The organism is Ensifer sp. ENS06 (assembly GCF_014852205.1).
GTDB lineage: Bacteria > Pseudomonadota > Alphaproteobacteria > Rhizobiales > Rhizobiaceae > Ensifer > Ensifer adhaerens.
Map to the genome: position 1 here is coordinate 57014 of NZ_JACVBC010000013.1, position 57104 is coordinate 114117.

At 61.5% G+C, this 57104-nt stretch carries 51 protein-coding genes (2 of these 51 running past the window's edge); 24 read left to right on the top strand and 27 right to left on the bottom strand.

Annotated features, from left to right (window positions below; translation table 11 throughout):
• Positions 1 to 192, bottom strand: partial view of an ABC transporter permease gene (locus tag IB279_RS29755; protein WP_051659349.1) — the 5' portion only. The gene continues 858 nt to the left of window position 1, outside the view; the window shows 192 of its 1050 coding nt (coding positions 1-192); it begins with the start codon at positions 190 to 192; its stop codon lies off the left edge, out of view.
• Positions 189 to 1706 carry a sugar ABC transporter ATP-binding protein gene (locus IB279_RS29760; protein WP_060580721.1) on the bottom strand — a complete coding sequence of 506 codons (1518 nt, stop codon included), beginning with the start codon at positions 1704 to 1706 and terminating at the stop codon, positions 189 to 191. Before IB279_RS29760 ends, IB279_RS29755 begins: the two co-directional genes overlap by 4 nt.
• Before the next feature lie 147 nt (positions 1707 to 1853).
• Between IB279_RS29760 and mtnK the strand changes: the two genes are divergently transcribed.
• Genes mtnK through IB279_RS37455 form a run of 5 tightly spaced genes read left to right on the top strand, consistent with a single transcriptional unit; the run spans position 1854 to position 7278 of the window.
• Complete coding sequence (mtnK, locus tag IB279_RS29765; RefSeq protein WP_113188253.1) at positions 1854 to 3125, top strand: S-methyl-5-thioribose kinase; 1272 nt, start codon at positions 1854 to 1856, stop codon at positions 3123 to 3125.
• Positions 3122 to 4216, top strand: coding sequence for an S-methyl-5-thioribose-1-phosphate isomerase (gene mtnA, locus IB279_RS29770; RefSeq protein WP_034796457.1), 1095 nt, complete (start codon positions 3122 to 3124; stop codon positions 4214 to 4216). The genes mtnK and mtnA overlap by 4 nt, the downstream gene beginning before the upstream one ends.
• A 4-nt stretch (positions 4217 to 4220) precedes the next feature.
• Positions 4221 to 5156 (top strand): transketolase, encoded by a 936-nt coding sequence (locus tag IB279_RS29775; protein ID WP_060517947.1) that lies wholly within the window; start codon positions 4221 to 4223, stop codon positions 5154 to 5156.
• A gap of 2 nt (positions 5157 to 5158) precedes the next feature.
• Positions 5159 to 6160 carry a transketolase family protein gene (locus tag IB279_RS29780; protein WP_113188230.1) on the top strand — a complete coding sequence of 334 codons (1002 nt, stop codon included), beginning with the start codon at positions 5159 to 5161 and terminating at the stop codon, positions 6158 to 6160.
• Positions 6160 to 7278, top strand: a complete 1119-nt coding sequence (locus tag IB279_RS37455) for a RuBisCO large subunit C-terminal-like domain-containing protein (RefSeq protein WP_112985049.1) — start codon at positions 6160 to 6162, stop codon at positions 7276 to 7278. Before IB279_RS29780 ends, IB279_RS37455 begins: the two co-directional genes overlap by 1 nt.
• Positions 7279 to 7631: 353 nt before the next feature.
• Here the strand turns inward: IB279_RS37455 and IB279_RS29790 are convergent, their stop codons facing one another.
• Both IB279_RS29790 and IB279_RS29795 read right to left on the bottom strand, forming a co-directional pair.
• Positions 7632 to 7934 (bottom strand): alkylphosphonate utilization protein, encoded by a 303-nt coding sequence (locus IB279_RS29790; RefSeq protein WP_113188229.1) that lies wholly within the window; start codon positions 7932 to 7934, stop codon positions 7632 to 7634.
• Between the two features lie 401 nt (positions 7935 to 8335).
• Positions 8336 to 9652 carry a diguanylate cyclase gene (locus tag IB279_RS29795; RefSeq protein WP_309142326.1) on the bottom strand — a complete coding sequence of 439 codons (1317 nt, stop codon included), beginning with the start codon at positions 9650 to 9652 and terminating at the stop codon, positions 8336 to 8338.
• A gap of 321 nt (positions 9653 to 9973) precedes the next feature.
• On the opposite strand from IB279_RS29795, the gene IB279_RS38020 reads away from it, so the two are divergent.
• Complete coding sequence (locus tag IB279_RS38020) at positions 9974 to 10312, top strand: hypothetical protein (protein ID WP_162741211.1); 339 nt, start codon at positions 9974 to 9976, stop codon at positions 10310 to 10312.
• Between the two features lie 33 nt (positions 10313 to 10345).
• On the opposite strand, the gene IB279_RS29805 is transcribed toward IB279_RS38020, so the two are convergent.
• The 4 genes from IB279_RS29805 to IB279_RS29820 form a co-directional block, all read right to left on the bottom strand.
• A complete protein-coding gene (locus IB279_RS29805; RefSeq protein ID WP_167550733.1) occupies positions 10346 to 10522 on the bottom strand; it encodes a hypothetical protein in 177 nt (58 codons plus the stop codon).
• Between the two features lie 785 nt (positions 10523 to 11307).
• On the bottom strand, positions 11308 to 12114 hold the full coding sequence (locus IB279_RS29810; RefSeq protein ID WP_060603732.1) for an aspartate dehydrogenase: 807 nt from the start codon (positions 12112 to 12114) through the stop codon (positions 11308 to 11310).
• Between the two features lie 29 nt (positions 12115 to 12143).
• Positions 12144 to 12686, bottom strand: a complete 543-nt coding sequence (locus IB279_RS29815; RefSeq protein WP_060530138.1) for a 3-hydroxyanthranilate 3,4-dioxygenase — start codon at positions 12684 to 12686, stop codon at positions 12144 to 12146.
• 21 nt (positions 12687 to 12707) lie between these two features.
• The gene (locus IB279_RS29820; protein ID WP_034796473.1) at positions 12708 to 13664 is read right to left on the bottom strand and encodes a dihydrodipicolinate synthase family protein; all 957 of its coding nucleotides are present in this window, start codon (positions 13662 to 13664) and stop codon (positions 12708 to 12710) included.
• 141 nt (positions 13665 to 13805) lie between these two features.
• Here IB279_RS29820 and IB279_RS29825 point away from each other — a divergent pair, with 141 nt between their 5' ends.
• Positions 13806 to 14711, top strand: a complete 906-nt coding sequence (locus IB279_RS29825) for a LysR family transcriptional regulator (protein ID WP_060580828.1) — start codon at positions 13806 to 13808, stop codon at positions 14709 to 14711.
• A 78-nt stretch (positions 14712 to 14789) separates the two neighbouring features.
• On the opposite strand, the gene IB279_RS29830 is transcribed toward IB279_RS29825, so the two are convergent.
• The 5 genes from IB279_RS29830 to IB279_RS29850 all read right to left on the bottom strand — a co-directional run bounded on the left by IB279_RS29830 (position 14790) and on the right by IB279_RS29850 (position 20511).
• Positions 14790 to 16220: an NAD-dependent succinate-semialdehyde dehydrogenase gene (locus tag IB279_RS29830; protein WP_113188227.1), complete on the bottom strand. Its 1431-nt coding sequence runs from the start codon at positions 16218 to 16220 to the stop codon at positions 14790 to 14792.
• Positions 16221 to 16420: 200 nt separating this feature from the next.
• On the bottom strand, positions 16421 to 17662 hold the full coding sequence (kynU, locus tag IB279_RS29835) for a kynureninase (RefSeq protein ID WP_113188226.1): 1242 nt from the start codon (positions 17660 to 17662) through the stop codon (positions 16421 to 16423).
• Between the two features lie 12 nt (positions 17663 to 17674).
• Positions 17675 to 18598: an ABC transporter permease gene (locus IB279_RS29840; protein WP_060517968.1), complete on the bottom strand. Its 924-nt coding sequence runs from the start codon at positions 18596 to 18598 to the stop codon at positions 17675 to 17677.
• A 7-nt stretch (positions 18599 to 18605) separates the two neighbouring features.
• Complete coding sequence (locus IB279_RS29845; RefSeq protein WP_060580731.1) at positions 18606 to 19385, bottom strand: ABC transporter ATP-binding protein; 780 nt, start codon at positions 19383 to 19385, stop codon at positions 18606 to 18608.
• 139 nt (positions 19386 to 19524) lie between these two features.
• Positions 19525 to 20511 carry an ABC transporter substrate-binding protein gene (locus IB279_RS29850; RefSeq protein WP_113506065.1) on the bottom strand — a complete coding sequence of 329 codons (987 nt, stop codon included), beginning with the start codon at positions 20509 to 20511 and terminating at the stop codon, positions 19525 to 19527.
• A gap of 165 nt (positions 20512 to 20676) precedes the next feature.
• Here IB279_RS29850 and IB279_RS29855 point away from each other — a divergent pair, with 165 nt between their 5' ends.
• The 3 genes from IB279_RS29855 to IB279_RS29865 all read left to right on the top strand — a co-directional run bounded on the left by IB279_RS29855 (position 20677) and on the right by IB279_RS29865 (position 24657).
• On the top strand, positions 20677 to 21462 hold the full coding sequence (locus IB279_RS29855; RefSeq protein WP_060517974.1) for a GntR family transcriptional regulator: 786 nt from the start codon (positions 20677 to 20679) through the stop codon (positions 21460 to 21462).
• Positions 21463 to 21697: 235 nt separating this feature from the next.
• Positions 21698 to 23434 carry a hypothetical protein gene (locus IB279_RS29860; RefSeq protein ID WP_113188252.1) on the top strand — a complete coding sequence of 579 codons (1737 nt, stop codon included), beginning with the start codon at positions 21698 to 21700 and terminating at the stop codon, positions 23432 to 23434.
• A gap of 149 nt (positions 23435 to 23583) precedes the next feature.
• Complete coding sequence (locus IB279_RS29865) at positions 23584 to 24657, top strand: porin (protein WP_089045120.1); 1074 nt, start codon at positions 23584 to 23586, stop codon at positions 24655 to 24657.
• 332 nt (positions 24658 to 24989) lie between these two features.
• Here the strand turns inward: IB279_RS29865 and IB279_RS29870 are convergent, their stop codons facing one another.
• The 5 genes from IB279_RS29870 to IB279_RS29890 all read right to left on the bottom strand — a co-directional run bounded on the left by IB279_RS29870 (position 24990) and on the right by IB279_RS29890 (position 30794).
• Positions 24990 to 26879 carry a bifunctional sugar phosphate isomerase/epimerase/4-hydroxyphenylpyruvate dioxygenase family protein gene (locus IB279_RS29870; RefSeq protein ID WP_110819251.1) on the bottom strand — a complete coding sequence of 630 codons (1890 nt, stop codon included), beginning with the start codon at positions 26877 to 26879 and terminating at the stop codon, positions 24990 to 24992.
• A 28-nt stretch (positions 26880 to 26907) separates the two neighbouring features.
• Entirely contained in the window at positions 26908 to 27768 is an 861-nt protein-coding gene (locus tag IB279_RS29875; protein ID WP_060530144.1) for a shikimate dehydrogenase, read from the bottom strand.
• 91 nt (positions 27769 to 27859) lie between these two features.
• The gene (locus IB279_RS29880; RefSeq protein ID WP_112975571.1) at positions 27860 to 28876 is read right to left on the bottom strand and encodes a TRAP transporter substrate-binding protein; all 1017 of its coding nucleotides are present in this window, start codon (positions 28874 to 28876) and stop codon (positions 27860 to 27862) included.
• Between the two features lie 63 nt (positions 28877 to 28939).
• Positions 28940 to 30220, bottom strand: a complete 1281-nt coding sequence (locus IB279_RS29885; protein ID WP_113188223.1) for a TRAP transporter large permease subunit — start codon at positions 30218 to 30220, stop codon at positions 28940 to 28942.
• 10 nt (positions 30221 to 30230) lie between these two features.
• Positions 30231 to 30794, bottom strand: a complete 564-nt coding sequence (locus IB279_RS29890; RefSeq protein WP_034796497.1) for a TRAP transporter small permease — start codon at positions 30792 to 30794, stop codon at positions 30231 to 30233.
• Between the two features lie 278 nt (positions 30795 to 31072).
• On the opposite strand from IB279_RS29890, the gene IB279_RS29895 reads away from it, so the two are divergent.
• The 7 genes from IB279_RS29895 to IB279_RS29925 all read left to right on the top strand — a co-directional run bounded on the left by IB279_RS29895 (position 31073) and on the right by IB279_RS29925 (position 39364).
• The gene (locus tag IB279_RS29895) at positions 31073 to 31738 is read left to right on the top strand and encodes a TetR/AcrR family transcriptional regulator (protein WP_034796499.1); all 666 of its coding nucleotides are present in this window, start codon (positions 31073 to 31075) and stop codon (positions 31736 to 31738) included.
• Positions 31739 to 31931: 193 nt separating this feature from the next.
• Positions 31932 to 33803: a sigma-54-dependent Fis family transcriptional regulator gene (locus tag IB279_RS29900; protein WP_060530147.1), complete on the top strand. Its 1872-nt coding sequence runs from the start codon at positions 31932 to 31934 to the stop codon at positions 33801 to 33803.
• Between the two features lie 163 nt (positions 33804 to 33966).
• On the top strand, positions 33967 to 35019 hold the full coding sequence (locus IB279_RS29905) for a 2,3-butanediol dehydrogenase (protein WP_192340408.1): 1053 nt from the start codon (positions 33967 to 33969) through the stop codon (positions 35017 to 35019).
• 67 nt (positions 35020 to 35086) lie between these two features.
• Positions 35087 to 36886, top strand: coding sequence for an NAD(P)/FAD-dependent oxidoreductase (locus tag IB279_RS29910; RefSeq protein ID WP_029742885.1), 1800 nt, complete (start codon positions 35087 to 35089; stop codon positions 36884 to 36886).
• A 396-nt stretch (positions 36887 to 37282) separates the two neighbouring features.
• On the top strand, positions 37283 to 38329 hold the full coding sequence (locus IB279_RS29915) for a glutathione synthetase (protein WP_029742886.1): 1047 nt from the start codon (positions 37283 to 37285) through the stop codon (positions 38327 to 38329).
• Positions 38330 to 38458: 129 nt separating this feature from the next.
• Positions 38459 to 38707, top strand: coding sequence for a hypothetical protein (locus IB279_RS29920; RefSeq protein WP_034796515.1), 249 nt, complete (start codon positions 38459 to 38461; stop codon positions 38705 to 38707).
• Positions 38708 to 38866: 159 nt separating this feature from the next.
• Positions 38867 to 39364, top strand: a complete 498-nt coding sequence (locus tag IB279_RS29925) for a hypothetical protein (RefSeq protein ID WP_034796517.1) — start codon at positions 38867 to 38869, stop codon at positions 39362 to 39364.
• Between the two features lie 82 nt (positions 39365 to 39446).
• On the opposite strand, the gene IB279_RS29930 is transcribed toward IB279_RS29925, so the two are convergent.
• The gene (locus IB279_RS29930; RefSeq protein ID WP_060530148.1) at positions 39447 to 40739 is read right to left on the bottom strand and encodes a DUF763 domain-containing protein; all 1293 of its coding nucleotides are present in this window, start codon (positions 40737 to 40739) and stop codon (positions 39447 to 39449) included.
• 163 nt (positions 40740 to 40902) lie between these two features.
• Here IB279_RS29930 and IB279_RS29935 point away from each other — a divergent pair, with 163 nt between their 5' ends.
• The gene (locus IB279_RS29935) at positions 40903 to 42237 is read left to right on the top strand and encodes a sorbosone dehydrogenase family protein (protein ID WP_090298647.1); all 1335 of its coding nucleotides are present in this window, start codon (positions 40903 to 40905) and stop codon (positions 42235 to 42237) included.
• Positions 42238 to 42260: 23 nt separating this feature from the next.
• Here IB279_RS29935 and IB279_RS29940 read toward each other — a convergent pair whose 3' ends face one another.
• The 4 genes from IB279_RS29940 to IB279_RS29955 all read right to left on the bottom strand — a co-directional run bounded on the left by IB279_RS29940 (position 42261) and on the right by IB279_RS29955 (position 47347).
• Positions 42261 to 43151, bottom strand: coding sequence for a hypothetical protein (locus tag IB279_RS29940; protein ID WP_112975568.1), 891 nt, complete (start codon positions 43149 to 43151; stop codon positions 42261 to 42263).
• Between the two features lie 218 nt (positions 43152 to 43369).
• Entirely contained in the window at positions 43370 to 44194 is an 825-nt protein-coding gene (locus tag IB279_RS29945) for a phosphotransferase family protein (RefSeq protein ID WP_246802197.1), read from the bottom strand.
• Positions 44195 to 44674: 480 nt separating this feature from the next.
• Complete coding sequence (locus IB279_RS29950; RefSeq protein ID WP_113188220.1) at positions 44675 to 45922, bottom strand: MFS transporter; 1248 nt, start codon at positions 45920 to 45922, stop codon at positions 44675 to 44677.
• Between the two features lie 15 nt (positions 45923 to 45937).
• Entirely contained in the window at positions 45938 to 47347 is a 1410-nt protein-coding gene (locus IB279_RS29955; RefSeq protein ID WP_192340412.1) for an amidase, read from the bottom strand.
• Positions 47348 to 47519: 172 nt separating this feature from the next.
• Between IB279_RS29955 and gcvA the strand changes: the two genes are divergently transcribed.
• Positions 47520 to 48449 (top strand): transcriptional regulator GcvA, encoded by a 930-nt coding sequence (gene gcvA, locus IB279_RS29960; protein WP_060580743.1) that lies wholly within the window; start codon positions 47520 to 47522, stop codon positions 48447 to 48449.
• 176 nt (positions 48450 to 48625) lie between these two features.
• Here gcvA and IB279_RS29965 read toward each other — a convergent pair whose 3' ends face one another.
• The 3 genes from IB279_RS29965 to IB279_RS29975 form a co-directional block, all read right to left on the bottom strand.
• Complete coding sequence (locus IB279_RS29965) at positions 48626 to 49831, bottom strand: MFS transporter (RefSeq protein ID WP_051659344.1); 1206 nt, start codon at positions 49829 to 49831, stop codon at positions 48626 to 48628.
• A 74-nt stretch (positions 49832 to 49905) separates the two neighbouring features.
• A complete protein-coding gene (locus tag IB279_RS29970; protein ID WP_112985036.1) occupies positions 49906 to 50778 on the bottom strand; it encodes a pyridoxamine 5'-phosphate oxidase family protein in 873 nt (290 codons plus the stop codon).
• A complete protein-coding gene (locus tag IB279_RS29975) occupies positions 50778 to 51389 on the bottom strand; it encodes a TetR/AcrR family transcriptional regulator (protein WP_192340414.1) in 612 nt (203 codons plus the stop codon). Before IB279_RS29975 ends, IB279_RS29970 begins: the two co-directional genes overlap by 1 nt.
• 105 nt (positions 51390 to 51494) lie before the next feature.
• Between IB279_RS29975 and IB279_RS29980 the strand changes: the two genes are divergently transcribed.
• Complete coding sequence (locus IB279_RS29980; RefSeq protein ID WP_192340416.1) at positions 51495 to 51959, top strand: sugar ABC transporter substrate-binding protein; 465 nt, start codon at positions 51495 to 51497, stop codon at positions 51957 to 51959.
• 119 nt (positions 51960 to 52078) lie between these two features.
• On the opposite strand, the gene IB279_RS29985 is transcribed toward IB279_RS29980, so the two are convergent.
• Entirely contained in the window at positions 52079 to 52975 is an 897-nt protein-coding gene (locus IB279_RS29985) for a LysR family transcriptional regulator (RefSeq protein WP_034796315.1), read from the bottom strand.
• Positions 52976 to 53136: 161 nt separating this feature from the next.
• Between IB279_RS29985 and IB279_RS29990 the strand changes: the two genes are divergently transcribed.
• The 4 genes from IB279_RS29990 to IB279_RS30005 form a co-directional block, all read left to right on the top strand.
• Positions 53137 to 54126, top strand: a complete 990-nt coding sequence (locus IB279_RS29990; RefSeq protein ID WP_060580747.1) for an aldo/keto reductase — start codon at positions 53137 to 53139, stop codon at positions 54124 to 54126.
• Positions 54127 to 54289: 163 nt separating this feature from the next.
• On the top strand, positions 54290 to 55234 hold the full coding sequence (locus IB279_RS29995) for a hypothetical protein (RefSeq protein ID WP_090298676.1): 945 nt from the start codon (positions 54290 to 54292) through the stop codon (positions 55232 to 55234).
• Entirely contained in the window at positions 55231 to 56115 is an 885-nt protein-coding gene (locus tag IB279_RS30000) for a ThiF family adenylyltransferase (protein ID WP_192340418.1), read from the top strand. The genes IB279_RS29995 and IB279_RS30000 overlap by 4 nt, the downstream gene beginning before the upstream one ends.
• Positions 56115 to 57104, top strand: the 5' portion of a protein-coding gene (locus tag IB279_RS30005) for a hypothetical protein (protein WP_192340420.1). It continues 210 nt past the right edge of the window; 990 of the gene's 1200 nt are visible here — the first part of the coding sequence; the start codon lies at positions 56115 to 56117; the stop codon falls past the right edge of the window. Before IB279_RS30000 ends, IB279_RS30005 begins: the two co-directional genes overlap by 1 nt.

The following is a 57104-nucleotide window of genomic DNA, read 5'->3' on the forward strand; positions in this document are numbered from 1 at the left end:
GGTAATCGACACCGACTGCAGGATGAAGACCGCACTCTGCGGTGAGGCGAAGCCGCCGGTCACGAGCGAGAAATAGAGGACCATCCCGGCGAGCAGCACGAGGAAGCCGTATTTGATGGCCGCCTCGCGAATTCCCGATGCGCTCGACGGGACCGCAACCGGTGCTGCGGAATTGCTCTGTTCACTGCTCATGACGCATGGACCTGTTGATAGAATTGACCGGCGATTTCCGACAGGAGCCGCTCGACATCGATGTCGGCATTGCGGTGCTCGCCGACGATGGTCTGTTCCGACATCACGAGGATGCGGTCGGCGACTTCGAAGGCTTCGTCGAGTTCGGTCACGAAGAGGATCGTGGCGCGGCCCGCGGCCGAGGCGCGCAGCTTCTCGCCGATGTCGCGGCGTGCGGCGATGTCGACGCCCTGGAACGGTTCGTCGAGGATGAGCAGGCGCGACGGCTCGGAAAGCCAGCGCCCGACCATCACCTTCTGTTGGTTCCCGCCCGAAAGCGTCTGCAACTCGTCGCGCTCGCTGCGGCAGACGACACCGAGGGCGGCGATCTGCTGGCGTGCCTTGGTCTTTTCCGCCCGCCGGCTCGATATGCCGAAGCGCGAGAGCCGGCTCAGGAACGGCAGGCTGATATTTTCGTAGATGTTGAAGTCGGGCACGATGCCGCTTTCGGCGCGGTCCTTGGCGACGAGGAAGACGCCGCGGGCGATAGCCCTTCCGGTGCTTGCCGGCGCGTAACGCGCGCCGTCGAGCGTCATCTCACCGGCAAACGGAGCGCGCGCGCCAAACAGAGTTTCGGCAAGCGCGGTCTTGCCGACGCCGACGAGCCCGGTGACGGCGACGATTTCCCCGTCACGGAGCGTGAAATCGAAGGGGCGCGCCTGTTCCGACAACTTCAGGCCGCTGACCGCAAAGACCGGAGCGCCGCCGTTGCGCAGATCAACGGCGCCAGCCAAGACCTTGCGACCGAGCATGGCGTTGACCGCACCCTCATAGTCCAGTTCCGGCCCTTCGAAGCGGCCACTGATGCGGCCATCACGCAGCGCCACGATGCTATCGGCCAGCCGGCGAATATCCGACATGCGATGCGAGATATAGAGAATGGCGACGCCGCGCGCCTTCAGCCGATCGACGAGATCGAAAAGCCGGTCGGCCTCCGCGCTCGACAGCGACGAGGTCGGTTCGTCAAGGATCAGCACCTTCGGCTCATGCGCCATGGCACGGGCGATCGCCACCATCTGCCGGTCGGCAAGCGTCAGGTCGTTGATATTGGCGGCAAGATCGATCGCAAGCCCCATGCGCGAGGCGACCGCGGCGGCCTCTCGGCGCACCCGACGCGGGTTGAAGAACAGCCGCGCACCGCGCCCGTTCAAGCGGTCGAGCGTTAGATTGGTGGCGACGTCGAGATCGGCGACCACCCCGTCATTGATGTTCTGATGCACGGTAACAACGCCGGCGCGGATCGCCTCGGCCGGGGCCGTCGGCTCGAAGGGCATGCCGGCGAGCGTGATCGTGCCGGCGTCGCGCGTGTAAACGCCGCTCAGGATCCGCACGAGCGTGGATTTGCCGGCGCCATTGGCGCCCATCAGAACGGTAACCGCCCCAGCCTTGAGATCGAGATCCACCCCTCGAAGAACCGGTACCGGCCCGAAGGATTTGCGCACGCCCTCAATGCGAAACACTGCCTGTTCGCTCATTCTCTCCTCCCGATGAAGGCAGGTTAGGATAGGCTTCCGTCAAATGTCAAGGCCATTGACATTTGCTAGAATGCCGCCTTAGTTGTGACCACACACGGCATGGCTGCGAGCGGTGGAGGCCCGCGCAATGCGTTGGAGGAGAACGATATGGACAAGCAGGTCTTCGAGGCGCTGAGCGCTGCGACGTTGCCGGAAAAACTCGGCGGCAACACCGTCCTGAGAGAAAAAATCGGGCCGGACTTTTCGCGCTGGAGCGTTAAGGAAGTCGGCGACGGCAACCTCAATCTGGTCTTTATCGTCTCCGGCGACAGGGGCGCTGCCATCGTCAAGCAGGCGCTGCCCTATGTGCGCCTTGTCGGCGAAAGCTGGCCGCTGCCGCTGAAGCGTTCCTATTTCGAATATCATGCCCTGAAGCGCCAGGCAGCGCGTGACCCCGGTCTGGTGCCGGAGATCTATTTCTTCGACGAATCCCAGGCGCTCATCGTCATGGAATTCCTGACGCCGCACGTCATTTTGAGGCGCGCGCTGATCGACGGGCGGCAGCCTCCCAGAATCGGGCGTGACCTCGGCCTCTTCGTCGCCCGCACGCTCTTTCGCGGCTCCGACCTCTCCATGGCCACGCGCGAGAAGAAGACAGACCTTGCGCTTTTCGCCGACAATATCGAGCTTTGCGACATCACCGAAAACCTGGTGTTTTCCGATCCCTATTTCGAGGCCGATCTCAATCGTCACACCACGCCCCAGCTCGATCCGATCGTGGCCGAGCTTCGCGCAGACCGCGACCTCAAGGTCGAAGCACAGCGGCTGAAACATCTGTTCTCGGCAAAAGCCGAAACGCTCTGCCATGGCGATCTGCATACCGGTTCTGTTATGGTGACCGACGACGAGACCCGCGTCATCGACCCGGAGTTCGCGTTCTACGGACCGATCAGCTTCGACGTCGGCATGCTGCTTGCCAATTTCTGGATGAGCTATTTTTCGCAGAGCGGACACGAAAACGCGCCCAGTGCCCGAGATGGCATGCGCACCTATCTGCTCGATACGGTCGAAGTCATCTGGGAAACCTTCCGCACCGAATTCGCCCATCTCTGGCGCACGGAGCGTAACGGCATTCTCTACCAGGCAAGCCTCTTTGAGGCGCGCAACGATCCGTTCGGCGCCGAACAGGCGCTCGATATCGTCATCGACGAGATCTGGCGCGAGATGTTGGGCTTTGCCGGCGTCGAGATGCACCGCCGCATCCTGGGGCTCGCCCACAACGCCGACTTCGAAACCATTGTCGACCCCGATCGCCGTGCTGCCTGCGAAACCAGGGCGCTGAAGCTCGGGCGTCACCTCGCCGTCAACCGGCATCATATCCACAGCCTCAAGGACATCCGCGCACTCGCGGAGCGCCTTCAGAAGGAGACATCAGCGTGAAAGTCGGAGAACGCCACTACCATACGATCTGGCTCAACGAGGACGGACGCTCCGTCGATATCATCGACCAACGCTGGTTGCCACACGAGTTCCGCGTCGTGACGCTGAAAACGGTCGCCGATGTCGCCGTCGCCATCCGCGACATGTGGGTGCGCGGCGCACCGCTGATCGGCGTCACGGCCGCCTACGGTGTTGCGATTGCGATGGCCAAGGACCCGTCGAACGCCCATCTCGACGCCGTCTGGGAGGAACTCAACGAAACACGCCCGACCGCCATCAATCTGCGCTGGGCGCTGAACGCCATGCGCGACCATCTGCGCCCCTTGCCGGAAGGCGGGCGTGCCAAGGCGGCCTATGATCGTGCCGCCGAGATCGCGGCCGAAGATGTCGAACTCAATCGCGCCATTGGCGCAAACGGCCTGAAGGTCATCCGCGAGATTGCTGCGAAGAAGGCGCCGGGTGAACCCGTGCGCATCCTCACCCATTGCAACGCCGGCTGGCTTGCGACCGTCGACTATGGCACTGCGACTGCACCCATCTACATGGCTGTCGAGGAAGGCATTCCGGTGCATGTCTATGTCGACGAAACACGCCCGCGCAATCAGGGCGCCTATCTCACCGCCTGGGAAATGAACGGCCACGGTGTGCCGCACACGCTGATCGTCGACAATGCCGGCGGGCACCTGATGCAGCACGGCGATGTGGATATGGTCATTGTCGGCACGGACCGGACGACGGCCAATGGCGATGTCTGCAACAAGATCGGCACCTATCTGAAGGCGCTAGCTGCGCGCGACAATGGCGTCCCCTTCTATGTCGCCCTTCCCTCGCCGACGATCGACTGGACGGTCCGCGACGGGATCAAGGAAATCCCGATCGAGGAGCGAACCGCCGACGAGGTGAGCTTCGTCCAGGGGCGCGCCAGCGACGGCTCGATTGCCAGCGTGCGCATTTCGCCGGAGGGCAGCCCTGCCGCCAATCCGGCCTTCGACGTCACGCCCGCCCGACTCATCACCGGCCTGATCACCGAGCGCGGCATCGCAACACCATCGCCCGAAGGCCTCAAGGCGCTTTTCCCAGAACGGAGCTGAGACGATGACACTCACGAACCGGGTTTCAACGGAAGAGATCGCGCTCGGCATCCGCCGACGGGTGTTCTTCCACACGATGAAGAACAATGGCGGTTACCTCAGCCAGGCCTGCTCGGCTGCCGAAAGCCTTGCGCTGCTCTATAACGAGCTTCTGACGCTCGGCGAGCCGACGTTGCCGAAGGTGCCGCTGCCGTTTCGCGGTGTTCCTTCGGCGCACAATCCGGACGCCTTTACCGGCGCCGGCTATCACGGACCGGTTGGGCCGGCGTTCGACCGTTTCTTCATCTCGCCCGCCCACTATGCGCTCGTCATCTATTCGGCGCTGATCGAGATGGGGCGCATGGACGAGCACGCGCTCGATCACTTCAACAAGGACGGCGGTTCGGTCGAGATGATCGGCGCCGAGCACAGCCCCGGCATGGAAGTGACCACGGGCTCGCTGGCGCAGGGTCTCTCCATGGCCTCGGGCGTCGCCTGGGCGCGGCTGCAGAAGAAGGAGCCGGGCAAGGTCTGGGTCTACATGTCGGACGGCGAGTTCCAGGAAGGCCAGACCTGGGAATGCCTTTCCGCGATGAGCTACCACGGCATCGACAACATCCGCGTCGTCGTCGACGTGAACCGCCAGCAATGCGACGGCGCCATGTCGTCGGTGCTCGACCTTGGCAATCTCGCCGCCCGGGTAAGCGCCTTCGGCGTCACCTGCCGGTCGGTCGACGGCCACGACCTGGAAGCGCTCAGGGCTGCGGCCGGAAGCGCCGAGCCCGGCAAGCCGCTGGTCATCCTCGCCAACACCTCGCCCTACCAGGGCATGGAGTTCCTCAAAAAGCGTTTCCCGCGACTTCATTACGTTCGCTTCAAGAGCGCGGAAGAACGGCTTGAAATGCAGGCCGCACTTGCGGCCGAACTCGGCGTCGACGTCGAAGCTATGAAAGGGGCCTGAACATGGTCGAGATCGTCAATCGTCCCTACGCCAAGGCATTCGAGACCTTCGCGACCGCGCGACCCGAAGTCCTCTGCCTTTCCGCCGACCTGACCTCGTCCTGCGAGGTCGACGGCTTCCGCGACCGGCATCCGCAGCAGTTCCTCTCGCTCGGCATGGCCGAGCAGAATATGTTGTCCTTTGCCGGCGGGCTGGCGATGGAAGGCTACCGGCCGTTCATTCACACCTTCTCGGTCTTCCTCTATCGCCGCCCCTATGATCAGTTGATCAACTCCATCGCCTATTCCAATCGCAAGGTGCGACTGATGGGCTTCCTGCCCGGTATCACCACGCCCGGCGGCATCACCCACCAGGCGATCGAGGACATTGCCGTTCTGCGCGCTGTACCGAACATGACGATCCTCGAGACCGGTGACGCGACCGAGGTGGAGACCGTACTCGAAGTGGCCGACAGCATCGATGGCCCCGTCTATGTGCGCGTGCTTCGCGGCGAGGTCCCGCGTCTCTTCTCCACGCCTTTCGCGTTCAACAAGCTGCGGGTTCTGTCCGAGGGCGACGACATTCTCGTCGTTTCCTCAGGCGTCTGCACCGAGGAAGCACTGCGCGCCACCCAACCGCTTCAGGCACGCGGCATCGGCATCACCCATCTGCACGCCTCGACCCTGAAACCCTTCGATCGCGAAGGCCTTTTGAAGGCCGCGCGGGGCAAGAAGGGGATCGTCACGCTGGAAAACCACACCATCGTCGGTGGCCTCGGCTCGCTCGTTGCGGAAATTCTGGCCGAAGAAGGTCTTGGCATCCGCCTGAAGCGGCTGGGCCTCAATGACACCTTCGCCCATGGTGCGTCGAAGCCCTACCTCATGAAAAAGTATGGCCTCGACGCCGGCGCGCTCGTTGGCGCCATCAGCGAGTTGGTCGGCAAGCCGCTGGAGATCGGCGAGGACGAATTGATGGAGGTCCGCATCGACCACGTGCATTCGGCTCAGAAGGCGGAGGCGCTCTAGTGGCTCCGCGTTTCACCGTCACCTACTACGTGCAGGCCGCTGACGCCGACGAGGCTAAGGCGCGCGCACTCGATATCGCTCTGGAGCAGACCGTCGAAATTCCGCGCAGCGCCGTTCCCAAGGGCTACGTCGAGGATGAAATCCTCGGCAAGCTGGAAGACCTGAAGCCGGATCCGGTCGGCCGGCCGGGTTTTCTCGCCTCGATCTCCTATTCCGACGACGATGTCGGCGGCGACTTTCTGCAGCTCTTGAACGTCATCTTCGGCAACAGCTCCATCAAGCCCGGCCTGAAGGTCGAGGATATCGGTCTTTCGCCGGGTATCCTTGGGCTTTGCACAGGACCCCGCCACGGCATTGCCGGGCTTCGCGCCCGCGCCGGCGTGGGCGAAAGCCCTCTGTTGATGTCGGCGATCAAGCCCGTCGGGCTTTCGACATCCGAACTTGCGAGCCGCGCCCATGATTTCGCGCTTGGCGGCATGCACTTCGTCAAGGACGACCATGGTCTCGTCGATCAGGTGACGTCGCCTTTTGCCGAACGCTTGAAGGCCTGCATCGAGGCCGTCGGCGAGGCCAATGCCAAAACCGGCAGCAGGACAAGCTTCGTGCCGAATGTCACCGGGCCGGCTTCGGCCGTGCTTGACCGGGCGAAGGAAGCGCAGGCCGCCGGTGCGGGCGCCGTGATGCTGGCCCCGGCATTGACCGGCTATGATGTCGTGCGCACACTTGCGGCCGATCCCGACTTCAGCTTGCCGATCGTTTCGCACCCGGCCTTCTCCGGCGCAAATGTGGTTTCTGCCGATTGCGGCTTCTCGCACCGTTCGTTCTTCGGCACGCTCCATCGCCTGATGGGCGCGGATGCGGTGATCTACCCGAACTTCGGAGGCCGCTTCGGTTTCACGCGAGAGGAATGCCTGTCGATTGCTCGGGCCTGCGCGGCCGACATGAGCGGGCCGAAGGCGATCGTCGCTGCACCCGGTGGCGGCATGACCTTCGAGCGCGTTCCCGAGATGCGTGAGGCCTACGGCAACGACGTCATGTATCTGATCGGCGGCGCCCTGCTTCAGCAACCGAACCTCGTGGACGCCTGCCGCCGCCTGGTCGCCGCGGTCCATAGCTAGACGCACTCGCCATGGGTCGAGCCGGAAGGGTCGAGCCGGGATGGTGCAGCCCTCGTATTCCCGTAGGCGAAAGGGCGGCCCTCCCGTTGCGCGACAAGAGAAGCAGCTAGCGGATGGCCGCAGCCTGGGACCAGGCTGCCATCCAGCGCGACTGCGAGCTCATGGGCCGCAATCCGCTTAGTCGCGCTCCGTTGTCGCTATGCGTTGGAAGTGCGAGTCGGCATTACAACGGCCGAGAACGCCGACCAAACCGCTGGGCTAAGCGGCGACAACTCCTCGGCCCTCAAGCTGAGCGCTTCCGAAGACGTCGGCGCCGCTTCAGGACTGCCGATCACCTGTTACGCTTCGAACGTCTAGCGTTTGCGAACAAACTCAGTGCGTAGAACAAGACCTTTGATCGCCTCATGGCGGCAATCGATTTCTTCAGGATTATCAGTTAGCCGGATCGACTTGATCACCGTTCCCTGCTTCAGCGTTTGCCCGGCACCCTTCACCTTGAGATCCTTGATCAAAACGACTGAGTCGCCATCTGCAAGCGCGGTCCCTGACGCATCGCGAACCTCGGCGGCTCTTGCTTTCTCGGCAGCAAGTTCGGAGGCTGGCCGCCACTCACCCGTTACATCGTCGTACACGTAGTCGTCGTTCTGGTCGCTCATGGTCTGCCTTGCATGGTTTTTTCGGATCTTGCAGTGGTCGCGGCCGCGATCGCTGCAATAGGGGTGCACCCCTACCTTCTCTGCGGTGCTGACGCAAATGTCACGGCTCGTCCTTCGGTTTTGCTGCGGTCTAAAACGTCGGTCGTCCGCTATAAGGCCGCATTTGCGCCGCGTGGGGGCCGGCATCCGTCGCCGCGCGCGGAGCGGACCCGCTTGCCTTTCGCAGGGCACTGCCTCGTATGCCCGTAGATCGTCTCCGCTTGTCCGGCCGAGCGCGAACATTGAAGCGGCCGTCTTCCGCCGGTTCGGCACTGGGCCGGAACCACTTCGGCCCGAAAGAAAGAGACATGGCCAAGCCCGCAACCAACCTCCGCCCCCGTTCATTCAGCACTGTGAGTGCTCTAGTTGGCGAAGGCCTGTTCTTTCACAAAGATTTCCAGATCCGTCTCTGCCTTGATGGTGCTCCGAGTTCGATTTCGGCCCGCACTCTTTGCTTCGTAGAGGAGCTTGTCGGCCCGTTCATAGAGTTTCTCAAAACCTTCATCGCCGAAGGTATCCGCCACTCCCATGCTGGCGGTTACAGGTCGCTCGAGACCCGGAACGGTACTGGCGACAATTCCCGGAATTGCCTGTCGCCGGCGTTCGGCCAGGGTGGCGGCATCATTGCCGCGCAAGAGAAGTACAAATTCTTCACCGCCAAGACGGTATGCCCGCACGTCCGGCCCTGTCTGGAAAGCATTGGCTACAGCTTTGAGCACGGCATCTCCAACGGCATGTCCGTTTACGTCATTGATTGACTTGAAATGATCAAGGTCAATGACCGCCAATGTTGCAAAGCCATCAGCTCGAAGTTGCGCGAACTGTCCCTCAATAGCTCGACGATTGAGCAATCCCGTCAATGGGTCCGTTTCGGAAAGCCGTTCAAGCAGATCGGCTTCGATGCGTGCGCGATCTCGCTCCCGCTTCATGGTCACGAAGCGATCAGCTACGCCGAGCGTGGTGAAGAGGGCTTCGAATAGACAGCCAGCATAAAACGCGAGCGTGGCGTCGATACTTTCGAACCAGGGTACGACGCCCGTCACCAGACGGATCAATCCGACCGCGATCATTGGCGTGTATCCGACTGCCTGAAATTTTGCCGCACGACTCCCGCGGCGCAATGCGTCGATCATCGACAGTATGAAAATGATGAGGATCGGTGCAAACGCAGCCGTGTACGCGGTCGATTGTATTGGCCGCGCAACGAACGGGAATGCCGCGTGAAACGCACTCAGGAACAATGCCGATGCCGCACAATAGGGTAGCAGACGCCGTAGTGCAGGATGCATCAGTCCAGGTTCGATGAAGCTGTACGTAAACATCGCTCCTGATGCGACCGTCATCCCGAAGAGCAAGGTGGTCATCCAGCTCAAAGTCATGGCTGGCGGGTCGAAAAATACGACTGACAAAGTTGATGAGGTCATAATGGTCATCAGCAACGACAGCGTCAAAGCCGAGTGCCAGAGAACAAAAGGTTCGCGCAGGATCCGATAGAACGCCGCATTGAAGATCAGAAGCATGGCGAGCATGCCAGCTAGGCCTGCGACGAACGTCAGGAGTTGCATATCGTCGATGCTATCGACTGCGACATCCACTGGTGCCAGATATGCTCGCTCCAGTGTCATCCGATGGCTAGGCAAATCGATTGCGACGACGACTTGCCGCGTCGCATCTGTCACTACAGGCAGGGGAGCCTAGAAATACCCACCGGCCATTGAGCTGGGCAACGCTGCTGCAGAAACGGAGGCTTGCCGCACCGCGCCGTCCTGGTCGATTGCAAGGAGATGCACCGCCTCAAGTGCGCTCCGCCTGGAGAGAAAGTATCGAGGAGGGCTATCGCCCGGCCTGAGATCGAAGCGAAGCAGCACTCGCTCGGAATCAATCGAGAATTTCCGGTCATCACAGGACCACCGCTCGGCTGCCAAAGCTATGGTGATCACGTTCTCTGAGATGCGGCCGGATGCCCAGCAGGAATTGCGAATGTTGCTGGAATCACCAGCGTGGGTCGATCCAACGCCCAGGTGCGTCAGCATCAACAGAAGCAGAAATACCGCCAAAGCACGACTTCGAAACCCACCCCCAAGCATAGGGCTTCGATACAGCCAGAAGCTTTCGATACCATTAAGCGCCGCAAAAACGCGCCTGTTATCGGCTCGGCGGAAGGCGACGACCTTGCTATAGCGCCTGAACGCGAACCGCGGCCCGCTCACACTTCCTGTCTTCAATTCTGGCGCAAGGCGCTGGACGACGACAAGCGGGCAATCATCCATGCGGCCGCTCCAGAAGAGCGCGCGACCGCCTCTCTTCATGAACTGCAACCGGACACGACGGATGTTTGAGATGGCTCTTTGAGGGTTTGCGCCGATCGCGCGCTAGAGCCGGTCGCCGCTTTCGATGGCGGCCGGTGCCTCTACTGGGTTCTCGGATGCCACGTGCTCTTCGGCAACGCTCAAATCCAGTTTCCCCCAGATCGATAGTTTTTCGCCGTTGGGTTTAAGCTTTCGGGACTGCTTGATCTCAACGATAAACGGCTTTGTCTGCTGACGCATCTTTCCTCCAGGCGACGAATCGCAGAGCAACTCTATCGCAACGCATTCGTCTCGCAAGCGGACCTTGCCCGAAGGTCGTGCGAGAAACGGGCGTATTTTCACTGTGGGTGTGGCAGTGTGCTGCAGCGCGCTGCGTCCATTCGGGTAGGGGCGCGATTGCGCTGACGCCACTGTCAGATCTCTTCCCCTTCGGCCGTTGCTCCATGTGCGGGCTCGATGAGGCAGGTCTGACCGTAGAACGGCTGCGCTTCGCTCTTGTTCCCGAAACGAGCTTCACAAAGACAGGCATCGAGCCACTCGCAGGCTTACGCCGCTCGCCGGCCATCGTTACTTCCTCTGCGGCATCAACCCGCGTTCTAGACGTTTTTGCCGGGGTTCGAACTTCGTGGTGACCATCTCGCTCTCCTTCGAGACGAGCCTGGCGGGCAAGAAGTTGATCCAGCCTTCGTTCGGCAGCAGGCAGATTGGCGCGCATCACTGTATCGCGGAGCTTTCGCGCAATGCGATTCTGTCCCGCTTATCCCCCGTTGACAGCAGGAAAAACCACCTCCTACCTCTCCTGGATCGGCCGACGGCTTGCTAGGAAGAGCGTGAAAACCCGCGTCGGAGCGACTGCCCCCGCAACGTCTGGGCGTTCAAGCACCACCGCACGCGTGATGCCTTTCACCGACGATGCCAAAGGTGGTTTCGATAGAGCCAACGGATAAAGCGGCGCATGCGGTTGCCGGCAGCACAAAGATCTGCCCGGAACGGCAATGGCCGAGCAGTCGAGCGGCAGCTACCGACTAAAGGACAAGCGCGCTTGTCCTGTTCTCGATCAGGCGAACGAGGTTCAGTGCCGTCATCTCCGAGGATTTCGGATTGGTTGCGAGCGGGCGGTTCTGAAGGCGGATTTCGAGTGTGCCGAAGGCGCCGCGGGCGATAATGCTGTGCGTGTTTTCCACTGCTTTGGGATCGGCGACGAGCTGCACACGCGTATGTTCCATACCGATGCCGGCAAGGGAGATGGTCGCCGCCACATTGGCATTTTGCGGAAAGGCCGTCGCCGCCTCAGCGGCCGATCCTGCAAAGAAAGCTTCCGCTTCCTGAAGTTCGCCTAGGCGACAGCACTCTTCGGCGGGCGTCCCAAACCAGGCCCTCGCGGGCTTGGTGATGGTGTGCTCCACGCTGTCCAGACCCAACCGTGAGGCCGCCGAGAGCGCATCGATGCCGCCGAGCGCGCCCGGCGGTATGATAAGCTTGCAACCGTTCCGCCGCGCAAGTTCCACGAGTTCGTCGAGCACGGTGGCATCCACCAGGGCCGAGGTCGAGGACACCGCGAAATCCATGCCCGCCGCCAATGCCGCCCGGGCGAAGGGCTGGACGCTTTCGCGGCTCGCCGCCTCGACGACCAACGTCGCGCCGGTCGCCGTCAGCGCTTCTGGACCGGCAACATGAACCGCCCCTTCCGGCATGGTCGCTTCGATTTCCCTGGGATCGCGCACGGCGATCCCGACAATCCGGGCGTTCGCGCCCCGCGCCTTAAGAAGTGCTGCCACCCGCTGTCCGATGGCGCCCCAGCCCACGAGGCAGATGGCTTCGACTTTCGACATGACGATCCTTTGCTGGTTTGCTGCCGGGTTCAGAGCGTCACCCAGCCCTCGGGCGGGGTCTTGCCGGGGTGCACGGTTCCGCATTTCGGGCACGTGCGCAGCTTTTCGTCCGCGTAGAAGGCCTGATAGATCGGCGGCAGATCGTCGACGATGGATTCGAGGTCTACCTCCGCGCGGTGCACAAGTTCCGTGCATTCGAAGCAGTACCATTCGACAGCGTCGAGCAGGCCTTCAGGCCGCGTGGGCTCGATCACAAGGCCGATCGATCCCTCCATCGGCCGCTGCGGCGAGTGGCGCACATGCGGCGGCAGCAGGAAGATGTCGCCCTCGCGGATCGGCACGTCGTAGAATTCCTTGCCGTCATAGAGCTTCAGCACCATGTCGCCCTTTAGCTGGTAGAAGAACTCCTCGACGGGATCGTCGTGATAGTCGGTGCGCTTGTTGGGGCCACCGACTATCGTCACCATGAGGTCGGCGTCTTTCCAGATCTGTTGGTTGCCGACCGGCGGCTTCAGCAGGTGCTTGTGCTCGTCGATCCACTTTTGCAGATTGAACGCCTTGAGCTTCGTCATCGATATTCCTCCCTGTCCCGTTCAGCGCAGTTTCAGGCCGCATTCCTCGAAGGCGGCTCTGGTCAGTCTCTTTTCCGCATCCGTCAGCTCCAGCAGTGGCTGGCGGACGGCTCCACCCACTTGGCCAAGCAGTTCCTGCCAGTACTTCTGGTGCGCATGGGGCTTTTCCGCGGGCTTGGACTTGCGGAAGGCGTCACGCACCCCTTGCAGGCTCGCGCTGACGGCGCGGCTCTCCTCGGCCTTTCCGGCAAAGGCGAGTGCTGTGTACTCGGCCATGCGCCGGTCGGCCTTGGTCTGGAGCGTGTAGGGTGGCGACGAGCAGAGATAAAGCTGCCAACCGAGTTCCAAGACGTTATCCAGCCATTCCTCTTCCGAAGCGGTCGAGACGAGGATGCGGTCGCCGGCGAGCGCCGTCAGCGCCTTGTACATGGCGCGCGGCACCGAATACTTGATCGCTACCACCGTCTCGATGTCGGCAAGCCGGTTGCACAGTTCCGGGCTCATCAGATAGCCGCTGTCGGGATGCGACCACAGCGCCATGCCGATATCCACCTTTGAGGCGATGGCCTCATAGTAGCGCAGCAGCGTTTCGTCCTGCTGCTTGAAGAAATGCAGGATCGGCGCATGCACGACGATGTAGTCGGCGCCGCAGGCCTGCGCATGACGGGCAAGATCGATCACCACATCCATGTTCTGGTCGGAGCAGGACATGATCGTCTGCGCCCGTCCTCCGGCCGCTTCCACCGATAGATCGAACATCCGCTTGCGCTCGTCGACCGACATGGAGAAGAACTCACCCTGCTTGCCGGCAATGAAGAGGCCGTCGATACCGAGATCGGAAATCCAATGCTCGACATTGCGGCGGTAGCCCTCTTCGTCGATGGCGCCATCGGCCGTAAACGGCGTGTTGGCCGCCGCCCAGATGCCGCGCATCGTGGCACGGGAATGGGCCTTTGCATCTTTACGCTGGTATTTCATGACGCTCCCTGTCGCATGTCCGTCCGGTGGCGCGTGAAGCAACCGCTCCGGTCTCTCTCGGCGCATTTAGCGCAGGATTTTTTTATTCATTAAGACACATAGTCTGTATATATTCATGCCGAAATCAGTATGGATCCCGCGATGCTCAATCTCCGTCAGATCAAGTGTTTTCAGGCCGTGGTCGAACTCGGCAACTTCTCCCGCGCCGCCGAACGCTTGCGCACCAGCCAGGCCGGCATCTCGCATGCGATCCGCGACCTCGAGGCGCTGCTCGGCGCGCGGCTCTTCGACCGCACGACCCGACGCGTCGAACTGACCGAGGCCGGTCGGGTCTTTGCGGCGGCCGCGCTGCCCGGCCTTGCGGAAATCGAGCGCGCCGTCGATGCGGTGCACGATCTCGGGCAACTGAGAACGGGCCTGGTGCGCATCGCCGCCCCGCCCTTCCTTGGCGCAACCGTGCTGCCGCGCCTGCTGCAGGAAGTCGCTCAAAGCCATCCGAACCTCAAACTCAGGATCGAGGACGTCGTGACGGACATGATCGCGCCCCGGGTGCGCAGTGGCCTCTGCGACCTCGGCGTCGGCACCTTTGCCAGCGACGAGGACGGCCTTGAGATCCAACGCGTGCTGCGCGACCAGCTGATGGTTTTTGCGCCCGAGGGCCACGCCATCTGCACGAAGGCCGAAGTGGCCTGGTCCGCGCTTTCCGACCAGCCGATCATCACGCTGACGCGCGAAAGCAATATCCGTCTTCTGACCGAGGTCGGCTTCGAAAGCGCCGGCGTGCCACTGCGCCCTTCTCTCGAAGTGCACCAGATCAACACGGCCCTTTCGCTCGTCGAGCGGGAGGCGGGGGTTGCCATCCTGCCGACCTATGCCTTTACCGGCCTCAACGGTCGGAAGATCTCAGCCCGCCCGTTGGTCGAGCCGTCGATTGCCCGCGATGTCTCTGTCATCACGGCGCGCGAACGCACGCCCTCCCCCGCGACGCTCGCGGTGCGCACACTGCTGCGCAAGGTGCTGCGCGACATGGTCCCGGTTGTCGGCTGATGGAACGCAAGAAGGCCGAAACCACCCAGACAGCGGTTTCGGCCTGATCATCCATTCATTGCGGCGCGCGCGATGCCGTCAGGCGGTGCGCAGCGAGACGTTCTTGACGACGGTGTAGTGATGCAGGCCCTCCGCGCCACCCTCGCGGCCAAGGCCGCTTTCCTTGACGCCACCGAACGGCGTTTCGGCGACGGAGGCCTCGAGCGTGTTGATCGAAAGATTGCCGGCCTCGATGCCCTGCATCAGGCGGTCGATGTTGGCGGCCGAGTTGGTGAAGCCATAGGCGGCAAGACCAAACGGAAGCGCATTCGCTTTCGTAAGCGCTTCGTCGATCGAGGCAACCGGATTGATCAGCGCGAGCGGGCCGAAGGGCTCTTCGCTGAGCGCGCGGGCATCATCCGGCAGATCGGCAATCGCGGTCGGCGCGAAGAAGTAGCCCTTGCCGTCCAGACGTCCGCCGCCGCACAGGATGCGGGCGCCCTTTGCGCGCGCATCGTCGACAAGCTCCTGGAGGGAAGCGATGCGGCGATCGTTGGCCACCGGGCCCATCTGCGTCCCTGCGTCGAGGCCGTCACCGACCTTGATCGAACGCGCCTTCTCCACGAAGGCGTCCGTGAAGCGCCTGTAGAGCGTTTCGTGCACGAAGAAGCGCGTCGGCGAGGTGCAGACCTGGCCGGAATTGCGATACTTGCGGGTGGCGCAGGCAATGCCGGCCGCAACCGGATCGGCATCCTCGCAGACGATGACGGGCGCGTGGCCGCCAAGTTCCATCAGCGCCGGTTTCATCACTTGCGAAGCGAGCGTCGTCAGGTGCTTTCCGACGACGGTCGAGCCGGTGAAGGCGACCATGCGGATCCGGTCCTGAGGGATGAGATAGCCTGAGATTTCGGCGGGGTGGCCGAAGACGAGGTTGAGCACACCGGCAGGAAGGCCTGCATCGTGGAACGCCCGCGCTATGTGCACGACGCCGGTTGGCGTCTCCTCGGACGCCTTCATGATGATGGAGCAGCCGGCCGCAAGTGCGCCGCCGATCTTGCGGGCGGGCTGGCTCATCGGGAAGTTCCAGGGCGAAAACGCCGCGACCGGGCCGATCGGTTCCTGCAGCACGATGTAGCGGATGCCCGGTGCGCTCGGGATAACCCGACCGTAGAGACGCACGCATTCGCCGGCGTCCCATTCGAAGAATTCGCAACCGCGAATGACCTCGGACCGCGCCTCGGAAAGCGGCTTGCCGTTTTCGAGCGTGATCGAACGCGCGATCTCCTCTGAGCGCTCGCGCATAAGCTGGGCCGCCTTCAGGATGATCGCCGCGCGGGCAGCCGGCGATGTCCGGCTCCAGACCTGAAAGCCCTGCCAGGCAGCGTCCGTTGCGTCGGCGAGATCCGTCTCGCGGGCGACCGCCACCTTGCCGATGATATCCTCATTGGCGGGGTTGATGACGGCGAGCGTCTCAGAGGTCGCCCTCCATTTGCCGCCGATATAGAGCTGAGCATGCGTATCCTGAGCCATGAGATTGCCTTTTCGCCATTCCTTCAGAGGCTGCGCCTTCCTGTTCCGGTAATGGATGCAATCAGCGGTCTAATATAACAATCCACATAGGTTGAATGAATTGATATCGAGATGTGATAAGTCTCGAGCCAGCCCAAACGAAAAAAAAGCGCCTTCCCGGACAGGGAAAGCGCTTTTCCATTTTTCACAAGCGATCGCGATCAGGTCACGGCGCTACGGACAGCAAAGCGGGCGTCGCGCCAAGCGCCAGTCTCCATCACGTCATGCAGCACGTCCACGGCGTTCCACACATCCTTAAAACTCGTATAGAGCGGTGTGAAACCGAAACGGATGGTGGCCGGGGCGCGGAAGTCACCGATGACGCCCCGCTCGATCAGAGCCTGCATGATTTCATAGGCCCCCTCGTGCTCGAAGGAGACCTGGCTGCCGCGCACCGTACCGTCCCTTGGACCGACCAGCTTCAGGCCATGCGCGCCGCAACGCGCTTCGACGAGCTTTATGAAGAGGTCGGTGAGTGCGATGCTCTTCCGGCGGATGGCCGTCATGTCCACTTCATCCCAAAGATCGAGCGCGGCCGAAAGCGTGCGCAGCGACAAGATTGGCTGCGTGCCGGAGAGGAAGCGCAAGATGCCCGCGCCGCCGTCGTAATTGCGCTCGAAAGCGAATGGACGGGCGTGGCCCCACCAGCCACTGAGCGGTTGGCTGGCCTTTTCCTGATGGCGCCTGGCGACATAGATAAAGGCTGGCGCACCGGGGCCACCATTCAGATACTTGTAGGTGCAACCGACGGCGAAATCGACGTTGCAGCGATCGAGTTCCACCGGCAGCGCACCGGCCGAATGGCAGAGATCCCAGACGACGAGCGCACCCACATCGTGCGCGCGCTTGGTCAGCGCCGCCATATCGCGCAGAGCGCCGGTCTTGTAGTTGACGTGATTGACGAGCACCACGGCGACGCTCTCGTCGATCAGGTCTTCGATCCGCGGGCCATCGACGCCCTCAAGCCGCAGGACGGTACCGGGCCGCGTCGCAATCACGCCCTCAGCCATGTAAAGATCGGTCGGGAAGCTCTCGCTTTCCGCGACAATGACCTTGCGCTCCGCATTGAGGCCGAGTGCGGCGTGCAGCGCCTTGTAGACATTGGCCGAGGTGTGGTCGGTCACGGCCGTCTGGCCGGGTGCTGCGCCAATGAGGCGGCCGACGCGGTCGCCGAGCGTCAGCGGCAGGGCGAACCAGCCAGCCGTGTTCCAGCTGCGAATGAGGTCGCGGCCCCATTCGAGTTTCGCGGCCTTCTCGATTTCGGCATAGGAGGCATGAAGTGCTGCGCCGAGCGAATTGCCGTCTAGATAGGTGACGCCTTCGGGCAAATCAAAGCGCTTCTTGAAGGCCGCGAGCGGGTCGTCGCGGTCGAGCGCCTCGGCAGCATGGATATCGATGTTCATGGGGCAGTCCTTCTATTCACGGACGGTTTCGCGGGCCGGCATGGGGCCGCGGGCGCGCTTGAGGGTTGGGAGCGCTAGCATGGCGAGCACGAAGAGGCCGGTGGCAAGTTTCAGGTCGGTCGGCGGCATGCCGGCGGCAAGGCAGAGCGAGACAAGCTGGTAGTAGACGATGGCTCCGACGAAGGGTGCCGCAAGCTGGCGCCGGATCGTCTGCTTGCCGACAATGGCTTCGCCGATCATCAGCGCCGCAAGACCGTTGATCAGCGTACCGATGCCCATGTTGACGTCCGCAAACCCCTGCGACTGCACCATGAGCGCGCCGCTGGTGGCCGAGAAGGCACCGGCTAGACCGACCCCGCCGATGGTGAAGGCCCAGATGCTGATCCCCTGCGCTTCCGCCATATCCGGGTTGGAGCCGACGGCGCGCATGGCCGTTCCGCGTTCGGTCCGGAAATAGAGGTTCAAAAGGCAATAGACGGCAATGCCGAGCAGTCCTGCAACGACGATCTTCGCGACCGGGAAACCCGGCTCGGCAAAGGGTACGCCATCGAAAATGGTTGGCGTGCCGTACACCGAGAGGTTGGACTTGCCCATCAGCCGCAGATTGATCGAGTAGAGCATCGTCATCATCAGAATGCCGGCAAGCAGCGTGTGGATGCGGAAGCGCAGATGCACGAAGGCCGTGCAGCTACCCGCCAGGAAGCCTGCGGCCATCGCAACGAGGATCGCCAGCCAACCGGGTGCGCCACCGGCGAGCGACAGCGCGCAGACGCAGCCGCCGAGCGGGAATGCGCCCTCGCTCGTCAGGTCCGGAAAATTCAGTGTGCGGAACGGCAGCATGATGCCGAGAACGATGAAGGAAAGGATGAGGCTCTGCGCCAGCGTGACCGGGACGAGCGTGATGAAGTTCGAAAATATCGTAGAAACCGTTTCCATGTCCGTCTCAGCTTGCGAGCAGCATCCGGTCGGTCTTCATGCCGAAGTGACCGATGAGTTTCGGGATCGTGACCTCGGCCTTTTCCGCGCCGGTGATCTCGAGCCGGATCTGGCCGGCATCGAGCATCACCACGCTATGGCCGAAATCGACAGCGTGCTGCATGTTGTGCGTCACCATCAGGGTGGTGAGATTGAAGGCTTCGACCGCGCGTACCGTCGCCTGCATGACGATGTCAGCCGTGCGGGGATCGAGGGCTGCGGTGTGCTCGTCGAGGAGCAGCAGATCCGGCTGGTCGCAGGTCGCCATGATCAGCGAAAGCGATTGGCGCTGGCCGCCGGAGAGCAGTTCGACGCGCGTGTCCAGCCGATTTTCCAGCCCAAGGTTCAGCGCCGCGAGGCGTTCGCGGTAGCTCGCGAGCCGCCTGGCATTGAGGCCTCGGCTAAGGCCGAGTTTCTTGCCGCGCAATTCGGCGAGCAGCATGTTTTCCGCAACCGTCATCGAGGCGGCGGTGCCTTTCATCGGATCCTGGAAGACCCGGGCCACCCGTGTCGCACGTTTGTGCACGGGCAGTGCCGTCACATCGTCGCCGTTGATGAGGATCTTGCCTGAATCGAGCATGAGCGCGCCGGAAATGGCATTGAGCATGCTGCTCTTGCCGGCGCCGTTCGATCCGATGACGATGGCGAAGTTGCCGGTCGGAAGCGTCAGGCTGAGATCGTTGAGGGCGATCTTCTCGTCGGGCTGCCCCTTGTAGAAGACCTTTCGTGCAGATCGGATTTCGAGCATCCGTTCCTCCTCTGAGCAATTCCGTAGAGGCCGCCTCCGCAGCCTTGCTTCCGGAATTCATGTAAATACGAATGGACAGGGCGCGCGCGGCGCGCTCATGGACGGCGGCGTCGTGGCCGCCGCCGTTGCTGGCGTCGGATTACTCGACGATGCAGTTGCAGTCGGCGAGCGAAGCCGGGATCTCGACGCCGAAGGCGGCCATCGCCTTCTTCGAGATCAGTGCCTGGTGGTCCTCATAGGCAGGGAAAACAGGAGCAATGGACTTCGGGTCCTTGCCCTTCAAGACTTCAGCCGCAATCTTGCCGGCATTCTTGCCGACCTGCTCGTAGTTGACGGCAAAGCTTGCCGGCACGAAACCCTCCTGTACGGCAGTATCGACGGCATTGACGACCGGGATACCCGCCTGGCGCGCGGCCGACGCGACGGCTGCGATGGCCGGCTGGATCATGTTGGAGGTCGGGCCATAGATGACGTCGACCTTACCGGAGAGCGAGGTGATGCGCTGCTGGATGTCGTTGAGGTTGTCGACGCCGACTTCGACGACTTCAAAGCCCTGCTCAGGCGCAATTTTGCGCACAGCTTCGAGCAGCGCGACGTCGTTGGCCTCGCCCGGATTGTAAGGCAGACCGAGCCGCTTGGCGTTCGGCAGGAGCTTCCTGGTGAAGTCGAGCACCGCCGCCATGTCCTGGCTGTCGGTCGCACCGGTGATGCCGTCATCACCGCTTTCGCGGGAAGGCACGAGCTTGGCCGCGACCGGATCGGTCACGGCCGTGAAGATCACCGGGATGCCGGAGCCGGCGAGCGCCTTCTTGGCGATCTGCGAGACGGGCGTGGTGATCGTGTAGACCAGTTTCGGCTGTTCGGCCTGCAGCTTGGCGATCATCTGCGGCACCAGCGAGGCGTCGAAATTGGTGTGGCTCTCCGTGTAGACGACGTCCTTGCCCTCGACGAAGCCGTTTTCGGCGAGCGCCGCCTTGAAGCCGGCGATGGCGGCGTTGAGCGGTGGGTGTTCGCCGAAATTGGCGATGCCGATGCGGATCGGATCGGCAGCCGCCGAACCGATGCCGGCAAGCACCAGACCGGCTGCCATCAGGCCCGTGATGAGTTTCGATTTTGTCGTGGCCATGTGTTCCTCCTCCAGCTGTCGCAGTGACAGCACGAGGGATGAGGAAGCGCAGCCCAACGACAAAGTCAACGATATAGTATACAATTATAGCAATTGGCGATTATCATATATTATTCTCGCATATATGATCACCGAACATTTGGGCGGTGAATTTTGGAGGTGCCTTTGGTCGACGAGCAGGAAAACAGCACAAAAACAGAGGCCGCCTACAGGATTTTGCGAACCGAGATCCTCATGGCCCGTCTGCAACCGGGGGCGCCGTTGCGGCCCGACCTTCTGAGCAAAACCTATGATGTCGGGCGGACGCCTCTTCGAGAGGCGCTGTCGCGGCTGGAGGCCGAGCGGCTGGTAGTGGCGATCTCCAACCGCGGCTTCACCGTCGCACCCGTGTCGCGCAAGGGGCTGGAGGATCTGACAAAAGCCCGCGCAGTCGTCGAAATCCCTCTGTTGCTGGAAGCCATGGAGCGCGGCGGCTCGGAATGGGAATCGGCGATCGTCACGGCGCACTACCGTCTGTCTCGTTGCAAGACGATCGTCGAGGATTCTTCCGACCTTGCCGTGGATACCTGGATGGAACGGCACGAGGCATTTCACGCCGCCCTCTTGAGCGCTGCGCAATCGAGTTGGCTGATGCACTTCCGCTCGACCATCTCCGACCAGCTCCAACGCCACTACCGGTTCCTCGCCTTCGCCCCTGTTCTGCGCGCGGCGCACGGAGAGACGACCGGCTACGCGGAGGCCATGGCCGCGCTGCATAAGGCGCAATCCATCGGTCCGCACACCGAGCTGATGGAGGCCGTACTCGACCGCAACGCCGAACGCGCTCGGATCCTGATGGACGAGCATTTCGGCTATCCGCTCGAAGTCTACGCCGTCGAGGAAGGGGAAGTTGCGTCATCTGGATCCCGCAAACCATCAACACGCCCGGGAACTCATAAGAAATCCGCATGAATTAATGCTGATTAAGGCGATTGTTATGGGGAAAGCGACCCTGTTTCATGGCGCCTAAGCAAACGGAAGCGGCGTGATTTGCGCGGGCATGAGGAGGCCTTCGCGATCAACTGACACGACGAAAGAAGAATTCGGAACGCGACACAGGGGTGTGTTCGCCGCCGAGCTGTCGTTTGCTTGCGCCGCTGCCAGCCTTGGACGCGTCCGTTCACCGATATTCCAGGAGGAGACCAACATGCCGAGAAGGCTGATCATCACGTGCTCAATTTTGTGTCTGGCCGCGGGCACTGCGCTTGCCGCGGGTTGGGAAAAGGAAGTACCGACGGAGATCAACATCCAGGATCCCCACCTCAAGCGCTGGTCGGAACTGACCTACGACAAGCAGCCGCCGGCGCTGACGCCGGGCAAGGACTACGGCATGGATCCGGCGACGGGCAAGTTCAACGCGCCGCACGCCACAGCACTCGGCGCATCGCCGAACTTCCCCGGCCAGCTCACCCATTGGGACGACAAAACCTACAAGAGCAACGTCGAGGAAATCGCCTTCTACCCGCACATCACGTCGCCCTGGCATGCCTGGCCCGACGTCGCGGATTTTGACGGCAAGCGCTACATGTACCTGCATGACCGCGACTACATGCGCGTGCTCGACATCACCGACCCGGCCAAGGCCAAGGTCGTCTATTCCAAGGGCGGCGTCTGGGGACAGGACGGTTCAAGCGAAGACTGGGACGCCAAGACGGTCCAGGACTATTTCGGCGGTATGACGATTGCCTGGAGTGAAAAGCTCCAGAAAAACGTCGTCGTAGCCTCCTACGAGATCGGCCGCTTCGGCATTCTCGACAACAAGCGCACCCAGCCCGACATCGTCGAGACGCTACGCCACTACAATTCGCTCAAGGGCTTCAAGGTCTACGAGATGAACGGGCCGCTGCCGAGTGACTGGACGCTGATCGCCACCCGCACGACCGACATCAACAACCCGGACGCGCCCATCGGCAAGCAGCAGGGCTCCGGTTCGCTCGACGCACCCGCCTGGTTTGGCGGCAAGTACATGTACCTCTCGTCGGCGCCCGACGACAGCTACGCATTGACCGAGTATCCGGACTACCTGCATTCGCCGGGCTACCAGGCTTGGGACATGACGGACCCGGCCAATCCTCTTTTCGTCAGCCAGGTCACCGTTCCCGGACAGGTCGTCGGCGACAAGGCAAGCGAGGACGCCTACCTGATGAACCCGCGCGCCGGCAACCGCACGTCTTGGATGGGCTCGCGCATGCCGCTGTTCCTGCCGAAGCCGGTGGAAAAAGGTGGCAAGATCGGCTTCGGCGCGATGGGCGGCCTCGGCTTCTACACCTTCGATCTCACCAATCCCGGCACGCCGGAAATGATGGGCCATCTGAGCATTCCGCCAAGCTTTGCCGGTACCGAATTCGACAATGCCGATACCAGCCAGTACGAGCGCACCGGCTATGTCTTTGCCAACGGCTACCCGATGAACTCCAACTGCTACGAGCCCTACAAGGACGTGCTGGTCATCGACGCCAAGGATCCGAAGGACCCGAAGGTCGTCGCCACCTTCCCGCGTCCGACACCCCCGGCAGAGGCCGAATTCACCGACTATTGCCAGCGGCGCGGCAGCTTCGGTCCGAAGCGTTCCGGCACGACCCACCAGCCGGGTCACAGCCGCGACGGCATCCTGCCCTATGCCTTCTACAATGCCGGCCTGCAGATCTTCGACGTCAAGGACCCGAAGGATCCGAAGATCGCCGGCTACTACGTGCCGCGCTTCCCCAAGCCTGAGGAAATGCCCGAATACACCTATGAAAACGCCAGCTTCGCGGTCTTTACCGAATACGACCGCAACATCATCTGGCTGATCAGCATCGACGGCATCCGCGCCCTGAAGACGCCGCTTCTCGGTGAACCGAAAACCGGCCTTGCCGGCGAAGTCTGGCCGCCGCGCGGGTAACCCCCGACTGGCCGGTATCGCAAACGATACCGGCCCTTTTTCCTCTCATTCCATACAGACCCGCTCAGCACCCGCTTGTCCCGCACGCCACGGACGGAGCCGGCGAAGCTTTGCCAATTTTCAAGAACCGACAAGGGAACGAACTCGATATGTACAAACCAACCAGTGCTACGGCACTTCTCCTCCTGAAAGGTGCCGCAGCGGCGCTCTGCCTGATGGCCGCCACCCAAGCGGCAACGGCTGCAGACGCGGAACCGGTCGAATATGTCCGCGTCTGCGATGCCTATGGCAACGGTTTCTTCTATGTTCCGGGCACCGAAACCTGCCTGAAGATCAGCGGCTACCTGCGCCACGAGGTTGCGGCCGGCGACGATGTCTACTGGGGCGGCTCGCTCGATGGCTTGCCCGGCAAGGCGCGGGCGACACTGCGCTTCGACGCTCGCAATGAAACCGAGTTCGGTACGCTGCGCTCCTATCTGGAGACGCGCTTCGAGCACAAGGCATCTGGCGAGCGCATCTACATTTCGGAAGCGCTTATCGAGCTTGCCGGCTTCTCGGTCGGCATCGCCGATTCGCTCTTTGCCAACTGGACCTGGGGTGCCGGCAACGTCATCTACGACGACGTCATTTACTACTCGGGCGACCGCACGATGCAGGCGAGCTATACCCACGACTTCGGCAACGGCTTTTCCGCCATGGTGGGCGCAGAGGAAGGCAATGGCTCCTGGGAACTGGAGGCGGTCGACGCGTCCGGCGTGGCAAGCCGCGAGTGGTTTGACCTACGGGCCGACAGCATTCCCCACCTCCTCGGCGGGGTGAAATACGAAGCGGACCGGATGACGCTTTTCGGCATGGCGGCCTATGACACGCGCTATGATGCCTGGGCCTTCAAGGCGCGCGTCAACCTCGACGTCACCGACGCGTTCTCCCTGTTCGTCATGGCTGCCTACCAATCCGACCCGAGCCGGCCGAATTATTATGGAAGCTGGTACGGCGACTGGGCGATGTGGGGCGGCTTCTCCGCCAAGATCAGCGAGAAGGCGACGATAAACACGCAGATCGACTTCGAAGAGGACGGTACCTGGAACGCGGCGCTCAACGTTGCATACGAGGTCGTGCCGGGCTTCAAGATCACGCCGGAACTCGACTACACCGCTTTTCGCGGGTTTCGCGGACACGAGGACGCCTTCGGTGGTGTCGTGCGCTTCCAAAGAAACTTTTAAGCTTCGCGTTGAGGAACCGGCGGCGACCTTGCTGCCGGTTTTTATCCGGCTGCAGCAACGATGCGGGCTGCCCTTGCCAGAGAAACCTTCGCGCTGTGCAACTCCCTGAACGGAATCGAACCCCGCCACCAGTTGTTTCAAAGCTTACGAGTATCTCACCACTCCAAGATGAGCATTCCAGGCGGCGACTGCTCGCGGCCAGGGTCCGTTCGCACGCGGCTTGACCGGTTGAAGGGTCGTGCGCCAAAGGATTTCAGCATAGGGCATGCCATCGGCCGGGAACCGGGCGCGAACTTTCCCTAGCAACGGAAAGAATTACCATCGCTAGGCTGTCAGCCTTTTGGCAGCCCCTCTGGCCTCAGGTACTTTCGTAGCGCTGCAATGCGAAAAATCGCGTTGGCGGCTCCGTAGCCGCGATAGCCCCGTCTTTCGACGATCTCGAAGAAGAAACCTTCGCCAAAGGTCGGGCTGTAGAGCTGGTAATACTCGCCGTCCTCGTCGCGGTCATAGAGGATGTTTTCGGACTTCAGCCTTTCGACGAGTTGAACGTCGAGACCGAAGCGCGCTTCAACGTCATCGTAGTAGTTCGGCGAAATCGGTAGCGCCTTGAAACCATTGGCGCGCAATGCCTGCGCAGTCGAAAAAATGTCATTGGTGGCAAAGGCCAGATGCTGGACGCCGGAACCGAAGGTTTCGGCGATGAACCGGCCGGCCAGCGTGTTGCGATTTTCCGCGCCGTTCAGTGTCAGGCGCAACGTGCCGGCGTCATTTTCCACGACCTGGCTGCGAACGATGCCTGCTGGATCGACGATGTCGATCATCGGCGTCTTATGAGCATCGAGTAGTGATGTGTAGAAGAGCAGCCAGGTTAGCATTTCCTCATATTTTACGGTCTGAGCGATGTGATCGATGGAGCATAATCCGGCCGCGATGACAGAGCCGCCGTCGCGCACTGGCTCAAACTCGACCTCCCAGATCTTGGAGAGCTCGGATTTGTCGTCCAGAAAATAGATGAGCCCTCCGCCCACGCCGTGGATCGCCGGAACCACGAGCTCGCCTGGACCAACCGGCTGCTCGAATGGTTCTGCCCCAAGCACCCGTGCCCTTTCTACAGTCGCCGCAGCATCATCCACCATGAGGCCGAAGGCATAGGCGGACGTGCCGTGGACGAGATAGGAAGCGCTGGCAAAGCCTTCGCGCTCGGTGTTGACCACCAAATTGATGGCGCCCTGGCGATAGACCACCACTTGTTTCGTCCGATGTTGTGCTGTTTTCGTGAATCCGACTGAAACGAGCAACGCTTCGAGTTCGCCTGCTTCCTCTTCCGAGGCACTGAACTCCACGAACGCTACACCTCTCACGTCGACGCGAGGGGGCATTATGGGGACCGGCAAACGAGTATCCGGTTCGGCGCGCTTGACCTGATCCCCGAGATAAATCAGCGAGCGATATCCATCGACAGCGATCGCACTGGGGTTGCCTCCACGAAATTGGTCGTTGAAGATTTCGAGCGATAGATAGCCGTCATATCCAGTTGCCGCCACCGCGCGGGTAAAGTCTGTCACTGGGAGATCGCCCTCGCCCGGCATATTGCGGAAGTGCCGGCTCCAATACAGCAGATCCATGTCGATCAGTGGGGCATCGGCCAACTGGACTATGAAGATCTTCTCCTTCGGGATGGAGCGGATCGAGTTGATCTCGATCTTGCGCGACAGCGTATGAAAGCTGTCAAGGATCAGCCCGATACTCGGGTGATCGACGCGTCGGACGATTTCCCAGGCGTCTCGATGATCGCTGATATGACGTCCCCAGGCGAGCGCTTCGTAACCGACGCGCAAGCCCCGCTTTGCGGCCCTTTCGCCGAGTTCGCTAAAGTCCGCGGCCGCCCTGTCAATGCCACCAACGGCAGCCGGCGAGACATTGGAACAGACAAGGACGAGGTCCGTGCCAAGCTCCTCCATCAAGTCGAACTTGCGCTCGGCACGGTCGAACGTTCGGGCTCTCAACGGCTCCGGCATGCCCTCAAAATCCCGGAACGGCTGGAACAGACTGATCTCCAAACCGAAATCTCGCACCATGCGGCCGACCTGACGCGGGCTCTCGTCAAAGGCGAGGAAATCGTTCTCGAAGATTTCGACACCGGCAAAGCCCGCCTTGGCGATGGCACGCAGCTTGTCCTTGAGGTCGCCGCTGAGCGAAACCGTTGCTATCGAGGTCTTCATCACTTGCTCCTCGCTGGATTTTCAGGAATCAGCCGGTCATTGCCTTGAAATGGGCAAGCATCCGCTTTGTGTCGGGCTCAAGACCTGTAAACAGGCGAAAAGCGCCAACTGCCTGGAATACCGCCATTCCTCCACCGTCGAGCGTGCGGCATCCGCGTCGCCTCGCTTCTGAAAGCAGCGGCGTTTCGAGCGGGAAATAGACGATCTCGGCGACCCAGTGCCGCGGATCGAGAAGTTCGGCGTCAAGCGGCATCCCGGGATAGTTCGCCATGCCGGTCGGCGTGGCGTGAATCAACCCGGATGCCGATCGCATCGCAACAGAAAGGTCCGTACCGGCGGTGATGTCGGCTTCTGGAAACAAGGCGGTCAGCATCGCGGCAAGCAATCGCGCCCGTTCCGGCTCGCGATCGAAAACGATGAGACGCTTCAGGCCAAACGAAAGCGCGGCATAGGCTGTTGCGACGCCCGCACCTCCTGCTCCCAGTTGCACGCCCGAGGAAAGATCTGCATCGGGCAATCCGCGCCTGAAGCCTTCCGCAAAGCCCCACCAATCGGTGTTGTGGCCATATCGTCGCCCTCCTGTGAGCACGACCGTGTTGACGGCACCGAGCCTGTGTGCGTCTGGCGAGAGTTCATCGAGATGGGCAATGACCGCCTGCTTGCACGGATGGGTTATGTTGAGGCCGGCAAACCCCTGCCTCTCAGCGTCGGCGAGCAGCCGCGGCAGATCATTTTCCGTCGCACCAATTTCGGAAAGATCGATAAGCTCATAAGCATAGCGGAGTCCCTGAGCTGCACCTTCGGCCATGTGCATGGCGGGCGTCAACGAGGCCTGGATGCCTGCACCGATCAGGCCCGCCTTCAAGGGTCTTACAAGCGTTTCGGACATTGTTTCCGTTTCCATCTTCTGAGCCCGTTGCAAAGGGCAGCCAGCCTGCGGCCCGCCGCGACTTTGCGGGCGGGCCGAAGTATTCGCGCGGTTACTGGCCCCGCGCGGCACCTATCTCCTTGAACAACAACTGCACGGTGTCAGCGCCGATCTCGGCGCTAAACTTCTCGATCACCGGCTTGACGGCGTCGCGCAGCTTCTGCGTCTCCTCGGGACTGAATTCGCTGACCTCCATGCCTGTCTTGCGGATTTCCTCAAGGGCTGCGGTATCCGCCTCGCGCGAGACCTTGCGCTGATAGTCGCGGGCCTCGGTCGCGGCCGCCTGCAGGACGGTCTTTTCCTCGTCGTTCAGGCCATCCCAGAATTTCCTGCTGACGAGCACGATCTGCGGATTGTACTGGTGACGGGTCAGCGTCATGTATTTCTGCACTTCGTAGAATTTGGCATTCAGGATGTTTGCCGCCGGGTTCTCCTGCCCATCAACCGTCCCAGTCTCAAGCGCGGTGTAGAGTTCCGTATAAGGCAGCGGCACGGCATTCGCGCCGAGCGTGTTGAAGAGTTCGATCGGGATCGGAGATTGGATGGTGCGGATCTTCAGACCTTTGATGTCTTCAAGCTTGGTCACTGCATGGCGATTGTTCGTGAGATTGCGGAAGCCGAGTTCCCAGTATCCAAGTCCGACTAGGCCGGTATCGGGCAAAAGCTTGCTGAGGCTCTCGCCAAAGGGGCCATCCATCACCTTGTCCGCCTCCTCGCCACTATTGAAGAGGAAAGGAAGGTCGACGGCACCGAATTGCTTGACGTTGTTGGCAAGAATACCGGCGTTCAACACGGTCATCTCGATAACGCCGCCCTGGAGAGCGGAGACGGTCTGCACGTCACCACCAAGCGTGCCGCCGGGGAACAGCTTCACCTCGATCTTGCCGCCACTCTTTTCATTCACGAGCTCGGCGAACTTCTCCATGCCCGTCACTTGGGGGTGACCCTTGTTGTTGGCTGACGCGAACTTGATGGTCTGGTCGCGTATCTCTGCAAGCGTTGGCGCTGCTGCAAACAAAACGATCGGCAGGGCGACGCCCAGTGCCATTTTTGTAAATCGGTTCAACATGTTATCCTCCCAGATTGAGCCGGTAATCCCGCCGGCCTGTTGAAGCGCAATAAAAAGTTGCCGTCAGTGCCCGAACCAGGAGACCGGTACGGTCACCAGTTCTGGGAACAGGACGAGCAGGAAAAGGACGATCAGTTCGGCAATGAGGAAGGGCCACACGCCCTTCATCAGGTCCGCCATCGTCAGTTTCGAGACGCCGCAGATAACGTTGAGAACGGTGCCCACTGGCGGGGTGATCAGGCCGATCGAATTGTTGATGATAAACAGCACGCCGAAATAGACCGGGTCGATCCCCGCTTGCTTGATGATCGGCATCAGAACCGGCGTCATGACGAGGATCGTCGGTGTCATGTCCATCGCTGTCCCGACGACAACGATCAGGACCATGATTGCGATGAGCAGAAGGGTCTGGTTGTCCATCAGCGGTTCGACAAGCGCGGCAAGCGCACCGGGGACGTCTGCAACCGTAATCAGCCAGGCGGAAACGGCAGCGCAGGCAACCAGGAACATCACGACGGATGTAATTTTCGCGGCCGCTACGAAGACATGGAAGAGCTGGCCCGGCGTCAGCTCGCGGTAGATGACCATCGAGACGAACAGGGCGTAGACCGCCGCAACAACGCCGGCTTCGGTTGGCGTGAAAACACCAAACTTCAGACCAACGATGATGATCACCGGCAACAGAAGCGCCCAGACACTGTCGAGCAGCGCTCCAAGCCGCACGCGGGCGCTTTGTCTTGGCGGGAGCTCGAACTGCTCCTTGCGAGCGACGATAAGCCAAGTGATGCAAAGGGCCGCGGCGATCATCAAACCCGGGAAAATGCCCGCAAGAAAGAGCTTGGTGATCGAGACGCCGCCAACCACACCATAGAGGATGAAGCCGATCGACGGCGGAATGATAGGCCCGATGATCGATGCAGAGGCAAGCAGCCCTCCGGCGCGCGCCGGATCATGACCGCTCTTCAGCATCATCGGCAGAAGCAGCGCGCCGAGGGCCGCCGCGTCGGCGACAGCTGAACCAGAGAGGCTGGAAAGAATGCAGGCGGCAAAGATCGCCACGAAGCCGAGGCCGCCGCGGATGTGACCGACCATGGCCATCGCCAGGGCGACGATGCGGCGGGAAAGCCCGCCGGTGTTCATGACCTCGCCTGCAAGCAGGAAGAAGGGCACGGCCATCAACGGAAAGCTGTCGGCGCCGTTCAAGACGTTTTGGGCGACGATCTGTGCATCGAAGAGCCCGAGAAAGAGCATCAGGGCGACGCCGCTGATGATCAGCGCAAATGCAATCGGCACGCCGAGCGCCATGGGGCCGAGAAGTGCGCCAAGGAAGATGGTGACCGTCATCGGCTCGTCCTCAGCGTTTGACGGGCAGCGGCCCGAGCGTGGCCGTGGGGTGTGGGTCAAGCGCCACTTCGTCTTCGCTGTCGCGCACCAGTTCCGCCGTCGTCACGTCGATGCGTCCGGTCGCGATGGCGAAAGCGTCGGCAAGCAGGATGAGGAATGCGGGTACCCCAAAGGCGAGACCGGCCCCGTAGAAGAAGCCCATGGAAAGCCCAGTCGCAGGCGCGCCGACATGCAGGTTGATGAGCGTCTGCGTCCAGCTGCCGCTGATCATCAGCCAGGTAGCGTAGAGCATCAACACATGGCCAAGAAGCACCGCGACCTTCGCGGCGGCCGGCGGCAGTCGTTTGATGAGCGTATCAACGCCGAGATGCCCGTGTTCGCGCAAGGCAACCACGGCGCCAAGAAACGTGAGCCAGACGAAGAAGATGCGTGATAGCTCCTCAGAGACCGTGATGCCCTGATTGAACGCATAGCGCAAAACGACGTTGCCGAAGACGAGGACGACCATGCCGGCAAGCAGCAAGGCAATCGCCACCTTCAGCGCGAAGAAATAGAAATCGATAATGCGGATCATGCGCTCCTCCCAAAGCGGAGTGCCGTCTTGGCGCCCGCGCATCACATTGGCGTCACGGGGCGGCGTCAGGGCACCGGTGCGAACACATCCTCCTCAAGTCGTCTTCGCCACTACAAAATGTACGAACTAGTACGTATGTCAAGCAGACTCTCTTGAAAGACCCCCGTAACCTCAATATGAATCTCACGGGAGGCGGTGTGGCGAGCCTCTGCGCTCGCCCGTTTCGATTTGGTTTCATTGGAAAATTTCGGCGAGTGCCGGGGGAGTGATGAAAAAGAATGGCGGGGCGGGTTGAGGCAAGTCGGAAGAACGATCCGGAACGCACCAAGGAAGACATCCTTGTCGTCGCTACGGAAGAGTTCTCGACGCACGGCCTTGCGGGCGGACGCGTTGACGCGATCGCAGAACGGACCCGAACCTCCAAGCGCATGATCTATTACTATTTCGGGGGCAAGGAGGGACTTTACCTGTCCGTGCTTGAGCGCGCCTATCGCAAGATCCGCACGCTCGAGGAGGACCTGAAGCTTTCAAGCCTTGCCCCGGAAGAGGCGTTGCGTACGCTAATTTCCAGCACATTCGACCACGACGAGGCCAATCCCGACTTTGTGCGATTGGTCAGCATCGAAAACATCCACCACGCAGCGCATATGCTTCGGTCGGAAGCGATCCGTGATCTGAATGTCTCGGTCATCGAAACGATCGCGGGCATTCTGGACCGCGGTATCGCTGAGGGTGCGTTCAAGCGAAAGGCCGACCCGATAGATGTGCATATGCTGATCAGTGCCTTCTGCTTCTTCCGGGTTTCGAACCGATATACATTCGGAACTATCTTTCGCAGGGATCTTTCCGAATCGGCCACGATCGGCCGCCATCGCCGAATGATCGCCGACGCCGTGATCAGCTACCTCCAGACGGAGGAAGGGGCAGCGAACCCCATATCCTAGGGCTATCGCGCATGGGATGGGAAGCACTCAGGCAATGGGGTGTTAATGCCAGAACGCTGCCGATCTCAACGACGTGCAGCCCAGACCTCGATAGGCCTCGTCGGCAAGCGCTTGGCTGACGCACGTCACCGTCCACCGTTGGCTTGACGTTGTCGATGAGAGTGTGTCAGCTTTCCCGCCAGGAGGGCGCTCGATGTCGACGTCGCTGTCGCATATTCGTGAGATAGAACGAGTCGCCTCCGGGGCCGCGAGCCCACGCGACGAGCCCGTCGTCCAATCCTGGCTTCGCTGCCTCAATGATTACAAGCTGGATCCGACGATCGCGCAGGAAGCCTATATCGTTCCGGGATCGAAGCTGCGCGAGCATCGCGAACAGGCGGAAGAACTGATCCGCATCGGGCGTTCCGGGCTTGAAGGGCTGTTCAACCAAGTCGCCGAACAGAACTATGTCCTGTTGCTGTCCGATGCCCGCGGCGTCACCGTCGATTTCATGGGGGATCCGACCTTCGACAATCAGCTGCGCAAGGCGGGCCTCTATCTCGGCTCGGAGTGGTCTGAGAGCCGGGCGGGCACCTGTGCCGTCGGGGCGTGCATCGTCTCCGGCCAGCCGGTCATCATCCATCAGGACGATCATTTCGACGCGAGCCATATCGGTCTGACCTGTACGGCGGCGCCGGTCTTCGACACGCTCGGCGATCTGACCGCCGTGCTCGACATCTCCCAGCTCCGGTCGCCCACTGCCAAGGCAAGCCAGCAGCTGGCGCTGCATCTGGTATCCGCCACTGCGCGGCGGATCGAGCTTGCCAACCTCATGACCCGCACCCGCAACGACTGGGTCCTGCGGCTTGCCCGCTCCCCGGAATTCCTGGATGTCGACCCGGACGCCGCCATCGCCCTCGACGGCAGCGGCCGCATCACCGGCATGACCCATGGTGGCTTCGGCGCACTCGCCCGCTCGATGAACATCCGCGGCCTCCAGACACGCAATTTCCTCGGCCTTCCGCTCTCGGAGGTGTTCGATATCGACGTGGACGATTTGCCCAACTTCATGCGCGGTCGTCCGAACGGCGAACGCTTGCTGAGAGCCAAGAGCGGCCTAGTCCTATTCGCCAGCGCCATCGCGCCCGTCGTCAGCCTGCGCACGCCCGCCGCGCCCGAAGCGCGCCTCCCCCGAGCCCTGCGCGATCTCAGCCAGGGCGACGCGACAATGGAACGGGTGCAGACCCGCGCGGCAAAATTGGCCACACGCCGCATCCCAATTCTCATTCAAGGGGAGACGGGCAGCGGCAAGGAGTATCTTGCTCGCGCGATCCATGACAGCTGCGGCGACAATGGCAATTTCGTCGCCGTAAATTGCGCAGCCATTCCCGAACATCTCATCGAATCCGAACTGTTCGGCTACGCACCCGGTGCCTTCACGGGCGCCAGCCAGAAAGGTAAGCGCGGCCTGATCGAGGATGCGGACGGTGGCACCCTGTTCCTCGACGAGATCGGCGACATGCCGTTCACGCTGCAAAGCCGGCTGTTGCGCGTGCTCTCGGAAAATGAGATTCAGCCGATTGGGGCGCTGAAGGCCCGGCCAATCCGCCTGCGCGTCGTCTCCGCCTCCCACCGCGATCTGGCGGAACTGGTTAAGCAGGGCCGTTTCCGGGAAGACCTCTATTACCGCCTGAACGCCGCAACGCTCTCGCTCCCCGCCTTGCGAGAGCGTCAGGATCTTAGCTGGCTGATCGATCAATTACGCGCTCGTGTCGAGAAGGAGAACCACGAGTCCTACCGCATCGACAAGACGGCTCGGGCGGCCTTGCTCGCGCATGAATGGCCCGGAAATCTGCGTGAGCTTTCCAATGTTCTGCGCGTGGCCGCGGCCCTTTCCGAAAATGGTCTCATCGATAGCGAGTGCCTGCCGGAACATCTCTTCTCCGAAGCCATCCACTCGTTGCCCGGCGAGGATGATGCGTTACGCCAGGCACTCAGGGACTGCGGCGACAACGTTTCGGCGCTTGCGAGAAAGCTCGGCGTCAACCGTTCCACGATCCACCGCCGTCTGAAGCGGCTCAACTGACGCAACGCCTGCAACACCTGTTGCACCCGGACTGTTGCATTTTCGGTGACTTTCGCTCCCGTCACGTTTCAAGCCTTTGATATCACAAACAAAATATACGCAGTTGCGATCTGGCATGCTGCTTGCTGCCTCTCCTGTGCAAGAACAAACAGGAGGAAACACAATGAAAGCTCTGCGCTTTCACGCCGCCAAGGACCTACGCATTGACGATGTCGACGCTCCGCCTGCCCCTGGCCCCGGTGAGGTACTGGTGGAAAATCGTTTCTGCGGCATCTGCGGGACCGATCTGCACGAATACGCCTATGGCCCGATCTTCATCCCGAAGGAACCGCATCCCTTCACGGGTGCTCATGGACCGCAGATCCTCGGCCATGAATTCGGCGGCGTCGTGAAGGCGATCGGCGAAGGGGTTAGCCATGTGAAGCCGGGCGACAGGGTCTCCGTCCAGCCGCTGATCATGCCGCGCCGCGGAGACTATTATGCCGATCGTGGTCTGTTTCACCTGAGCGCCAACCTGGCACTGGCCGGCCTATCCTGGCACTCCGGCGGAATGGCGGAAGCGGCGCTGCTCAACGACTACAATGTCCAGCCCATTCCCGATGCGCTATCCGACGAAGAAGCCGCTCTGATAGAGCCGACCGCAGTCGCCGTATATGCGTGCGATCGCGGCAGCGTCACCGCCGGCAACAGCGTGCTGGTCACGGGCGCAGGACCGATCGGCATTCTCGTTGCCATGGCAGCGCGGGCAGCCGGCGCGTCGAAGATTTTTCTCTCCGATCTCAACGAGACGCGGCTTTCACTGGCGAAGGAAGCACTCCGCGAGGTCCGCACCATCAATCCCAAGATCGAGGCCGAAACCGAGGGCGGCGTTGGCTGCGATGTCGCCATCGAATGCGTCGGCAACGAACATGCGCTCAAGAACTGCGCGAGCGCAGTGCGCAAGCAGGGCGTCGTCGTGCAGACCGGCCTTCATCCAGGCGAGAACCCGCTGAACTGGTTTGACGTGACCTTCAAGGACATCGATATCCGCGGTTCCTGGGCCTATCCGACCCACTACTGGCCGCGCGTGGCGCGCCTGATCGCGAGCGGCCAAATACCGGCTCGCCGCATCGTCACCAAACATGTCTCACTGAGCGAAGCTGTTTCGGCAGGGTTCGACCAGTTGCTCGATCCCGCCGGTACGCACCTGAAAATACTGATCGACCTCAAGCGTTAGGCCGGTCCCCATTGCGGGACGGTTGAGGAGCCGTTCCGTTTGTCATCACAGAGCAGGAGGATAAAGGATGCTCGAGAAGACCCCCACCACCCGCGTTCAGGCACAGCTTGATGCCCTTGGCGCTGCACTCGAAACCGGCCGTATCGACGATGCGGTCAACCTCTTTGCAGAGGAATGCTACTGGCGCGACCTCGTCGCCTTCACCTGGAACCTCAAGACTGTCGAAGGCCGGGACGAGGTGCGCGACATGCTTCAGGCACAGCTTGCCTCTGCAAAACCCTCCAACTGGCGCGTCGCCGCCGGCGAAGAAGCAACCGAGGCGGATGGCGTGCTTGAAAGCTGGATCTCGTTCGAGACGGCAACCGGACGCGGCTACGGCCTCGTGCGCATCAAGAACGGCCTGATCTGGACGCTGCTGACGGCACTGGCCGAACTCAAGGGCCACGAGGAGAAATCCGGCTTTACCCGGCCACTTGGCGCCAAGCACGGCCAGAATGTCGGCACGAAAACCTGGAAGGAGGAGCGCGAGCACGAGGAGCGCACGCTCGGCTATGAGACGCAACCCTATGTCGTGATCATCGGCGGCGGACAGGGCGGCATTGCGCTCGGGGCCCGGCTTCGCCAACTTGGCGTGCCCACCATCATCCTCGAAAAGAACGACCGGCCAGGCGACAGCTGGCGCAAGCGCTACAAGTCGCTCTGCCTGCATGACCCCGTCTGGTACGACCACCTGCCCTACATCGATTTCCCGAAGAACTGGCCGGTCTTCGCACCGAAGGACAAGATTGGCGACTGGCTGGAATTCTATACCAAGGTGATGGAGCTGAACTACTGGACACGCTCCACCGCCAAATCGGCAAAATGGGACGAAGCCGCGAAGGAATGGACCATCGTCGTTGACCGCGACGGTGAGGAAGTGGTGTTGCGGCCAAAGCAGCTCGTCTTTGCGACCGGCATGTCTGGCAAGGCCAACATTCCGAATTTCAACGGCCGTGAGCGCTTTGTTGGTGACCAGCATCATTCCTCGCAGCACCCGGGGCCGGATGGCTACAAGGGCAAGAAGGTCGTTGTGATCGGTTCCAACAATTCGGCCCACGACATCTGTGCCGCGCTGTACGAGGCGGGCGTCGACGTCACGATGATCCAGCGCTCGACGACCCATATCGTCAAGTCCGACACGCTGATGGATATCGGCCTCGGTGGGCTTTATTCGGAACAGGCGCTGGCCAACGGCGTAACGACGGGCAAGGCGGATCTCATCTTCGCGTCGCTTCCCTACCGGATCATGCACGAGTTCCAGATCCCGCTTTACGACAAGATGCGCGAGCGCGACGCCGATTTCTACGCGGCGCTGGAAAAGGCGGGCTTCCAACTCGATTGGGGCGCGGATGGCTCAGGTCTCTTCATGAAGTACCTGCGCCGCGGGTCCGGATACTACATCGATATCGGCGCGTCGCAGCTGATCATCGACGGCAAGGTGAAGCTTGCCGCAGGACAGGTGGAAGAGATCACCGAAACCTCGATAAAACTGGCTGACGGCAAGGAGATCCCGGCCGACGTCATCGTCTATGCGACGGGCTACGGCTCGATGAATGGCTGGGTCGCCGATCTCATCGACCAGGAGACAGCCGACAGGGTCGGCAAGGTCTGGGGACTTGGCTCCGATACGCCGAAGGACCCCGGCCCCTGGGAGGGCGAGCAGCGCAACATGTGGAAGCCCACGCAACAGGATGCCCTGTGGTTCCATGGTGGTAACTTGCACCAATCGCGCCATTATTCGCAGTACCTGTCACTGCAACTGAAGGCACGATTGGAGGGTATTCAGACGCCGGTTTACGGTCTGCAAAGCGTCCATCACAAGCGCTGAACCATTTAAGAGGCAGAGGGAGCTTGAGCGCCCTCTGCCTGTCGGTGTGTCCGCGTGCAGGCACCCCAGTGCGGCTGTGTGCCATGCGGACATAGCCAGGAGATTGACGCTGAGCCCGCACTTAATCCTCGTCCGAGACTTGCCAGACCCTCCGGTCCGAACATTAGAGACATCACCTAGCTGGAACCCTGGCCATCGGGTTAGGGCGCATCTGCGGAGACAATCAAGACTGACAGGAACCAGTAGCAGCGAGGAGCGTTAATGCAACGGATCCTTCATGTCGTCTTCAGGTTGGGTCTAACGCGAGCCCCACACGCTTCGGGCCCCTAAAGTCGCCTTCGGGGCCATTGTACCGGATGTGGCCGGTTGCACCCTTGTCTTAAGCCAGGAGCCCCCATGCGCATCGCCTTCCTTGTCAACGCGATCGAAACCGAAAGGCCGTCCTATACGACAACATCCTTGGCGCTTGCTGCGCTTGCTCGTGGCCATGAGGTCCTCTACATCACGCCGGGTGACTTCATACTTGGGCCCGACGACGCATTGATGATCCGGGCGGCACATCTTGGCGACGCACGCCCCAAGAAGTCCGAAACTCTGCTACGCGCTTTGATCGCGCCCGAACAGCAAAGAGCCCTTGTCAATGTTGAAGAGGTGGATGTTCTGTTCTTACGGAACGATCCGTCGCTGGATGCCGATACTCGCCCCTGGGCCGCGCATGCGGGTGCAAATTTTGGTCGGCTTGCCGCAGAAAGAGGCACGATCGTCGTCAACGACCCATGTGGTCTGGCCTTGGCGCAAGACAAGCTTTACTTCCAGGATTTCCCGGCCATCGTTCGTCCGACCACTTTGATTTCCAAGGACATCGAGGAGATCAGGGCGTTTATCGACGATCATTCAGACGGCGTAATCATCAAACCGCTACAGGGATCTGGCGGCAAGAACGTTTTTCGGGTCGGAAGCAGCACCGAATCCAACCTCAATCAAATCATCGATGCGGTGGGTGAGGTCGGCTATCTCATTGCGCAATGTTACCTTCCGAAGGCGTCGGAAGGAGATACCAGATTGTTTCTCATGAACGGGCGACCTTTGCAGCGCGGCGACGTCTACGCTGCGTTCAGGCGCGTTCCCGCGAAGGGAGACGTGCGCTCCAATATTCACGCGCGTGGGACGCCAAAACGGGCGCATGTGACAAAGGAAATGCTGGCGATCGCCGAGACCTTACGCCCGAAGCTTGTCGAAGATGGCATGTTCCTGGTCGGCCTCGACATCGTCGGCGACAAGCTGCTTGAGATAAACGTGTTCACGCCCGGTGGTCTCCAGACCATTCGTGAACTCTACGACGTCGACTTCTGCGAGGACATCCTCGAGTCGCTGGAGAACAAAATTGCGACCAGGAAGACGTATCAAGGAGCGTTGAACAACCGGATCTTGTCGACCCACTAGGACTTTGCCGAAGAACTCTGGGCACAAGGTCGCTAGCAAATTGGTGCTTTAAAAAAGATCTTTCCAAGGATTCGGAACCGATGGCGCTGTCCTCGGTTTCTCCTGCATACGCGATAGGAGAAGAAGGCGATGGCCAAAGACGACGATCTAAAAGCCGGCTTTACCGGCACACCCGAAGAACCTCTCGCTGGCGTTCGCAAAGCTGCGCAGACAGCCACCGAAGCAGTGAAGAGAGAGACGAGCGCTGTCGCGACTGCCGCAGCAGATCATCCTCACACCGCGACCACTCTCGGATTGCTGATCGGCGCCCTCGCCTTTACCATCGGCTACGTCGTGGGACGGTCATCGGTCGATACCGGGCGGGGATACTGGCGATAGATCCGCCAGCCGGCGAAGCTGATGTTCGCCGGCGCCTCTCAAATCACGATAACTCCCTCGTTACCATGAATTTAGGCGCCGCTAATATCTATTGACTATAGCGTGCACTATGCAAGGCTGAAAGCTCTTGATTGTGTCGTGACGCTGTAGGGTTTCTTCATGTTCTTGGTCCGCACCGATCTCGATGTCGCCATCACACGATGGCGCGAGATCATCTTGACTTCCTTGCCGTGGGACCAACTTGGCGGCTACGTTGCGTTGCGCAAGCATGATTTGACAATCGAACTTCACAACCTCGATGAGGATAGCGATCTGCTCGTCTTTGCCACCGATGGCGAAGTTCTGGCCAGCCGGTTCCGTTCAGCTTATCCCTTTGTGGTGACATACGGGAGGAATCCCGGCTACCCGCTGGAATACCTGGTCTGGCTTTCATTCCACATGCAAGCGAACTTCGATCGGTTGGGTGTCCTGGAGATGAGCGCGACTTACGAGGACGAAGAGGGCGACATCGAAAGCATGTCTGCCATGGCGATGGGCTTCTCGCGTCAGGCCGACCTTGACGACTTTATAGCGCGGTTCGACGGCAAGGACCTGAGCCAGGATTTGTTGTTCGGCTATGACGCTTATCTATTGGAGGTGGGAGAGAAGATCGGCTAAGGCATCCTTCCCCAAGGAATATCTCGCTCCCGCCCCTCGACTGAAGCTCATCTCGCTGAACCAGCGCCGGCCACTCGATTTTCTAGCGTGCCTGACGGTGAGCGTTCGACGGCGTCGGTTCCAGCGACTTCTGCTCGGCCGATCCGCCAGTCTCCTCCCATCCAAACACACTGCGACCGCCCCATTCGGGCGAGTGGCGAAACTCTCCGGCAACAATTTCCTTGAGGTCCGGGCCGGTGGCGTATCTTTCGAGCTGCCGTGCCTGGTCGTCAAGACGCTTCAGCGCCTCCAGTTCCTCGCCAAGTCCGAGCCGCGCTTTCGTCACGGCCGATCGCATGACCGCGATCGTGTGGTCGTACACCTTGAGGGGCACGGGAAACGGATGGCGGTCCTTGCCACCGTGCGCAAGCGAAAACCGGGCCGGATCGGCGAAACGGCAAGGCGCGCCATGAACGACTTCAGCCACCATCGCGAGCGCGTTGACCGTGCGGGCACCGACGCCCGGAACCATCAAAAGCTGCTCGAAATCTTCCGGCCCGCGATCGGCAGCCGCAGAAAGTGTCGCATGCAGCCGTCGCATGTTGACGTTTTCCTCCCGTACGTCGTGATGTGCCGGCATCACGAGATGTGGGAGCAACGGCTGATCGGCCTCCTTCGGTTTAACCTTTGGATCCAGAGCGACGACTTCCCGGACAATTCGGTCAGGCCCAAGCGATGCCAAAAGCTCAAGCTGCCCGTGGCGTGATGCGGCAGCCCGTCTGTCTGCGAGATTGACGATTTCCCCCTGACCTTTTCCCTCGATCGCCGCATGGGGAGAGTCGACGAAGCTGGAAACGCCCTCCGACAACCAATGATAGCGCCGGGCCTGGCGTTTATCGCCGTTCATGCCTTGCTGTACCACCACCCATTTGCCATCGTCAGCGACGATGAAACCGTGCAGGTAGAGGTCGAAGCCGTCCTGGACCGCGGCACTATCGACCTTTGCAACAAGCCGGCTGGTGGCCGCAAGGCCGGCACCATCGATGCCGACGCGGTTGCCGATGGCGATCAGTTCGTCTGGCGTCTGCCGCGAATGTCGTCCGCGACCGCCGCAGACGCTTATCCCGAGATCCCGCGAACGAGGAGCGAGACCGCGCTTGAGAGCGCCGATGACGCTGGTGGTGATGCCGGATGAGTGCCAATCCATGCCCATGACGCAGCCGAAGGACTGGAACCAGAAAGGATGGGCCAGACGGCGCAGAAACTCGTCACGGCCGTATTCGATGACGATGGCTTCGGCGATGATCGTCCCGAGCTTCGTCATGCGATCGCCGAGCCACGGGGGAACCCTGCCGCCATGAAGAGGGAGATCTGCACTTCCAGCTCGCTGAACCATTCGTGTCTTATAGGCCGCTTACAGGCATTGTGACAGGGGAAAGTTCTTCAAACGTTCCTACCGCCGGGAACAAGTCGCAACCCTTGCTGTTTTGTGGTTGGAATGTTGCGAGGCGCCGTTGCGTCTCACGATGAGATGGGCCAATCCCTGCGGAGGCCTTCCAATGCAAAACCGTTTCCCGTGTGCGGCAGTCGTCATCCTCCTAACCGCAGCTTTACTGGCGGGTTGCGCCAACGTCTCAGCCAGGCAGACAGCGAGCAACACCGGCAAGGTTGGATACGGTTCGGATCCGGTTCTGCCAAAACCACGCCCAACCGTGATCCCGACGGTCAACATCGCCGATGCGACCGGGTGGCGGGGCGGAGAACATCCACTCGCTGCCAAAGGATTGAAGGTCAACGCCTTTGCGACGAATTTTGACCATCCGCGCTGGCTGCGCGTCCTTCCCAACGGTGACGTTCTGGTGGCCGAAAGCAATGCTCCGGCCAAACACGACGAGGGCTTCAGCCTGAAGAAGGTCTTCATGAGCGCGGCCATGAAGCGCGCTGGCGCCGCCACACCAAGCGCAAACAGGATCACGCTGCTTCGCGACACCGATGGCGACGGGGTGGCCGACGTGCGGACCACGTTCGCCGAAGGTCTCAACTCGCCGTTCGGCATGACGCTGTCGCGGGGCAAGCTCTATGTCGCCAACACCGACGCTCTCGTCGCCTTCCCCTATTCGAACGGACAGACCCGGATCACGGCGCCGCCGCAAAAGATCGCGGATCTACCGGCCGGCGATCTCAATCACCATTGGACCAAGGATGTGATCGCAAGCCCGGACGGCCGCAAGCTCTACGTTACGGTCGGCTCCAACAGCAATGTTGCCGAAAACGGCATGGCCGTCGAACGGCACCGTGCAGCCGTGCTCGAGATCGACAAGGCAAGCGGCCACATGCGCCCCTTCGCCTCGGGCCTGCGCAATCCCAACGGGCTCTCCTGGAACCCTCAGAATGGAAAGCTGTGGGTCGCGGTCAACGAACGCGACGAACTCGGTGACGATCTCGTCCCGGACTACATGACATCCGTGCGCGATGGCGCCTTCTATGGCTGGCCCTACAGCTACTTCGGCCAGAACGTCGACACCCGCGTCAGGCCGCAGCGTCCTGACCTCGTCGCAAGGGCCATCAAGCCCGACTACGCGCTGGGCGCCCACACGGCATCATTGGGACTGGTGTTCTCGAGGGGCTCGTCGCTCGGCCCCACCTATTCGAACGGCGCATTCGTTGGACAGCATGGCTCCTGGAACCGAAGCGTACCCAGCGGCTACAAGGTCATCTTCGTCCCGTTTTTGAATGGCAAGCCCAGCGGCCGGCCAAAAGATGTCCTCACCGGGTTCGTCGGCAAAGGCGGCAGCGCCATGGGGCGCCCGGCCGGCGTGGCAATCGATAAGACGGGTAGTTTGCTGGTTGCCGACGATGTCGGCAATGTCGTGTGGCGTGTCAGCAGAGAATGACCTTTTGCCTGTTTCAAAAGCGATCAATGTGCATTTGGTCGTCCCGCGTCGGCAATCGCCCGATGAGAACGGGATGCCGCGCGCCGGCGCTCTTGAGTTCGGGCCTGTTTCCTGGAAACCCGCAATTCCTCCAGATCTGGAAGCCACCAGCCGCTGCAATGATCGGGACCGGTGCGTGCCGGCCATACAGAGATCAATTCCGGTAGTGTTGCGGGCCGCCAGGAGGCCCAGACAAACTCCATCAGGCTATTGTTCATGAATGGATACGAGCAGGAGAAAGTTCGAGGGACAATCTCCTGTGAAATCCCGATGAATATTATGACGCCGTAGGTTTCAGTGGAGACGGCACGCCCGAGCCGCGGTGGAAAAACCGCAGGAACAGGATATCGCCGTCTTCTCCGTTCGACGCTGCGACTTCTCGCTTCCAGTTCCTCGGCGGACCCCCGCGACGCAAGTCGGCGTTGCTTTCGTGCATCCGGTTCATTGCGGCGGGCGGCCGCTTCGATCACAGGCCACCGTTTCCGCAATTCCTCGTAGGAGCGGAACGGAACATGCCACGTCCTGGAATTGTCATCCCAACGCGCCCACGGCACCTGTCGCAATTCCTCAACGATGGTGCGGGAGAAAGGTGTCCGCAGGCAAAGGTCATCGCCTGCCTCCAGATACGGACTGCCGATGGGATCGAAGTCGTAAGCGTCCCTGCCCTTTGATTCACCGAACGGATCTCGTTCCGACAATTGGCCGTCCATCCATCTGGTAAACCGGCGGTCGGCAGTCTTGCCCGGAATAAACCAATTGCGCCTATCATCGCTCCATATGGCCCGGGGAAAAGCCCGTCGAAACTCTCCCAGCATGGTTCGGTCGTAGGGAAACGAAATATACGCACCGGGGCGATTTGATGGCTCACCCGACATTGCTTCGCGAACCCCTCCTCGTTCCGACACATTCTCCCGTCTCACTCAACGAATAGGCTTGGCCCGCTGTTCCCCGATTGCGCAAAAAAACGAGAGCCGAACGGCTTTTTTCGATGCTGTAAACCGAGGCGCGAAGTCCACATCGCGCCCAATGGCGGACATCGAACCGCGTTCGGATGAGGTGGGCCGAAGCAAATCCCGGTGAGAGGATGAGCGGACTACGCCGCAAAGGCGTGCACGCCCGCGCGGACTGTCTCCGGGTGGCAGTTTTCGACGCCGTACAGAATGTCGAGAAGCGGAAAGGTCATTCGATAAAAACCCATACGATCCCTTGCCGCCGTGGCTGGTGAAAAGTGCGCGAGCACCAGGTCGACGAACGGGTCACCAAGCCCTGCCGCGAGGCTCGCAAAATCGTAAGCTGGGTCGCCGGGGCCGCAGCCGGAGAAATCGATGACGCCTGAAAGTCTGCCGCGGTCGACGAGAATGTTTCCGGTCCCAAAATCCCCGTGAATAAGGCACTGCGGAAGCGCGTCGCAGGTCGCTAAAAAGTCGGAAAAGCGCTTCCGCAGACCGGTGACGACATCAGGCGAAAGCAGAGGAAAGGCCACTGCTTCGCATTGCGCCAAAAGGCCATTCCACTCGGATAAAGACGCCTCGGCAGGCTCGGCCTCCACGCTGTCGATGGGGAGCGAATGCAGAGCCTTTTGAAAGGCGGCAAGATCCGCGGCCAAAACCCTCTGTGCGCCTATCCTCAGGCCGGTCAGGTCCGAAAGCGGTTCGCCCAAGATCTTGGCGTGCAGCGAGACGAATTGGCCGTCGATGCGGCGCACCTCAAGATCAGGTACCGGCACCGGGAGAAGCGGCCGCACCGCGCGAAGCGCCGCGGCTTCGCGCACCAGGTCGCGTTGAGCGCCGCAATGACGCGCCAATCGAAGGATCCTGCCGTCAAGCTCGTAGGCCACCGAGTTCTGCCCCGAGCCGATCAGGACAGCCGGAGGCTCGGATGGCAAGCCAAGTTCCGCAACGATCCTCTGAAGGGGCATCGCATCGGTACCGCCACGAGTGGCGTCGACTTCCCTCTCAACGGAGGCGGTCGCGATTGGCTCTAGGGATAGATCCTTCACTGCGTTCGTCCTTTGCAATCCCACCCGGCAGGCCCTGGCCGCACGTCTGAATTCTGTAGCCGCTATTCTTCGCGATGACGGCCGGAGACCGACACCGAGACGAAGTCCGTGGCCGACGGGCTGGCTGAAATACTACGCCCGCTAAAGGGGGGTGTTGGGCTCGTGCTCCTGGCACCTGCGCAACCGCCCCCTCACAAAGTATCGAGGCCCATTCTTCGGCCGGCTTCGATTGGGGCCATGCGTGACGGCAAGCGAAACGCTCAAGGGATGGAACGGCATTCGTTCCCTCACCCTCGACTATATCTCATTGGTTGTATCGTTAGCAATTTATCGCAAGCAATGCGAACGCATGGCAGCTATATCCAATTGCGAAACGGACGAAAAAACTGCACCGCCAGTTCAAAGCCCTTCCGCGGCCGTTCTTGATTTGAGACCGATGGTCACGATCGCCACAAGCGCGGCCACCGCGTTGGCGCCTCCGCTGATCGCAATGGCCGGGAAGTAACTGTGGCTGGCGTCGTAGATAAAGCCGGCGAGGCTCGGGCCGATCAGCGTGCCGATTGCGACGCTCGTGTAAAGAAGCCCGATGATCCCGCCCACATTGCGGCGGCCGAAATGATCGGCAACCACGGCCGGCAGCACCGCGACCCAGCCACCGTAGAACAATCCGAACAACAGAGCGAAGGCAACAAGGGCCAAAAGCCCGGTCGCAGAGGCCCAAACCGCAAGCGACACGGCGATGCCCGCGTACATTGCCGCCAGGAAAGTGTCGCGACCCAAACGATCGGCAAGCCCCCCAAGGCAGAAGCGCCCCGCAGTGCTCCCAACGCCGATCGCGCTCAGGAGGAGGACGGCGACCGTCGGAGCGATCTGGTGATCGACTGCAAACGGGACGAGATGAACAAAGGGAACGAACACGCCGACTGCACTCAACAGGCATGCGACATACATGCCGACAAATTGCCGAGTCCGTATCGCATCCTTGACCGAAACGCCCTCCTTTGCCGCCGAATTCACGACGCCCGGTTCGACGAAGACTCCGTCCGGCCGAAGACCACGTCGCCCCGGATCGTTTTCGAGCAGCAATGCGGCGCCTATGCCGAAGGCCGCGGCCGCTCCACCGAGCACCAGATAGGCCTCTCTCCAGCCCAAAGCGGCGATCAACCAAGTCGCCAGCGGCGGCATGACAAGCGTGCCCAAGCCGATACCGCTGACCGCAAGACCCGATGCCAGGCCACGTCGCGCGACGAACCAGCGCTGAACGGCCCCAAGGGCCGGCACATAGGCACATCCCACGCCCAGACCTATTCCGAGCCCATAGGCGGCATAGACCTCGGCGATGGTGCGCGCCTGGCCCGCCAAGGCAAGGCCGAAGCCGACAAGCACCATGCCGACAAGGCAAAGCGATCTTGCTCCGAACCGATCCGCAAGGGGACCGGAAATCACGCCCAGGGCGAAGTACAAAAACCCTGCCGAAGAAAAAACAAGCGAAACGGAGCCACGCGATGCCCCGAGATCCTGCTGCAATACCTCGATGAAGGCGCTGAAGGTATAGGCGCTACCAAAACCTACGAATGTCAGCGTAAACGTCGCGGCGACGACGACCCATCCGTAGAAGATGCCTTGGCGCTGGCGGTGAGCGTTCATGATCGTTCGTCTCCGTCACCCTTTTCCCGGGTGTCTCTGGTGCCAAGCCGTATGCCCCTGGAATGCCGCTCCGGCGCGCACAAGGGTCAGTTCCTGGAACTGACCAGCCAGCAATTGAAGGCCGATCGGCATCTCGTCCTTTGCGACACCTGCAGGGAAAGTCAGTGCCGGATGGCCGCTCATATCGAGGGGGCAGGTATAGCGCTGCAGCCTAGCGATCAGATCCGGCTGCTCACCAAGTGTCGCGATGGCAGCGAGTGTCAGGGGAGCGAACGGCTGAACCGGGGTCAAAATCAGGTCGACGGATGCAAACAAGGCTTCGACGTCACGGCGGAAAATCGCGCGTCGCAGAAGGATCTGCTGATACTCCGCCTCCGAGACGGCTTTGCCCTTTTCAATGACGCCGGCAAGGATAGGCCCGTACAAGTCTTTGTTCGCAGCAAAGTCTCGCGCGCGAACGGCTGCCGCCTCCACGGCGCAGTTCGGCACCCAATCGGCAACGGCCTGGCTCACGTCCGGGAACCTGATCTCGACTATGTGCGCGCCAAGATCGGAAAAAACGTCCGAGGCAGCGGCGAGTGCGGCCTGTGTCTGAGGCTCCACGTCCTCGCTGTTCCAACGTGGATCAAAGCCTATCCGCAGACCGCCGACCCCGCTTCGCGAAGCGGAAGCGAAATCCGGCACCGGTTGCGCTGCCGCCGTCGGGTCCTTCGGATCACTTCCCGCGATGGCGGCAAGAATGATCCCCGCATCCATGGCGTTTCGCGCAATCGTACCGATGTGGTCAAGGGAGGGAGCGAGATCGAAAACGCCGTGCCGGCTGACGCGCCCCCATGTCGGTTTGAGGCCCGTGACACCATTTGCGGCCGCCGGCCAGCGGATCGAGCCGCCGGTGTCGGACGCGATCGCACCGAAACAAAGGCCCGCTGCCGCCGCGACAGCTGAACCGCTCGAGGAAATCCCGGTCCAGTAGTCCGCGTTCCATGGATTGACAGACGGGGTTATTGCCGGATGGTAGTCCGAATACGCTCCCTCGGTCATTTGCGTCTTGCCGATAATGATCGCGCCTGCTTGCCTGAGGCGTCTGACGACAGTGGCGTCTTCGTCCGGAACAAAATTGCCATGGACGAGTGTGCCAGCCCTGGTTGGCACGCCTTCGATCCAGCACAGGTCTTTGACGGCGATCGGAACGCCGTGCAGCGGGCCGCGATGGCGTCCAGCGGCGATTTCCTCATCCGCCACCTTCGCCTGTTCCAGCGCGCTTGTGTCCATCACCTGCGCATAGGCGTGGAGGTCCGGTTCCAGTCGCGCGATGCGCCGAAGCTGCGCCTCGGTGATCGCCAGCGAGGAAATGCTCCCTCTTTTGATTCTGTCTCCGATCTCCGTGAGGCTGAGCAAAGTGAAATCATCCGAAACTATCGTCATTCAATTTTTCCCGACTGCGGTGAGCGAAATACATTAGAAAATCTATCTACCTTCAATCGCGCCTCCTGTTCCTCGTGAGGAGCGAGACAAGCACAGTTTAATGTGATAAAGCACATCATACTCGGCCGACAAACCAGATTTAATCATCCCTATAACTTAGAAAATCTAAATCATGAGCCGCCACCTTCCCCCGCTCAATGCCCTGAAGGCTTTCGAGGCCGCCGCCCGCCATCTCTCGGTCAAGATGGCGGCCGACGAGCTTTGCGTCACTCCGGGCGCGGTCAGCCAGATGTTGAAATCGCTCGAGACGCATCTTGGCGTGAAGCTGTTTGAACGAGTGACACGCGGCATCTATTTGACCGATGCGGGCCGGGACTACCTGCCAGCGGTCCGCAATGCCTTTCGCCAGATTGCCGAAGCCTCGCGACGCGTCATGGCCTCCAACGACAGCGGCATGCTGACAGTCAGCGTCACGCCATTCTTCGCATCGGCATGGCTCTTGCCGCGCATGCATTCCTTCCAGGAGATCAGCCCCGAAATCGATCTCCAAATCGTCGCAAGCAGCACCCTTGCCGATTTCTCCCGCGGCAGCGTCGATGTCGCGGTGCGTCATGGTGCCGGCCGTTATCCGGGCTTGCGCAGCGACCGCGTCGTAACCGTCGAGATGGTCGCCGTGGCAGCTCCTGATCTCGTCGATCGCCTCGGCGTCCCTCGATGCGCGGACGATCTCATCCGCTGGCCGCATGTCCATGATGCCGACCGCAAGGGATGGAGCCTTTGGTTCCAGGCAAATGGCGTGGAAGAGTTCCGTTCTCCCCGCGGTCCGTCGTTTGACGATAGCAGCCTTATTTTGAAGGCGATCCTGTCTGGCCATGGCGCAGGGTTGCTGCCCGCTGCAATGATTGCAGCGGAACTCGCCAGCGGTGAGTTGGTGAAGCTCCTGGACGCGGCTTTGATAGACGAGTTTGCCTATTACCTGGTGTGTCCCGAGCACGCCCAGGACAATCCAAAGATTGCGACCTTCCGGGATTGGATACTCAATGTGGAGAAGACGCCGTTGGCCAAAACGTCCACGGCTCAGAACAGCCTCCGTCCTGGCTGATGCGCTCCCGACCGTGGCACGGTCAGCGTCCGGATCGATGGCGATGCCTCGGCACCGGACGTCACCATGGCAGTTCTCTTGATTGCCTGGCTCTATCCTGCACGGCGGCACGGCGGATAGTCTGGGAGGGCAAGCCGGGCACGAGGTGCCCGAACACCCGGCGGGTTGCCTCCCTGTCAGCTCCGATCGGCACTCGATCTCATCGACGCCGATAACAGCAATGCCGCCGCTGCCAGCGCTGCCGCCACCAAGCCGAGATTGCCAGCACCTGCCCACTCTATTCCAAGCCCACCGATCGAACCGGATAGCGCAATGGCAAGGTAGAGAATGGCCTGATTGAGGGAGACCAGCACGCCGGCGGCCTCCGGTTTCAGCGAGATCAGCCGGTGTTGCTGCGGCGTCGTGATCGCAAAGGCGGCGATCCCGTAGAATGCGATGATCGCGAAGGCCGATGCCAGTGTCTCGGTGGTCAGCGGCAGGATCAGCATGCTGACGATGAGCCAAAGCAAGGCGATTGCCACAACCTTCTGACCGCCAACCCTATCGGCAAGCATGCCGGCACCCAGGTTGCCGATCGTGCCGATCACGCCGAGCGTCGCCATCAGGCCGGCCAGATAGACGCCGTTTCCTTGCGTGGCGGTCGCAAAGATGATGCCCATATACGTGTAGGGCAGATAGACCGCGGTGAAGGCGAGGAGCGTTACTCCGAGGACCGCCAGGATTTGCGGGTTACGCAGCAGCCGCAACTGCTGCAGCAAGCCCGTCGTCGTTGCGATCCTGATCGACTTCGGAATGAAGACGGCGACGCCGACGACGCCGAGGGCTGCCAGCCCGGTTGCAAGCCACATGGTCGATCGCCAGCCGAACACGCCGCCGAAAGCCGTGCCCAGCGGCGCGCCAAGCGCAGTGGCCGCTGTAAAGCCGCTGACGACCAGAGCGATCGCCCTGCCCCGATGTGCCCGCAGGACCATGGCGGCGGCGGTGACAGTGGCGGTCGGCACGAACAGCCCGACGCCAAGAGCCGCCACGACCTGACCGATCAGAACCTGCGCATAGCTTGGCGCAAGCGCGGTCCAGACACTGCCGAAGAGATAGACAAGGGCTGCGACGAGGAGAACGGTTCGGCGTTCCCAGCCGCCAGTCACGCCCACGAGAACCGGACCCGCGATCGCGCACGTCAAAGCGAAAATCGTAATGACCTGCCCTGCAACGGATGGCGCGATGTCGAGCGAACTGCTGAGAAGCGGCAACAGGCCCGCCAGAACGAACTCACCTGTCCCGACAACGAAGACGCCGAAGGCGAGCATCGACACCGAAAGCCATGGATTGGTCGCCTGCGGCTGATCGGCCTCATGCGGGGTTTCGAGCGTGGCATTGACCATGACAAGACCTTTCCGGCACGGCCATGTTACGACCGGCGCCAAGATGCGAATGACAAAACTGGAATAGGATCGAACTACGGGCGCGCCAGCGCAGTGCGGCTCATCAGGAGGTCAGGCTTGAAGCGAACCAGCCCGTTCATCGGCATGCCCTCGTGCGAGCGCCTCAGGCGGCCGTCGAAGCCGTCGAGCACGGCGTGTCCAGTCATGACCACCATCTCGCCCGTGCCAAAATCAGGAAACAGCAGACAGCAGGCAGGATCGACGAGCAGGTTGCCGAGGGTGTTGAAATAGTAGTTGCCGCGATATTCCGGCCAGATCAGGCATTCGCCGTCCCACCGAACGAAACCAGGCGGACCGCCGCGATGGGAAACATCCATATCGCCGCCGGCATCGGAGGCGGCGCGGGTCGCAACGAAAAACGTATCGGCACCAGCAACGACACGTCGAGCCAAACTTGTATCGGCCGAGATCAGAAGCGGCTCTCCACTTGCGCCGACCGCCTGTTCAACGTCCCTCGGACGAATGTATTGCGGACAGTTTCCAAAGGCCTGCTGCACGTCGACGACAAAATCGCTTTGACCCACCCGACCTACGCTACCATTGACGCGGATGCGCCGCCGGGTCGAAAGATCGATCGCAAGGATCGCGATCGGAGTTCCCTCGACAATGCCACGAGCCACTGGATCTGCGGCGTCAGGGCGTGCTGCGACACGCACACGCATGGCATCTGGTGCGCTCAGAAAGCCGGGCCGACCGAAGACCATGGTGACCCAGATCCGCCCCTCCCGGTCAGGCACGGCAAGAACGACATAGTGCAGTTCCGCAAGGAAATCCGCAAAGCCGGGTGGCAGGCTCGCCTGTATCGCGCGCGACCCGGCCAGTTGCTCACGGACGGCAAAGAGGCTCTGGAGTTGCTGCTCTCCGGCGTGAAAGGGGTCGTTGTCCATCACACACCCCGTGCCGCGGCAAGGCGCTCCCTGGACGCACGGCGTGCCAGCTCGAACTGCTCAGGCTCCCCCATGAGCGCTGCCACATTGGCCGATGCCTGGTAGGACGTCAGTTCGAAGGCCAGCACGCCAACATCAATGCCGCCTTGAAGCTCGCCTGCGTTGATCGCCGCGTTTGCCAGATCGACGATTCGCTGTCTCGCCTCGGCCCGGTGATGCTCGACACGGTCGCGGATCTCTCCCGGCCGGGTGCGATACTCGCTGCTGAGCGCATGCACCAGGCAGCCGCCGGGCAGCGTTCGCTGCTCAACGAATGTGTACCATCCCTCAATCAGAGCGATCAGGCGCTCGACCGCTGTCGGGAGTGCCATCGCGGGGCCAACCACCGTTTGGGCATAAAGTGCCACGCCGTTCTCGATCGTCGCCAACTGCAAGGCTTCCCGGTCGCCAAAGAGAACCTGAACGTTGCCTCTCGCCACACCGGCATCAGCCGCGACCCGTCCGAACGTCAATCCCTCCAGCCCCTCCACCGACGCGATCTGCGTCGCGTGATGAAGAATGTTCGCCCGGGCGCGATCGCCGCGCTCCCTCCGCTTGTCGTTCGCCTTCATGCCGTCTCCTGGTCGCCGATCCGCAATACTGACCACAAATATACATACGTATGTATATTGTCAATTGGAATGACGGCACGAACGCAATCCCGGTCCGGACGAAATGTGGGCCAAGCTTCGGGTCAGCGGGTTCAAGAGCACCATCGAAGCCGATTTCCCGAGATCAAGATCGTCGCCGAAAAGGCCGGCGGCACCAAGGATGCGGGCATCGCGGCGACCGACTGGACCAAGAGCCACCCGGACATTCACGGCATCTTCACCGCGGCCGACACCATGGCGGTAGAGTCGATCAAGTCGCTGACACAGGCTGGGGCGACCGACAAGATCAAGGTCTCGACCTCGAACCTCAACGACGACGCGCGCGCCGCCCTTGAAAGGGGCACGCTCACCTGCGCGTCGCTTCAGCCGGCAGTGTCGATGGGACGCGATGCGATGCGCGGGGCGGCCGCCGCGATCGAAGGCGGCAAGGTGCTGAGCCGCATTGAAGCCCCCGCTTTGCTGGTGACGCGCGAAAAGGTCGCCTCCTACGATTTCAGCAAGATCATCGCCCCTGCCGACTACCAGCCCTGATATCGCTACGGACCAACGGGGAGCCGAGCCCTGCCCGGCTCCCTCGCCCCTTGGCGGTCGCTAAAACGAGCGCAGTCCCACATCATCGATAGTGCTCGTCCACGGCCCGGCGCGGCACGCTAGGCACCGCGAAAGCGCAATGCCTCGACCAGCAATGCAAACGCGGGCGACGCCAGCCGCCGGCTTGGATAGTAGAGATGGAATCCGGGAAAAGGCGGGCACCAATCTTCTAGCACGGGCACCAGCCGCCCCGATTTGACGAGCGGTCCCAAGTGATCGTCGGGAAGACAGGCAAGGCCCAGGCCGCCTAAAGCCGCGTCGATGATCATCGGCACATCATTAGAGACGAATTGCCCTTCGACGCGGACATTGAGCGGGCGACCGTCGCGTTCGAACTCCCACGCGTATAGTCCGCCAAGCGTGGGCAGGCGCAGATTGATGCAATTGTGCCCCGTCAGATCATGAGGTGTCTGAGGCCTGGGGTAGCGTGCAAAATAGTCCGGCGACCCCGCCACCACCATTCTGAGATCCGGACCTATGCGGACGGCGATCATGTCCTTTTCGATGCTTTCGCCCAGCCGCACACCCGCATCATAGCGCTCAGTGACCAAATCGACGAAGCGCTGGTCGATCGAGATCTCGACGCTGATCTCTCGATACTCGGCCATCAGCCTTTTCACGGCGGGCATGAGGATCGTCTCGGCCGCGTGGCGGCTCGAGGTTATGCGGATGGTGCCGCCCGGCTGCTGGCGCATCGCGCTCAGCGCGTCGAGCCGGCTGCGAATGTCGTTGAAGGCCGGGCGCAGCGTCTCCATCAGTTGTTCCCCTGCGTCCGTCGGCACGACATTGCGCGTCGTCCGGGTCAAGAGGCGCACGCCCATGCGCTCCTCAAGCCGTCGCACCGTATGGCTGAGCGACGACTGGGACGTGCCGAGGCGGGCGGCCGCTCGGGTGAAGCTACGTTCCTCGCCAACCGTCAGGAACGCGACAAGATCACCCAGTTCATCTCGCTTCATTCATGAATCCACAATATAGGTTCATTCTTGATTTAGCATCTAATCGAATTTCTCCGCGAGATCTAGATTGGGGCCAGGACGCGTTGAACCGGCGTGCCCTCTTGAAGAGAGCGCCGGCTGGTCTCGTGCGCGCTCGCCGCTATCACGAACGGAGCAAAGACATGAAGAAGCGAATTCTCGGAAGAGCGGGTCTAGAAGTCTCAGCCCTCGGCTTTGGCTGCATGGGCCTGGATTTCGGCTATGCCAGCAAGGTCAGCAGGCAGGAGGGCGTTACGCTGATCCGCCAGGCGGTCGATCGCGGCGTGACCTTCTTCGATACCGCGGAGGTCTACGGCCCCTTCACCAACGAGGAGATGGTCGGCGAGGCCCTGAAGCCCGTACGCGACCGCGTGGTCATCGCCACCAAGTTCGGCTTCAACATCGTTGACGGCAAGCAGTCGGGCTTGAGCAGTCGGCCGGAGCACATCCGCTCGGTCTGCGACGCATCGCTGAAACGCCTCGGCGTCGATGTCATCGACCTCTTCTATCAGCATCGCGTCGATCCAAACGTGCCGATCGAGGACGTCGCAGGCGCTGTGAAGGATCTCATCGCTGCCGGCAAGGTTCGGCACTTCGGCCTGTCCGAGCCCGGGGCTCAAACCGTGCGGCGGGCGCATGCAGTCCAGCCGGTCACCACGCTCCAGAACGAGTATTCGCTCTGGACCCGCGGCCCGGAGACGAACGGCATCCTTGAAGCCTGCGAAGAGCTCGGCATTGGCCTTGTGCCCTATAGCCCGCTCGGAAAGGGCTTTCTTACCGGTGCGATGAGCAAGGATACCAGGCTCGGCGAGGGCGACTTCCGCAAGATCCTGCCGCGCTTCACGCCCGAGGCAATGGAAAAGAACCAGGCGCTCGTCGATCTCCTGAAGAGGATCGCGGACGACAGGGGCGCCACGCCTGCGCAAATCGCGCTCGCCTGGTTGCTGGCACAAAAGCCATGGATCGTCCCGATCCCCGGCACGACCAAGCTTCATCGCCTGGAAGAGAACCTCGCCTCGGTCAATGTCGCGCTGACGGATGCCGATCTCGCCGAAATCGAAACAGCCGCCGCGGCAATCCCGATCGAGGGAGAGCGCTACCCAGAACAGTTGCTGAAGACGACCGGCCTCTAAGGCCGCGTCAGACATCCATGCACAACCAGTGGGGCGGGAGCATGATTGCGCTCGCCCCGGCATCTCTTCCAGGAATTAAACCAAATGTTTGTCCTCTTCCGCAAGGATGCGACCGAAGCTTGCAGAAGCTCCACCCCAGAATTGAAGCTGCGGACACGGGACATTGTACAATCTGATATCGGTCGTTCTGAAGAAGCGCCTCGATCTTTCATTCAAGACATCGCCAGACTTCCGCGCAAGGATCGTGGAAGCTCCCGGGCTATGGATGAACGAGCGCGAGGTCGCCAGGCTAAGGCAGGACCTGCGAAAAGTCGCGCAACGGTCGGTTCCCGATGGGGAGCTCGGCTACGGCATCTTCTCCGAGCGTGAAGATGCGCTCACCCGAACGATCGTCACGGTCGTCTACCGGGTTTCCGACGGTGAGCCGGTTGCCTTCAACGCGCTGCCTGTCCTCCAGGTCTCTCTTTCCGGCAAACCGGTCGAAGTCCTCCATCTGGGGCTCGTGATGATCGACCCGGCGGTTCGCAGCCAGGGGCTTTCCTGGATCCTCTACGGCCTCACCTGTTTCCTTCTCTTTTTGCGCAACCAGCTTCGCCCGCTCTGGATTTCGAATGTCACCCAGGTGCCGGCCGTTGCCGGCATGGTGGCCGAGACCTTCAGCGGCGTCTTTCCCGCACCCACCCGTGGCGCACGCAGATCCCTGCGCCAGCAACTGATCGCCACGGCCATCATGGAATCACATCGCCATGTCTTCGGGGTCGGCCCTGACGCCGGCTTCGATGCCGATCGTTTCGTCATCACCAATTCCTATACCGGCGGTTCCGACAACCTGAAGAAGACGTTCGAGGCGGCCCCGAAGCACCGCAAGGCGGAGTATAACGACTTCTGCGCCGCCGAACTCGACTACGATCGCGGTGACGACCTCCTGCAAATCGGACAGTTGGATCTCAATGCGGCTCAGCGCTACCTCATGGAAAGCGTGCCGCGCAACGCGCTTGGTCGCCTTGCCGTTGCAAGTATTGTCATCCTCGTACAAAGGCTCGTGCTGCCCGCGTTGCATTGGGCTGACAGCCGCCGGCAGTGGGGCGTGTTGAGGCCCAGCCGATGAGCAGCCAATTTTCCTACGAGACCTTCACCACACGCAACATCGGCTTCGTCACCGAAGCGGAACAACGGCGCCTGAGCCAGGCGACCGTTTTCGTCTGTGGAACCGGCGGCATGGGTGGCGCCTGTGTCCAGTCGCTCGCGCGCGCCGGGATTGGTCGCCTGGTTCTTGCCGATATCGATAATTTCGAGCTTTCGAACCTCAACCGGCAGGTCTTCTGCTTCGCCGACACGATCGGCATGCCGAAGGCGCAGGCAACCCGCGAGCTTTGCCTCAAGATCAATCCCGGCCTGGACGTGACCGTCTACGGGCCCGAATGGACCGACCATGCCGATGCGATCATTGCCGCAGCGGATGTCGTCATCAACGGAACCGACGATCTCGGCGCCAGCCTGCTGCTCTATCGCACGTCGCGAGATCACGGCCAGACGGTGATCGACGCCTACGCCTCGCCGCTGCCCTCCGTCTATGTGACACGCCCGCAGGATCCGATGCCCGAGGAGCGGCTCGGCTATCCGACTGTCGGCACCGCCTGGAACGCGTTGACGCCGGACCAGCGGGCCGAGGCGTTCCTGCGCGAGGCGGAATATGTGATGGTGCATTCGTCGTCCCGTCACCATGTCAACCTGTCGCTCGCCGGTGAAGTGATCGCCGGCACCCGCAGCCGCATGTCTTTCGCGCCGATGGTGATCTCCACGGGCACATTGATGGCCTATGAGGCGATCCATGCAATCCTCGGCCGCCCACAGTCCGCCGATTGCCGCGGCTGGTTCTTCAACCCGCATGCCGGACGCGTCGAGCGACCCCGCAATGCGCTCGTTGCGGCACTGCTGCGACCGCTGGTAAGGCGCTACCTGACCCGACTTGCAGCTCCGGCGACGTGATGAACACCTCGCTTATTGCCGATAGTTTTGTTTCGCTGGCGGCACTGGGTGGTCTGCTCGTGCTCATCGGCGTGATCCGCAGTTTCGACGCCAAGAGCCCGTTGAACCGTCGGTTCCTCTTCGGTCTGCAGGTGCTGGCGGCCTTGATGGCGAGCCGGGTGCTCGCCTGGTGGACGGACCTTTTCATCTTCAAGGCCGCGACGATCATAACTGCGGGGCTCGTCCCGCTCTCGACCGTTCTGCTTGCCGAGGGCCTGTTGCGGCGGCACGCGCCGAAAACAACGAAGTGGATCGCGGCCGGTGGCGCGGCCACCTTCTTCGTCCTCGCATTCCTGCCGGTATCGCTCGCCGAACCCTGGCGGGTCGCACTGCTGTTCCTCTACCAACTGGTCACCTTCGCCCTTGCCGGTCACATGACAGTGACGCGCGATCGGACGAGCCTGTCGAAGGCGGAAAACCAGGCCGTCGACCGCATTGCTCTCTCGCTGCTTTTGATCCTTCCGCTGCTCGTGACGGACTTTCGCTCCGTCTACATCGACCAGCCAGTGCGGCTCGGCGGGGTCGCCATCCTGTTCCTGTGCTGGCTGCTGATCAGCCTTGGCCAGCGCGCCGTCGGGCACCGTGACACGGTGGTCTCCTTCGTCATCCTGCTTTCCGTTGCGCTCCTTGCAGCCCTCGTCATCGGCGTCGAAAACAGCCTCGAACCAGCCGCGCTGGTGCGAGCGGCAAGCGTCATCCTCAGTGCCGCCCTGCTCGGCGTGATCTGGAAGGACAGCATCAGCCTGCGCATGGAGCAACGGCGGCAAAGCCTGATCCGGCATCTGGCGGAGGACAGCATCGACGACACGCTGGGCTTTCTCGAGGAGCTACAGAACCATCCATTGGTCGACGGCGCACTTCTGCTTGGCGAGGACGAACTCTCCGACCTCGACTTGCCCACGGTCAAGGCGCTGTTTGCGACCCGCCCACTGCTGCGCATTGCCGAGACG

What these genes read in the sequence shown, in the direction of transcription:
- IB279_RS29760 (WP_060580721.1), bottom strand. Translation starts at nt 1,706, where the DNA reads ATGAGCGAACAGGCAGTGTTTCGCATTGAGGGCGTGCGCAAATCCTTC.
- mtnK (WP_113188253.1), top strand. Translation starts at nt 1,854, where the DNA reads ATGGACAAGCAGGTCTTCGAGGCGCTGAGCGCTGCGACGTTGCCGGAA.
- IB279_RS29775 (WP_060517947.1), top strand. Translation starts at nt 4,221, where the DNA reads ATGACACTCACGAACCGGGTTTCAACGGAAGAGATCGCGCTCGGCATC.
- IB279_RS29780 (WP_113188230.1), top strand. Translation starts at nt 5,159, where the DNA reads ATGGTCGAGATCGTCAATCGTCCCTACGCCAAGGCATTCGAGACCTTC.
- IB279_RS29790 (WP_113188229.1), bottom strand. Translation starts at nt 7,934, where the DNA reads ATGAGCGACCAGAACGACGACTACGTGTACGACGATGTAACGGGTGAG.
- IB279_RS29805 (WP_167550733.1), bottom strand. Translation starts at nt 10,522, where the DNA reads ATGCGTCAGCAGACAAAGCCGTTTATCGTTGAGATCAAGCAGTCCCGA.
- IB279_RS29810 (WP_060603732.1), bottom strand. Translation starts at nt 12,114, where the DNA reads ATGTCGAAAGTCGAAGCCATCTGCCTCGTGGGCTGGGGCGCCATCGGA.
- IB279_RS29815 (WP_060530138.1), bottom strand. Translation starts at nt 12,686, where the DNA reads ATGACGAAGCTCAAGGCGTTCAATCTGCAAAAGTGGATCGACGAGCAC.
- IB279_RS29820 (WP_034796473.1), bottom strand. Translation starts at nt 13,664, where the DNA reads ATGAAATACCAGCGTAAAGATGCAAAGGCCCATTCCCGTGCCACGATG.
- IB279_RS29825 (WP_060580828.1), top strand. Translation starts at nt 13,806, where the DNA reads ATGCTCAATCTCCGTCAGATCAAGTGTTTTCAGGCCGTGGTCGAACTC.
- IB279_RS29830 (WP_113188227.1), bottom strand. Translation starts at nt 16,220, where the DNA reads ATGGCTCAGGATACGCATGCTCAGCTCTATATCGGCGGCAAATGGAGG.
- kynU (WP_113188226.1), bottom strand. Translation starts at nt 17,662, where the DNA reads ATGAACATCGATATCCATGCTGCCGAGGCGCTCGACCGCGACGACCCG.
- IB279_RS29840 (WP_060517968.1), bottom strand. Translation starts at nt 18,598, where the DNA reads ATGGAAACGGTTTCTACGATATTTTCGAACTTCATCACGCTCGTCCCG.
- IB279_RS29845 (WP_060580731.1), bottom strand. Translation starts at nt 19,385, where the DNA reads ATGCTCGAAATCCGATCTGCACGAAAGGTCTTCTACAAGGGGCAGCCC.
- IB279_RS29850 (WP_113506065.1), bottom strand. Translation starts at nt 20,511, where the DNA reads ATGGCCACGACAAAATCGAAACTCATCACGGGCCTGATGGCAGCCGGT.
- IB279_RS29860 (WP_113188252.1), top strand. Translation starts at nt 21,698, where the DNA reads ATGCCGAGAAGGCTGATCATCACGTGCTCAATTTTGTGTCTGGCCGCG.
- IB279_RS29865 (WP_089045120.1), top strand. Translation starts at nt 23,584, where the DNA reads ATGTACAAACCAACCAGTGCTACGGCACTTCTCCTCCTGAAAGGTGCC.
- IB279_RS29870 (WP_110819251.1), bottom strand. Translation starts at nt 26,879, where the DNA reads ATGAAGACCTCGATAGCAACGGTTTCGCTCAGCGGCGACCTCAAGGAC.
- IB279_RS29875 (WP_060530144.1), bottom strand. Translation starts at nt 27,768, where the DNA reads ATGTCCGAAACGCTTGTAAGACCCTTGAAGGCGGGCCTGATCGGTGCA.
- IB279_RS29880 (WP_112975571.1), bottom strand. Translation starts at nt 28,876, where the DNA reads ATGTTGAACCGATTTACAAAAATGGCACTGGGCGTCGCCCTGCCGATC.
- IB279_RS29885 (WP_113188223.1), bottom strand. Translation starts at nt 30,220, where the DNA reads ATGACGGTCACCATCTTCCTTGGCGCACTTCTCGGCCCCATGGCGCTC.
- IB279_RS29890 (WP_034796497.1), bottom strand. Translation starts at nt 30,794, where the DNA reads ATGATCCGCATTATCGATTTCTATTTCTTCGCGCTGAAGGTGGCGATT.
- IB279_RS29895 (WP_034796499.1), top strand. Translation starts at nt 31,073, where the DNA reads ATGGCGGGGCGGGTTGAGGCAAGTCGGAAGAACGATCCGGAACGCACC.
- IB279_RS29900 (WP_060530147.1), top strand. Translation starts at nt 31,932, where the DNA reads ATGTCGACGTCGCTGTCGCATATTCGTGAGATAGAACGAGTCGCCTCC.
- IB279_RS29905 (WP_192340408.1), top strand. Translation starts at nt 33,967, where the DNA reads ATGAAAGCTCTGCGCTTTCACGCCGCCAAGGACCTACGCATTGACGAT.
- IB279_RS29910 (WP_029742885.1), top strand. Translation starts at nt 35,087, where the DNA reads ATGCTCGAGAAGACCCCCACCACCCGCGTTCAGGCACAGCTTGATGCC.
- IB279_RS29915 (WP_029742886.1), top strand. Translation starts at nt 37,283, where the DNA reads ATGCGCATCGCCTTCCTTGTCAACGCGATCGAAACCGAAAGGCCGTCC.
- IB279_RS29920 (WP_034796515.1), top strand. Translation starts at nt 38,459, where the DNA reads ATGGCCAAAGACGACGATCTAAAAGCCGGCTTTACCGGCACACCCGAA.
- IB279_RS29925 (WP_034796517.1), top strand. Translation starts at nt 38,867, where the DNA reads ATGTTCTTGGTCCGCACCGATCTCGATGTCGCCATCACACGATGGCGC.
- IB279_RS29930 (WP_060530148.1), bottom strand. Translation starts at nt 40,739, where the DNA reads ATGGTTCAGCGAGCTGGAAGTGCAGATCTCCCTCTTCATGGCGGCAGG.
- IB279_RS29935 (WP_090298647.1), top strand. Translation starts at nt 40,903, where the DNA reads ATGCAAAACCGTTTCCCGTGTGCGGCAGTCGTCATCCTCCTAACCGCA.
- IB279_RS29940 (WP_112975568.1), bottom strand. Translation starts at nt 43,151, where the DNA reads ATGTCGGGTGAGCCATCAAATCGCCCCGGTGCGTATATTTCGTTTCCC.
- IB279_RS29945 (WP_246802197.1), bottom strand. Translation starts at nt 44,194, where the DNA reads ATGCCCCTTCAGAGGATCGTTGCGGAACTTGGCTTGCCATCCGAGCCT.
- IB279_RS29950 (WP_113188220.1), bottom strand. Translation starts at nt 45,922, where the DNA reads ATGAACGCTCACCGCCAGCGCCAAGGCATCTTCTACGGATGGGTCGTC.
- IB279_RS29955 (WP_192340412.1), bottom strand. Translation starts at nt 47,347, where the DNA reads ATGACGATAGTTTCGGATGATTTCACTTTGCTCAGCCTCACGGAGATC.
- gcvA (WP_060580743.1), top strand. Translation starts at nt 47,520, where the DNA reads ATGAGCCGCCACCTTCCCCCGCTCAATGCCCTGAAGGCTTTCGAGGCC.
- IB279_RS29965 (WP_051659344.1), bottom strand. Translation starts at nt 49,831, where the DNA reads ATGGTCAATGCCACGCTCGAAACCCCGCATGAGGCCGATCAGCCGCAG.
- IB279_RS29970 (WP_112985036.1), bottom strand. Translation starts at nt 50,778, where the DNA reads ATGGACAACGACCCCTTTCACGCCGGAGAGCAGCAACTCCAGAGCCTC.
- IB279_RS29975 (WP_192340414.1), bottom strand. Translation starts at nt 51,389, where the DNA reads ATGAAGGCGAACGACAAGCGGAGGGAGCGCGGCGATCGCGCCCGGGCG.
- IB279_RS29985 (WP_034796315.1), bottom strand. Translation starts at nt 52,975, where the DNA reads ATGAAGCGAGATGAACTGGGTGATCTTGTCGCGTTCCTGACGGTTGGC.
- IB279_RS29990 (WP_060580747.1), top strand. Translation starts at nt 53,137, where the DNA reads ATGAAGAAGCGAATTCTCGGAAGAGCGGGTCTAGAAGTCTCAGCCCTC.
- IB279_RS30000 (WP_192340418.1), top strand. Translation starts at nt 55,231, where the DNA reads ATGAGCAGCCAATTTTCCTACGAGACCTTCACCACACGCAACATCGGC.